We start from the raw sequence: 45,421 nt of genomic DNA, 5'->3' as shown, positions 1-45,421 counted from the left end.
GCGGCGGCTGACAAAGCACTGCGCTGAACGAACGCCGCTTGCCCCCATCCCAACCTTCCCCCAGAGGGGGAAGGAGCAAAGCCAGGATCAGCGTGGTTTTTCAGCGGCCGCTTCGGCCTCGGTCACGAACCCGATGCGGCTCAACCCAGCCTTGTTCGCGATGCCCATGAGCGCCACCACCTTGCCGTAAGGCACGGTCTGGTCGGCGCGCAGCTGCACCTCGGTGTCCTTGCTGTCCGCGGCGGCTTTTTCGAGCTGGGTGGCCAGCTCTTCGTCGGTCACGGGCTTGTCGTTCAGGAAGACCTTGCCCGAGGCATCGACCGAAAGGCTCACGAACTTGGGCGTGTCGTTGGGCTGGCCGGCATCGGTCTGCGGTAGGTCGAGCTTGATCGAGCTGGCCATCAGCGGCGCGGTGATGATGAAGATGACCAATAGCACCAGCATCACGTCGACCAGCGGGGTGACATTGATGTCGGAGAGCGGTCGCTGCCCGCCGGCGCCCGTGGCACGGCCGCCGCCTGCGGCGCTGCTGCCTAGCGAAGTGCGTCCGAAGGCCATGGCGCGTCCTGCGGCCTGCCTAGACGGGCATCGGCCGTGCCGGCGGTGGCGCGGCGGGTGCCGGAGCATCGCCGAAGCTGCCGAGCAGGTCGTGCGCGAAGCCTTCGAGTTCGGCTTCGACGCGGCCGATAACACGGCCGAAGACGTTGTAGGCCAGCACGGCCGGAATAGCGACGGCCAGGCCGAAGGCCGTCATGACGAGCGCTTCGCCGACCGGGCCGGCCACCTTGTCGATGGTGAAGCCGCCGGTCTGGCCCGCGATGCCCGTCAGCGCACCGTAGATGCCCCAGACCGTGCCCAGGAGGCCGACGAAGGGGGCCGTGGCGCCGACCGTCGCGAGAAGAATCTGTCCGGCCTGTAGCCGCCGCAGCGCGCCGTGGAGTGCATCGCGCAGGGCGCGCGTCAGGCGCTGGTTGCGGTCGCCCGTGGCGCCCAGCGTGCCGCTGGCATTGAGGGCCGCCGCGTTCTTGAGGGCCACGACCGCCGGCAGCACCAGCGTAGCCCGGTCGAATGCCTTGAGCTTCTGCTCGGCGTCGGCCAGCGTGGCCGACTGCCAGAACGCCGCGATGCCGCGCAGCACGTCGCGCGTGCCGCCGCGCAGGAGCCACGCCTTCCAGAGGATCACGACCCAGCTGGCGATCGACATCGCCAGCAGCAGCGCCGCCACCGAACGGCTGACGCCGTCGCCCTGGGTCAGCAGCTGGAGCACGCTCATCGGGCGCCGCGACCGCCGCCGGGCCGCCCCAAGGCGAGTCGCGCCTCACCCACGGGGGGTGGCGAGGCACACGAAGTGGCAAGCCGGGGAGCCGTCATTTCAGCGCAGACCCAGCACGTCGTACATGTCGAACAGGCCCGCCTTCTGCTCGGCCAGGAAGCGCACCGCGCGCAGGGCGCCCTGCGCGTAGGTCACGCGGCTGGACGACTTGTGCGTGATCTCGATGCGCTCGCCGATGCCGGCGAACAGCACGGTGTGGTCGCCCACGATGTCGCCGCCGCGGATGGCCGAGAAGCCGATGGTCGAGGGGTCGCGCTCGCCGGTGATGCCTTCGCGGGCGTAGACGGCGCATTCCTTCAGGTCGCGGCCGAGAGCATCGGCGATGACTTCGCCCATCTTGAGCGCGGTGCCCGAGGGCGCATCGACCTTGTGGCGGTGGTGGGCCTCGATGATCTCGATGTCGTAGCCGGTCGCCATCGCCTTGGCCGCCATTTCGAGCAGCTTGAAGGTGACGTTGACGCCCACGCTCATGTTGGGGGCCAGCATGATCGCGACGTCTTTCGCGATCTCGGCGATCTCGGCCTTCTGGGCATCGCTGAAGCCGGTGGTGCCGATGACCGCCTGCACGCCCAGTTCGCGGCACACCGCCAGGTGGGCGAGCGTGCCTTCGGGGCGGGTGAAGTCGATGAGCACCTGCGCGTCCTGGAGGCCGGTGCGCAGGTCGGCCACGATGGGCACGCCGCTCGTGAAACCCAGGAAGGCCGCGGCATCGGCGCCGATGGCCTCGCTTCCGGCGATGTCCAGGGCGCCGGCCAGGCGGCAGTCGGGCGCGTTGCGCACAGCCTCGATCAGCATGTGGCCCATGCGGCCCGAGGCACCGGCAATGGCGATGCGGCGCAGCGCGGGGGTGGCGGAGAGGGAGGAAGAGGAGGTAGGTTCGGTCACGCGGATTCAGTCTTCAGGAGGGCCGAGAGGCCACTGGAACCAAGAAGGGCACCGGACGGACGCCGCCTGACTCGGCGGGCGCCGCCCGCACCTGCTGCGCTCAGCGCGCGGCTTCGAGCGGGGGGTAGGCGGCCGGCAGCGGCGGCTGGGAGGCCGATGCGGCGGCGTCGGCTTTCTCGTCCTTGGCCGGCGCGAATTTCTTGAGCTCGTCTTCGGTGGCCTCGAGCTGGGGAATCTTTCCGGATTTCTTGCGGGTGTCCAGCGTGGCGACGAATTCTTCTTCGCTGGGCATCTCGCCGCCTTCGAAGCGGTCGAGCAGTTCGCCGTTGAAGAACACGGTCAGGCGGCGTTCCTGGGGTTCCACGCCCTGGCGGCGGATGGTGAACACGTAGTCCCAGCGGTTGGCGTGGAACACGTCGCTCAGCAGCGAAGTACCGAGGATTTCACGCACCTGCTGGCGGGACATGCCGGGCTTGAGCGCCGCGACCTGTTCCTTCGACACGAAATTGCCCTGGACCACTTCGACCTTGTAAGGGGTGACCGCGGACAGCGCGCCCCGCGTGCGATCGCTGAAACCGCTGCAGGCACCGAGGCAGAGCGTCGCGGCGACGGCAGCAGCCAGCAGCCAGGGACGGCGTTGGAGAATGGCAGGCATGGGAGGAAAAGGGGGTAGCGATATGATCGGCCATTGTAGCGGCTGACCTTTTCAGGACCTGACCGCGGCACAGGGCGCAGGAACCATCAATGGCCAATATCGACGAACTCAAGAACACCGGCCTCAAGGCCACCTTGCCACGCCTGAAGATTCTGGAAATCTTCCAGACCGGCAGCCAGCGGCACATGACGGCCGAAGACGTGTTTCGCGTCCTGCTCAACGAGCATTCCGACATCGGCCTGGCGACCGTCTACCGCGTGCTGACGCAGTTCGAGCAGGCCGGCATCCTGGAGCGCAGTCATTTCGAGAGCGGCAAGGCGGTCTACGAGCTGAACGAAGGCACGCACCACGACCACCTGATCTGCACCTCGTGCGGCAAGGTCGAGGAGTTCTACGACGCCGAGATCGAGCGCCGCCAGCAGATGATCTCCAAGGACAAGGGCTGGATCCTGCAGGACCACGCCATGTCGCTCTACGGGCTCTGCGGCGACTGCGTAGCGAAGCGCTGAGCGGTCGAAAAAGACGGCGTCAGTCGCTGTCGCGGCCGTTTTCCATCGCCTTGTGGTGGCGCGCCACGAAATCGGCGTACGTGTCGATACCCCGCAACTGCAGGATCGAATTGCGCACCGCGGCCTCGACCAGCACGGCGATATTTCGCCCCGCCACCACCTGGATGATGACCTTGCGCACCGGGATGCCCAGCACGTCCTGCGTGAGCGGCGCCGAGGGCATCCGCTCGTAGTCGCGCTCGAAGCTGTCGCGCCGCACCAGGTGCACGATGAGCTTCAGGCGCATCTTCCGGCGCACTGCCGTCTCCCCGAAGATCGCGCGGATGTCCAGGAGGCCGATGCCGCGCACTTCGAGCAGGTTCAGCAGCAGGTCGGGGCAGCGGCCCTCGATGGTGTTCTGGTTGATGCGGTAGAGGTCGACCGCATCGTCGGCCACCAGGCCGTTGCCGCGCGAGATCAGTTCGAGGCCCAGCTCGCTTTTGCCGAGGCCCGATTCGCCCGTGATCATCACGCCCATGCCCAGGATGTCCATGAACACGCCGTGCATCGAGGTGCGTTCGGCGAAGTGCTTGGACAGGTAGGCGCGCAGCAGGTCGATGACGAAGGCCGACGATTCGCGCGTGGCGAATAGCGGCAGCTGGGCGCGCTCGCAGATCGACAGCAGTTCGTCGGGCGCGGCCTGGCCGTCGGCCAGCACCAGCATCGGCGGCTCCAATGTGACGATGCGGGCGATGCGGCGTGCGCAGTCTTCGGGGCTGCCGCGCGTCAGGTAAGCCACTTCGCGGGCGCCCAGGATCTGCACGCGGTACGGGTGGATGTAGTTGAGGTAGCCGACCAGGTCGGCAGCCGACTGGGCGCGGCTGATGACCTCGGGATCGAACTGGCGCTCTGATGCGCCGAGCCCTGCGAGCCATTCCCAGCGGAGCGACCCGCGGAACTCCTCGAACATGGCATCGGCGCTGATGACGGTCGGCTTCATGCGTTCAGAAGGCGGCGCTCGGCGCCTGGTTGGAAGCCGGCCAGAATACCGCGGAACCGGCTCTGCCGGGCCGCTGGCATTGCCCCGGAAGGGGGCTGGCGAAGCGACATGAAGTACGCGAAGCCTGGGGGCGAGTCACCTCTATGCGACTTGCGTGGACTGCCAGCCGGCGATCAGGCCGTGCAAGGCGGCCGCATCGGTGCTGGACTTGATCTGTTCGCGCAGGCCGGCATCGCTCAGCAGCTCGGCGATTTCAGAGAGGATTTCCAGGTGCTTCTGCGTGGCCGCTTCGGGCACCAAGAGGAAGATCAGGAGGGCGACGGGTTGCTCGTCCGGAGCATCGAAACCGATGGGGTTGGCCAGTTGGAACACCGCGGCCATCGGGGCCTTCAGGCCCTTGATGCGGCCGTGCGGAATGGCAACGCCGTGGCCGAGGCCGGTGGAGCCGAGGCGCTCGCGCGCAAACAGGCTGTCGGTGATCAGGGCGCGTCCCAGGCCATGAAGGCTTTCGAACAGAAGGCCAGCTTCTTCGAAAGCACGTTTCTTGCTGGTAGCGTCAACGCTCACAAGCACTTGGGCGGGCGGCAGGATGGACGCGAGGCGATTCATGGTGGGGGCAGAGCGGGGGCGATTATGCACCCGGTTGGTAAAAACCCCCAGTCCCTCCTATCTACTTTCTATTTACATGTTGCCCGGAGGCCTCGCTGCCACAGGCAGAGACCGGGCAAAAAACCCAAAGCCCCCCGGCGACAGTCGGAAAAGCAAAAGGCCGCCCGAAGGCGGCCTGTGGTGCCGACGGGCCCCTCGAAGGGGCTCGCCCGGTGCTCACATCACGCGCTTGGGCGCCAGGTGATGGTGGTCCTGCAGGCGGTCCTTGTGGCGAACCACCTGGCGGTCGAGCTTGTCGACCAGTTCATCGACCGCAGCGTAGAGATCAGCGTGGCTCGACTCCGCGAACATGTCATTGCCCTTGACGTGAATGTTGCACTCCGCCCTTTGGCGGCGTTCCTTTTCCTTCTGCTTTTCCACCGTGAGGATCACCTTCACATCGACCACCTGGTCGAAATGCCGTGTGATCCGGTCCAGCTTGCTCGTGACGTAAGTGCGCAAGGCAGGGGTGACGTCGAGGTGATGACCGCTGATCGTCAAATTCATGAATGACCTCCTGAGAATTGACGGTTGGGGAAATGACCCCGCTCCAGGATGGAGCGTGGCCGGCGAAACAGGTGTGGTTTTGGGGGGAGAGGGGGAGGAAGGGAGGAGAAAGAGGGGTCGGTCGATTCACTATGCCCAAGCTGTCACGGTATTGCAATACCCGGGTTCTCCGGGTGGCGAGGGCGCGCGGAGCCTGCTTCAATCCGCTATTGATTCCATAGCTGTCCACACATGCTGGCCCGCCTTCGCGGCGCTTTGCCAGCAAGTGTTAAAGAGCGTTTCCCCCGGTGACCCTGCCGGGCCAAGGGCCAGCCGATTCAGCGCCAGGCCGCGCGCATCCGGTTGCGCAGGTCGATCACGGCGGTGGGCGGCGGCACCGCGGGCGCGCGCACCGGCGGCGGTGGCCAGGTCTGCTGCTCGAAGCCCGCGAGATCCGACTCCATGATGAAGCGCGTCCGGTTGGCATACAGGTGCCGGTCGCCCCGCACCGCCTGCTGCGTGACGTAGAAGCGCTGCGGCACGAGGAGGTGCAGGTGGTCGCGGGCCCGCGTCATCGCGACGTAGAGCAGGCGCCGTTCTTCCTCGAGTTCGTGCGCGCCCTGGGCCACGTCGGCGGGCAGGCAGCCGTCGACCACGTTGAGCACATGCACCGAGTTCCACTCCTGCCCCTTGGCCGAATGGATGGTCGAGAGGATCAGGTAGTCCTCGTCCAGCAACGGCGGGCCGGGGCGATCGCTCGTGGCCTCGGGCGGATCGAGCGTGAGTTCGGTCAGGAAGCGCTCGCGCGAGCCGTAGCCCGCGGCCAGGCGCACCAGCTGCTCCACGTCCTGGCGGCGCACGCCGGAGGTGTCGTCGTAGAGCCGCTCCAGGTGCGGCAGATACCAGTCCATCGCCAGTTCGACATCGGCCGGCCACGCCAGCGTCGGCGCGCGCAACGCGGCGTAGGTTTCGGCAAAGCCCGCCCACTGCTCGCGCGCCGCGGACGGCGGCACGAAGTCGCGCACGGCCGCCGCGGGGTCGGCCGCCTGGTCCATCGCGTCGAGCAATCGCGTGCCGGTGACGGGCCCGATGCCGGGGATCAGCTGCGTGACGCGAAACCCCGCCATGCGCCCGCGCGGGTTCTCGGCGAAGCGCAGCACCGCGAGCAGGTCCTTCACGTGCGAGGCTTCGAGAAACTTGAGGCCGCCGAACTTCACGAACGGGATGTTGCGGCGCGCCAGCTCCAGCTCGAGCGCCGCGCTGTGCGACGAGGTGCGAAACAGCACCGCCTGCGACTTGAGCGCGAGGCCGCCTTCGCGGTGCGCGAGCACCTTGTCGGCCACCCAGCGCGCCTGCCCCGCCTCGTCGGGCACCAGCACCAGTTGCGGCTTGCCGGCGGAGGGCTTGTCGGTCCAGAGCGTCTTGGCGTGGCGCTCGGCTGCCTGCGCGATCACGCGGTTCGACACGTCCAGGATCGGCTGCGTCGAGCGGTAGTTGCGCTCCAGCGTGACGACCCGTGCGGCCTGGCTGAACTGCGCCGGAAAGTCGAGGATGTTGCGCACCGTCGCGCCGCGGAACGAGTAGATCGATTGCGCGTCGTCCCCCACCACCGTGACGCCGCGCCCGTCGGGCTTCATCGCCAGGAGGATCGAGGCCTGCAGCAGGTTGGTGTCCTGGTACTCGTCGACCAGCACATGGTCGAAGCGCGCGCCCACGGCCTCGGCCAGCGCGGGCTCGGCGACCATTTCGGCCCAGTAGAGCAGCAGGTCGTCGTAATCGAGCACGTTCTGCTGCTGCTTGGCCTCCACGTACGCGCCGAACAGCGTCTTGAGTTCGGCTTCCCATTCGCCGCACCAGGGGAAGGCCTCTTTCAGCACATCGGCCACCGAGGCGCGCGTGTTCACGCAGCGCGAGTAGATCGACAGGCACGTGCCCTTGCGCGGGAAGCGGTTCACCGTTGACGACAGGCCCAGCTCGTGACGCACCAGCCCCATCAGGTCTTCGGCATCGCCGCGGTCGTGGATGGTGAAGTTCTCGTCCAGGCCGATCTGCCCGGCGTATTCGCGCAGCAGGCGCGCCCCGATGCCGTGGAAGGTGCCGGCCCACGGGAGCGCAGGCGGGCGCTCCGACTTCAGCCCGAGCACCCGCGCCAGCACCTGGCCCGCACGGCGCTCCATTTCCTGCGCGGCGCGGCGCGAAAAGGTCAGCAGCAGCAGACGCTGCGGATCGACCCCGTCGGAGATCAGGTGCGCCACGCGGTGCGCCAGCGTGCTGGTCTTGCCGGAGCCGGCGCCGGCGATCACCAGCAGGGGGCGGTGATCGTCAGCCAACGCAGCGCCGACGCCGTGCTCGACCGCAGCGCGCTGGTCGTCGTTGAGCGTGGCCAGCGCCGCAGCCAGGCGCTCGGCTTGCGTGGCCGGGGGCTTGGGCGCAGTGGAAATGACGGGGGGCGCAGCGGTCTGCATGGGGCACGACTTTACTGTATGTACGTCCAGTCCGGGGGCCTCGCCGCCTCGTGGCCGGTGACATAATCGCGCCTCGCTGCAACCGGAGACTCCCCCATGGAAACCGCCCCGTCTCGGCAGCTTTCAACTCCCTTCTGACGCTCCGCGCCGGGCCTGGGAATTGAAAGCGCCCCTCCCTCGCCCACCGTTTCAGTCATCTCCGGGAGTGAGCCCATGCTCAACATCTTTACGCTCGCCAACGGCCGTCTCGTCCAGGAAGAGATCGAGTCGCTCGAAGAGCTCTCCAAGTTCCAGCCGATCTGGGTCGACCTCGAATCGCCCACGCTCGAGGAAAAGCGCTGGATCAAGCAGTACTACGGCCTCTCGATTCCCGAAGACGCGATGGACGAGGACATCGAGGAATCGGCCCGCTTCTACGAGGAAGACAACGGCGAGCTGCACATCCGCTCCGACTTCCTGATCGACGACGACGAAGACCCGCGCACGGTGCGCGTCGCCTTCATCCTGAACCAGCACAACACGGATCTGCGCAGCCGCGGCGTGCTGTTCTCGATCCACGACGAGGACGTGCCCGTGTTCCGCCTGCTGCGCATGCGCGCACGCCGCGCGCCGGGGCTGATCGAGGACGCCAAGGAAGTGATGCTCAAGCTCTTCGACGCCGACGCCGAATATTCGGCCGACACGCTGGAGAACATCTATGACGAGCTCGAAGTGGCCGGCAAGAAAGTGCTCTCGGGCAACGTCACCGACGAGCTGGCCGGCGAGGTGCTCGGCCTCATTGCGCGGCAGGAAGACTTGAACGGCCGCATCCGCCGCAACGTGATGGACACGCGCCGCGCGGTCAGCTTCATGATGCGCAGCAAGATGCTCAATGCCGAGCAGTTCGAGGAGGCGCGGCAGATCCTGCGCGACATCGAATCGCTGGACAACCACACGGCTTTCCTCTTCGACAAGATCAACTTCCTGATGGATGCGACCGTCGGTTTCATCAACATCAACCAGAACAAGACCATCAAGATCTTCTCGGTGGCGAGCGTGGCGCTCTTGCCGCCCACGCTGATCGCGAGCATCTACGGCATGAACTTCAAGTTCATGCCCGAGCTCGACTGGGCCATGGGCTACCCGTATGCCATCGTGCTGATGGCAGCGAGCGCGCTGGTGCCGATGTGGTATTTCCGCCGGCGCGGCTGGCTCAAGTAGCCGGTTGCCGCGCGAGCCACGCGCCGACCAGCGCGAGGCTGTAGCGGCTCGCGACCTCGGCGACGAAGCGCGCGAAGTCGCCGTGGGCTTCGTCGTCGGCGCGGTCCGAAATGGTCCGCATCGCCGCGAAAGGCACGCCGTAGTCGTGGCACACCTGCGCCACTGCGGCGCCTTCCATTTCCACCGCGAGCGCATCGGGCAGCTGGCGGCGCAGCGCTTCGCTTTCGGCAGCGGTCGACACGAAACGGTCCCCACTGATCAGCAAGCCGCGATGCACCTTCGGTGAACGGAGGCCGAACTCGTCGACAGCGTCCCGCCCGACCAACGCGACCGGATCGCGCAGCGTCTCTTCGGCCACATCAGCCAATGCATCGCTGATCGCAACGTCGGCCGTGAAACGCGAAATGCCCATCAAGGGCACTTCGTATTTCGGAAAGAGCGGCGAGGCATCCATGTCATGCTGAAGCAGCTCGGTCGCCACGACGACATCGCCCACATCCACGCCCGGCGCGAGCCCGCCCGCAACACCGCTGAACACGATGGCCCGCACGCCGAAGCGTTCGAGCAGCACCGTGGCCGTCACCGCCGCCGCGACCTTGCCGATGCGCGAAAGCACCGCGACCACGGGTTGCCCATGCAAATGGCCCACCCAGAAGTCGCGCCCGGCAACGCGCACGCGCTGCTCGTCGGGCATCAGCGCGAGGAGCGCCTTCAGCTCCTCGTGCATCGCCGCGACGATGCCGATGGGCGCAATCACCGCTTACTTGATGTCCACGCCGTAGAAGGTGTGGCGGCCGAAGGGGCTCAGCTTGAAGTCGATGACTTCCTTGCGCACAGGCTTCAATTGCACCGCGTGCGCGATGGTGAACCACGGCGCCTGCTCCTTGAAGATGACTTGCGCCTTCTTGTAGAGCGCATCGCGGTCGGCCTGCTTGACCGTGCTCTTGGCCTTCACCACGAGGTCTTCGTACGGCTGGTAGCAGAACTTGGAGATGTTGCTGCCGCTTGCCGACTTGGCCGAGGCGCAGCCCAGGAGCGTGTAGAGGAAGTTGTCCGGATCGCCGTTGTCGCCGGTCCAGCCCAGCATGCCCATCTGGTGCTCGCCGGCCTGCAGGCGCTTGCGGTACTCGCCCCATTCGAAGCTCTTGATCTCGGCCTTGACGTTGATCTTGGCGAGGTCGGCCTGCATCAGCTCGGCGATGCGCTTGGCGTTCGGGTTGTACGGACGCTGCACCGGCATGGCCCAAAGGTCGGTCGAGAAACCATCGGGGAAGCCCGCCTGCGCCAGCAGCTTCTTGGCGGCTTCGGGGTCGTACGGATCGTCCTTGATCGCGTCGTTGTAGGACCACATGGTCGGCGGAATCGGATTCTTCGCAGCCACGCCGGTCGTGAGGTACACGCCGTCGATGATCGCCTTCTTGTTGATCGCCATGTTGATGGCCTTGCGCACGCGCACGTCGTCGAAGGGCTTCTTGGTCGTGTTGTACGAGAGGTAGCCCACGTTCAGGCCGGGCTGCTCCAGCACCTGCACATTCGTGTCCTTGCGGATCGCGTCGAGATCCGCCGGGTTCGGGTACGGCATCACGTGGCACTCGCCCTTCTGCAGCTTGGCCCAGCGCACCGAGGCATCGGGCGTGATCGCGAACACGAGGTCGTCGATCTTGGCCTTGCCGCCCCAGTACTGCGGGAAGGCCTTGAAGCGGATGATCGCGTCCTTCTGGTACTGCACGAGATAGAACGGGCCGGTGCCGATCGGGTCCTGGTCCACCTTCTCGGGCGTGCCGGCCTTCAGCATGGCGATCGCGTATTCCTTCGACTGGATGCCCGCGTACTGCATCGCCAGGTTGGCCAGGAACGGCGCCTCGGCCTGGTTGAGCGTGATCTTCACGGTGAAGTCGTCGATGCGGTCCACCGACTTCAGGAGCTTGGGCATGCCCATGTCGTTGAAGTACGAGTGGTTCTGGCTCGTGACCTTGAAGAACGGGTCGCTCTCCTTCCACTGGCGCTCGAGCATGAAGATGAAGTCGTCGGCATTGAAGTCGCGCGTGGGCTTGAAGCTCTTGCTCGTGGTGTGCCACTTCACGCCCTTGCGCAGGTGGAAGGTGTAGACCGTGCCGTCGGCCGAGATGTCCCACTTTTCGGCCAGGCCCGGCGTGATCTTGGTGCCGCCGCGCTCGAATTCGACGATGGTGTTGTAGACCTGCGTGGTCACGTCGAACGACGTGCCAGTGGTGTTCATGCCCGGATAGAAATTCTCCGGGCTTCCTTCGGAGCAATACACCAGCGTCTTGGCTGACACGGCGCCGGCGGCCAGGGTAAGGGCCGCAAGCGCAGTCGGTGCCAGGAGCGCCAGCATTCGTGAGCGGCGCGAAACGGAGGGTTGGGTCTTCATAGGGACTCCTTCAGACACGGTTGGAAAAAAACGAACTTGCTTAGGAATTCGTCGCCATCGGAACGGCGAGCACGGGAACATCGGCGCGCACGGGTGGCGCGCCATCGAGGAACTTCTCTGCGTAGTGGCAGGCTACGAGCCGCTCGTCGAGCGCGCGCAGCAGGGGGCGCTCTTCGCGGCAGCGCTGCTGCACATGCTGGCAGCGCGTGTTGAAGACACAGCCCGTGGGCGGATTCAGCGGCGATGGCAGCTCGCCCTTGAGCACGATGCGCTGGCTGCTGAGGCCCGGCGTGGAAGCCAGCAGCGCCTGCGTGTACGGGTGCAGCGGACGCGCGAAGATCCGCCCCTTGGGCCCCTGCTCCACCGCGTGGCCCAGGTACATCACGAGCACGTCGTGCGCAATGTGGCGCACCACGCCGAGGTCGTGCGAGATGAAAAGGTACGCGAGCCCCAGCTCGGCCTGCAGGTCCGCAAGCAGGTTCAGCACCTGCGCCTGGATCGACACGTCGAGCGCGGACACCGGCTCGTCGGCCACCAGGAGGCGCGGCGACAGCATGAGCGCGCGCGCGATTGCGATGCGCTGGCGCTGGCCGCCCGAGAACATGTGCGGATAGCGGTTGGCGTATTCGGGGCGCAGGCCCACGCGGGCGAGCATTTCGCGCGCCTTGGCGGCGCGCTCCGACTTGCCCATCGTGGTGTTGATGGCGAGCGGGTCTTCGAGCACCGCCGAGATCTTCTTGCGCGGGTTGAGCGAGCCGTAGGGGTTCTGGAACACCAGCTGCACGGCCTGGCGCAGCTCGCGCTTGCGCTCGGCCGGCGGGTTCACCGCATCGGCGCCAACCAGCGTGAGCTGCCCCGCCGTCGGCCTCTCGATCAGCGCGACCATGCGCGCGAGCGTGGACTTGCCGCAACCCGATTCGCCGACCACCGCCAGCGTGCGGCCGCGATCGAGCCGGAACGAGATGTCGCCCACCGCGCGCAAATGGGCCGGCGCACGAAAGAGCCCGCGCCGCACGTCGTAGGTGCGCTGCAGGTTGGTGGCCTCGACCACGATGTCGCCGGGCGCGCCTTTGTCGTTGTTCATGGGATCGCCTCCGCCACGGGCACCTGCTGCGGCCGGTCCTGCTCGATCGCCGCGATGCGGCCCGGCTCGCCCAGCGGATAGTGGCAGCGCACCTCCGCGCCCTCCCACTCGCGCAACGCCGGGCGCACGTTGCAGGCGCGCGTGGTGACGTAGCTGCAGCGCGGCGCGAAGAGGCAGCCGGAGGGCCGGTCGTGCACGCCGGGCACCACGCCGCTGATGGTGGCAAGCCGCCCTTCGGGCGCGGCACGCTCGGGCAATGCCGCGAGCAGGGCCTCGGTGTAGGGGTGCTGCGGCGATGCGAAGAGCCGGTCCACGCGCTGGTGCTCCATCACTTGACCTGCATACATCACGGCGATGCGCTGCGCCATCTCGCTCACCACGCCCATGTTGTGCGTGATGAGCACCAGCGCCATGCCGCGCTCCTTCTGCAGGTCGCGCAGCAGGTCGAGGATCTGCGCCTGGATGGTCACGTCGAGCGCGGTGGTCGGCTCGTCGGCGATCAGGAGGCGCGGGTTGCAGGCGATGGCCATCGCGATCATCACGCGCTGGTTCATGCCGCCCGAGAGCTGGTGCGGGTAGCTGCCCAGGCGCGACGAGGCGGCGGGAATGCCGACTTGCTCCAGCAGCTCGGTCGCGCGCCGCTTCGCATCGCGCTTGTCAAGCTTCAGGTGCAGCCGCAGCGTCTCCATCAGCTGGAAGCCGATGGTGAAGCAGGGGTTGAGGCTGGTGGTCGGCTCCTGGAAGATCATCGCGACCTCCTTGCCGACCAGCGAACGGCGCGCCTTGTCGGTGATGCCGAGCAGGTCTTTCCCCGCGAAGCGCATGTGGTCCGCGCGCACGCGACCCGGGAAGCCGACCAGGCCCATGAGCGCCATCATCGTGACGCTCTTGCCCGAGCCCGATTCGCCGACGATGCCGAGCACCTCGCCCTCTTCGAGCGTGAGGCTCACGCCGTCCACGGCGTGCAGCACGCCACCTTGCGTGGGAAATTCCACGTGCAGATTCTTGATGTCCAACAGCGGCATGTCAGTGATTCCAGCTCGAAAGGCCTGTTGCGGAAGCACCGCGGAACCGGCTTTGCCGGGCCGCTGGTGTTGCCCCCTGCAAGGGGGCAGGAGGCCACACGAAGTGGGCAAGCCTGGGGGTGTGCTTCATGCTAGCGCTTGAGCTTCGGGTCGAGCGCATCGCGCAGACCGTCGCCCAGCAGGTTGAAAGCCAGCACCGCCGCGAGGATCGCGAGGCCCGGGAAGGTCACGACCCACCATGCGCGCAGCACGAACTCGCGCGCATCGGCCAGCATCGTCCCCCACTCGGGCGACGGCGGCTGCGCACCGAGGCCCAGGAACCCGAGTGCGGCCGCATCGAGGATGGCGGTGGAGATGCCCAGCGAAGCCTGCACGATCAGCGGCGCCGCGCAGTTGGGCAGCACCTCGCGGAACATGAGGCGCAGCGTGCCGGCGCCACTCACGCGGGCCGCGGTCACGTAGTCGCGCGAGACCTCGGCGATCACGGCCGCGCGCGTGATGCGCACGTAGTGCGGCAGCACCACGATGGCCACCGCGAGCATCGCGTTGATGAGGCCCGGCCCGAGGATCGCGACGATCACGATGGCCAGCAGCAGGCTCGGCAGCGTGAGCACGATGTCCATGAGCCGCATGATCGCGATCTCGAGCACGCCGCGGAAGAAACCCGCGATGAGCCCCAGCACCACGCCGGCCACGACCGACAGCGCCACCACGGCAACGCCGATCGACAGCGAGAGACGCGCGCCGTACATGAGGCGCGAAAGAATGTCGCGACCGATGGCATCGGTGCCCAGCAGGTAGCTCATCGAGCCGCCCTTCTGCCATGCCGGCGGCTGCAGGAAGACGGCGCTGTTGGTTTCGTTGGGCGCGTGCGGCGCGATCCACGGCGCGAACAACGCGACGAGCAGCAGCACGATGATGGTCACGAGCCCGATGACCGCGCCGCGGTTCGCCGAGAAGGCGGTCCAGAACTCGCGCCAGGGGCCGGGCGGCGCGGTGTTGGCGCCCGTCGTCGGAATGGTGGGGGAGGCAGCAGGGGAAGCCATGGTCTTCAGCGACGGATACGGGGATTGATGACGCCGTAGGCAACGTCGACGAGAAGATTCACGAGCATCACGATGCCGCCCAAGAGCAGCATGCCGCCCTGCAGCACCGGATAGTCGCGCCGGCCGATGGCTTCGATGAGCCACTTGCCGACACCGGGCCACGAAAAGATCGTCTCGGTGAGGATCGCGCCGGTGAAGAGCACGCCCACCTGCAGCCCGATGACCGTGACGACCGGAATCAGCGCATTGCGCAGCGCATGCAGGCCCACCACGCGAAAGCGCGAGAGCCCCTTGGCACGTGCGGTGCGGATGTAGTCCTCGCCGAGCACTTCGAGCATGGCCGAGCGCGTCATGCGCGCGATCACCGCGAGCGGCACGGTGCCCAGCACGATGGCCGGAAGAATGAGGTGGTGCAGCGCCGACCAGAAGGCATCGGTATCGCCGGCGCGCAGCGAATCGATCAGGAGGAAGCCAGTCTCGGGCTCGATGAAGTACTGCACCGCGATGCGCCCGGAAACGGGCGTCCATCCGAGCTGCACCGAGAAGAACAGGATCAGCAGCAGCCCCCACCAGAAGATCGGCATCGAGTAGCCGGTGAGCGAGGTGGCCATCACGCCGTGGTCGAAGATGGAATTGCGCCGCACGGCCGCGAGGATGCCGGCGGGCAGACCCAGGAGCAGCGCGAAAAGAATCGCGCACACGCCGAGCTCCACGGTGGCCGGGAAGAGCGCGAGGAACTCGCTCATCACCTTGTCCTGCGTGATGATCGACTTGCCCAGGTCGCCTTGCAGCACGCGGCCGATGTAGATGCCGTACTGCACGAGGATCGGCTTGTCGAAGCCGTAGGCGGTGCGCAGTTCGGCGTGGCGCGCGGGATCGATCCCGCGCTCGCCGGCCATGGTTTCAATGGGGTCGCCCGGCACGAGCCGGATGAGGAAGAAGGCCAGCAGCGTCATGCCGATGAAGGTCGGCACCAGCAGGCTCACGCGGGTCAATATGAATCTGAACATCGACCCGCGAATATGCAAGATCGATGCCGTGGCCCTACCCGGGCCGAACCCTTACTTCTTGGCGTCGCGCAACTCGCGGCGGAGAATTTTTCCGACGGGCGTCTTGGGCAGATCCGTCCGAAACTCCACGATTCGCGGCTGCTTGTAACCCGTAAGGTTTGCTCTGCAGTACTCGCGCACCTGTGCCTCGGTGAGCGACTCCTCTTTCTTCACGATCACGAGCTTGACTGCCTCGCCGGTCTTGTCGTCGACCACGCCCACCGCCGCGCATTCGAGCACGCCCGGAATCTGTGCAACGACGTCTTCGATCTCGTTCGGGTACACGTTGAAGCCCGACACCAGGATCATGTCCTTCTTGCGATCGACCACCTTGAAGAAGCCGCGCTCGTCGACCACGCCGATGTCGCCGCTCTTGAAGTAGCCGTCGGGCGTCATGACCTTGGCGGTCTCGTCGGGGCGCTGCCAGTAGCCGGCCATCACCTGCGGGCCCTTGATGGCGATTTCGCCGGGTTGGCCCGGCGGCACTTCATGGCCTTCGTCGTCCAGGAGCTTGAGCCAGGTGCTCGGCAGCGGCACGCCGATGGTGCCGGTGTAGGCCTTGCTGTTCGTGGGGTTGCAGGTGGCCGAAGGCGAGGTCTCCGAGAGGCCATAGCCTTCGCAGATCGGGCAACCCGTTTTCTCGAGCCAGAGCTTGGCGACCGCAGCCTGCACCGCCATGCCGCCGCCCACCGAGACCTTGAGGTTCTTCCAGTTGACGGTGTTGAAGTCGGGGTGGTTCGCCAGGCCGTTGAAGAGCGTGTTGACCGCGGGGAAGCTGTGGATCGTGTGCTTGGACAACTCTTTCAGCACGCCCGCGAGGTCGCGCGGATTCGGAATCAGGATCAGCTTGCCGCCCGTGCGCATGCCCAGCATCATGCCGACCGTGAACGCGAAGATGTGATACAGCGGCAGCGCGCATACGCCGGTGGGCTGTTCGTTGGCCGGCACCTGCGCCATCACGGGCTCGTTCCAGGCCTCGGACTGCAGCACGTTGGCGATCACGTTGCGATGCAGGAGCACCGCGCCCTTCGACACGCCGGTGGTGCCGCCGGTGTACTGAAGCACCGCCACGTCGTCCGGGCCGATGCTCGGGGTCTGCAGCGTGCGGCCCGCGCCCTTTTCGAGCGCGTCGTTGAAACGCACGGCGCCCGGCAGGCTGAAGTGCGGCACCATCTTCTTGACGTTGCGCACCACGTAGTTGACCAGCGTGCCCTTGAGGAAACCGAGGCGGTCGCCCATCGAGGCGAGCACGATGTGCTTGATGGGCGTGGCCGCGATGCATTGCTGCAGCGTCGTGCCGAAGTTCTCCATGATCACGATCGCCTTGGCGCCCGAGTCCTTGAGCTGGTGTTCCAGCTCGCGCGGCGTGTAGAGCGGGTTCACGTTCACCAGGATCAGACCTGCGCGAAGGATGGCCGCCACCGCGATCGGGTACTGCGGGCAGTTGGGCATCATCGCCGCCACGCGGTCGCCCTTGACCAGGCCCAGGCCCTGCAGGTACGCCGCGAAGGCCTTGCTCTGCTTGTCGGTCTCCGCGTAGGTGACGTCCTTGCCCATGAAGCTGTAGGCGGTGCGGTCGGCGTACTTGGTGAAGCTCTCTTCCATGAGCCCGACCAGCGAGGAATAGTGCGAAGCGTCGATGTCGGCGGGCACGCCTTGCGGATAGCTGCTGAGCCAGGGGCGGTCGGTCATGGATGTGTCTCCTCCAGGTCTGAAAACTTGCGGGTAACTGAAACGAAAACGGCGCTCGATACGGCGCCGCGATGATCTGGCCCGCATTGCAGCGGGCCCGGATCGCCGGCCTATTCGATGGCCTTGCCCATATCTTCCACTACTTTCTTCGCATCCCCAAAGACCATCATGGTCTTGTCCATGTAGAAGAGTTCGTTGTCCAGGCCGGCGTAGCCCGCCGCCATGGAGCGCTTGTTCACGATGACGGTCTTGGCCTTGTAGGCTTCCAGGATGGGCATGCCGTAGATCGGGCTGCCCTTGGTGTGCGCTGCGGGGTTCACCACGTCGTTGGCGCCCAGGATGATCGCCACGTCGGCCTGGCCGAACTCGCCGTTGATGTCTTCCATCTCGAACACCTGGTCGTAGGGCACCTCGGCCTCGGCCAGCAGCACGTTCATGTGGCCGGGCATGCGGCCCGCCACCGGGTGGATGGCGTACTTGACGGTGATGCCCTTCTCGGTGAGCTTGGCTGCAAGCTCCTTCACCGCATGCTGCGCGCGTGCGACGGCCAGGCCGTAGCCCGGCACGATCACCACCGTCTCGGCATTGCCGAGCACGAAGGCCGCGTCGTCGGCGCTGCCGGTCTTCACCGGGCGCTGTTCCTTGGCGCCACCCGTGGCCGCCGTGGCATCGCCGCCGAAGCCGCCCAAGATCACGTTGAAGAACGAGCGGTTCATCGCCTTGCACATGATGTAGCTCAGGATCGCGCCGGAGGAACCCACCAGCGAACCGGCCACGATCAGCATCGCGTTGTTCAGGCTGAAGCCGATGCCCGCGGCCGCCCAGCCCGAGTAGCTGTTGAGCATCGACACCACTACCGGCATGTCGGCGCCGCCGATCGGGATGATGATGAGGACGCCCATCACGAAGGCCAGCGCCAGCATCGCGAAGAACGCGGGCCAGCTCTCGGTGAAGACGAACACCAGGCCCAGCGCGACGGTCAGTAGACCCAGCACGAGGTTGAGCATGTGCTGGCCCGAGAACTGCACCGGCGCGCCCTGGAACAGGCGGAACTTGTACTTGCCCGAGAGCTTGCCGAAGGCGATGACCGAGCCGCTGAAGGTGATGGCGCCGATGGCCGCGCCCAGGAAGAGCTCGAGCCGGTTGCCCGCGGGAATGGCATAGCGCACGAAGCCGTCGAGGATGACGGCGCCGTCCGGCGTCTGCGCGCCGATGAGCGCGGCCACGGGCGCGGCGGTGATGCCGAAGGCCCAGGGCTCGGCCACCGCGGCCACGCCGATGAAGACCGCGGCCAGGCCGATCATGCTGTGCATGAAGGCGACCAGCTCGGGCATCTTGGTCATCTCGACCTTGTTGGCCATGAATGCCCCGAGGCCGCCGCCGACCACCACGGCCGCCAGCACCCATGCCAGGCCCGTGCCGAAGTCGACGTTGAGCGAGCGCGCCTGTCCGTGGATCAGCGCGATGGTCGTGAGCACGGCAATCGCCATGCCGGTCATGCCGAAGATGTTGCCGCGGATCGACGTGGTGGGATGGGACAGGCCCTTCAGGGCCTGGATGAAGCAGACGCTGGCAACCAGGTACAGCAGCGTGACGAGGTTCATGCTCACTTGGTGGCTCCCTCTTCGGCCTTCGGCGCGGCTTTCTTGTCTTTCTTCTTGAACATCTCCAGCATCCGCCGCGTGACGAGGAAGCCGCCGAAGACGTTCACAGCAGCCAGGGCCACCGCGAGCACGCCCATGGTCTTGCCCAGCGGCGTGGTGGTGAGCGCGGCCGCCAGCATGGCGCCCACGATCACGATCGCCGAGATCGCGTTGGTCACGGCCATCAGCGGCGTGTGCAACGCGGGTGTGACGGTCCAGACCACGTGGTAGCCCACGTAGATGGCCAGCACGAAGATGATCAGGTTGATGACTGTGTGGGAAACGGGATCCATGGCGCTTGTTCTCCTCGGCGTGTTCGCTGTTCGCTGTTCGCTGTTCGCTGTTCGCTGTTCGCTTTATTTCTTCGTGACCTGGCCGTCCTGCGTGACGCGGCAGGCGGCGACGATGTCGTCTTCGAGGTCGATCTTGAGCGCACCTTCCTTCGTGACGATGAGCTTGAGGAAGTCGAGCACGTTTCGCGCATAGAGCGCCGACGCATCGGCCGCCACGAGCGCCGCGAGGTTGGTCTCGCCGACGATGGTCACGCCGTGCTTGACCACCGTCTTGTCGGCTTCCGACAATGGGCAGTTGCCGCCCACGCCACCATCGGGATTGACTGGCCCCTTGCCGGCGGCGATGTCCACGATCACCGAACCCGGCTTCATGGCCTTGACCATGTCCTCGGTGATGAGCGTCGGCGCGGCGCGGCCGGGAATGAGCGCGGTGCTGATGACGATGTCGGCCAGCGCCACGCGCTTGGCGACCTCCACCTGCTGGCGCGCGAGCCAGCTCGGCGGCATCGGCTTGGCGTAGCCGCCGACGCCGACGGCGGCTTCCTTTTCTTCATCGGTGTCGTAGGAGACTTCGATGAACTTGCCGCCGAGCGATTCGATCTGCTCCTTGACGCTCGGACGAACGTCGGAGGCCTCGATCACGGCGCCCAGGCGCTTGGCCGTGGCAATGGCTTGCAGGCCCGCGACGCCGACGCCCAGGATGACGACGCGCGCAGCCTTCACGGTGCCGGCCGCCGTCATGAGCATCGGGAAGAAGCGCTGGTAGCGGTCGGCCGCGATCATCACGGCCTTGTAGCCGGCGATGTTGGCTTGCGAGGAGAGCACGTCCATGCTTTGCGCACGGGTGGTTCGCGGCGCGGCTTCGAGGGCGAAACCAGTGATGCCCGCCGACGCCAGGCGCTGCAGGCCGGCGGCATCGAACGGATTGAGCATGCCGATGACAACGGCGCCTGGCTTCATCAGAGAAGCCTCGGCATCGCTGGGCGTGCGCACCTTGAGCACCATGTCCGCGGACAGTGCGCCGGCCTGGTCGGTGATTTCCGCACCCGCGGTCTGGTAAGCCGCATCGGTGACGCTGGCTGCAACGCCGGCCCCCGACTGAACACGAACGATGTGCCCGGAAGCGACCAGTTTCTTCACCGTTTCGGGTGTCACGGCCACTCGGGTTTCGCCAGCCGCGGTTTCGGCAGGCACGCCTATCAGCATAGAGATCTCCTCAGGGGAAGGGGCAGCACGGAATGCGGGCAGAGCTTACAGCAAGATTACAGCTGCTCGTGTCGCAAGAATGTCGCAACGAATTTGCCTGCCAAGCCTCATGCATGCTATTGATATAGCTATCTAATTTATAGCGACTTCGGGTATTTGCCGGTCGGATGCGGCAGTCTCGCCCGAAGACCGGATTGGCTTCTTGACCCCGATCAAGAACCCACGCAACATGGGCCAGATAGGTAAACGATTGTGCTGACATCCGCATTATTTGTATTCAACTGCAGTCATCTCTGCCTAGCTTGCGCCCGAAAAACGCAAATTGCGTGCATTAGTTGCAATCACCATTTCTTGTGCCAGACGCAGATAGATACACTTCGGGCCAATCGTCCGCTCACTGAGGCTGGCGAAGGGAAAAAGGGGATGGAATGCGTATTGCCGTACTGGACAACGGGGCGGAACAGCTCAAGTTGATCAACCACACCATGACGAAGCTCGGACACGAGTCGCGCATGTACACCGAGGGAAGAACGCTGCTGCAATCCTTGCGCAGGCAGACCTTCGATCTGTTGATACTCGATTGGAGCCCCCCGGACATGAAAGGCCTGGACGTGGTGAACGCCATCCGGCACACCCTCAAGAGCCGCCTGCCCATCCTCTTCGTGACCGATCGGCGCGATGAAACCGACATGGTCGCTGGCCTCAACTGCGGCGCCGACGACTTCATGGCCAAGCCGATCCGGGCCGGCGAGCTGGAGGCCCGCGTCAATGCGCTGCTGCGACGCTCCTATCCCTCGAAGCACGAGGCCGAGCTGATTTTTGGCCCCTACCACTTCTACCCGCCCTCACGCGTGCTGAAGGTCAGGGGCAAGCCGGTCGAATTGAAGAACCGCGAGTACGAATTGGCGCTCTTCCTGTTCCAGAACCTCGGGCGCCTGCTCTCGCGCGAACACCTGCACGAAGCGGTGTGGGGGCTGGGCGTGGAGGCGCTCTCCCGCTCGCTCGACACCCACGTGTCACGTCTTCGAACCAAGCTCGAACTGCGCCCCGCGAACGGTTTCCTGCTGCTGGCCATCTACGGACTGGGCTATCGGCTCGAAACGATCGAAGCGGACGTCTTGCCCGCACCGGCCTTGCGCTAGTGCGTCCACCCGACAGGGCGGGAATCTCCGCCGGGCTACAGTCTCCAACGGCGTTCCCGGCACCCAACAAGGAATAAGACGATGAACCGCACGACCCGGCTGCTGCTCGCCGCCACGCTGCTCTGGAGCAGCTTCACCGGCCTGGCCGCCGCACAGGACGTCGTCGAGGCCAGCGACATGGTGCGCGGCGGCATGCAGGCGATCCAGATGATCGACCAGGGCAAGGCCGGCGAACTCTGGGACGGCGCCACGCCGGCCACCCGCAAGCGCGTGACACGCGCCGACTTCACGGGCAAGGTCGCCAGCAACCGCGCATCGCTCGGCGCACCGCAACAGCGCACATGGGTGGCGGTGAACCGACAGGTCGTTGCCGATGCCGATGCGGACACCGCCGGCCAATACGTCAGCGTCGAATACGAGACACGGTTCGCCAACAAACCCGAAGGCACCTTGCGCGAGCTCGTGACCTTTCACCTCGACCGCGACCGCACCTGGCGCTTCGCCGGCTACGTGCTCCGCTAGCAGGCAGCCCGCCATGGCCCAGCGCTGGAAGCCCAATGTCACCGTCGCCGCGGTAATCGAGCAGGATGGAAGGTTCCTGCTGGTCGAAGAGCACACCGCCGACGGCCTCATGCTCAACACGCCCGCAGGTCACCTCGACCCCGGTGAATCGCCGGCCGAAGGCTGCACCCGCGAAACGCTCGAGGAAACCGCCCACCACTTCACGCCGACCGCGCTCGTCGGTGTCTACATGGCGCGCTCCCGCCCGAAGGCCGAGCGGGGAGAAGACGTGACCTACATGCGCTTCGCCTTCACCGGCGTGCTCGGCGCGAAGGAAGAAGGCCGAGCGCTCGACGAAGGCATCGTGCGCACGCTGTGGATGACCCCCGAAGAAATTCGCGCCAGCGTAGCGCGGCATCGCAGCCCGTTGCTGCTGCAATGCATCGAAGACTACCTAGCTGGCCAGCGCCATCCGCTCGACCTGATCCACATCGACGAATCGGTGCGGACCCCGCCGCTCAGAGGCTGACAGGCAATTCGGCGTGACCGAGCAGCGCCCGCAAATAGGCCCAATCAAGGCGTAAAGCGCAGCCATAGCCCGGGCTACGGCGAGCATTTGCAACGCAGAGTGGTGCCATTTGCGGGGGATGAGCGGTCACGCCGAATGCCTCTCAGACGATGACGCCGCCCCCGAGGCAGCGCTCGCCGTCATAGAGCACGGCCGACTGCCCCGGCGTCACAGCCCATTGCGGCGCGCCGAAGCGCAGGCTGAAAGCGACGTTCGCGCCCTCTGCGCCATCGGACAGTTCGCAGCCCGCATCGGCCTGCCGGTAGCGCGCCTTCGAGCCGTAGCTGCCCGCGGCGGGCGCTTCGCCCGCCACCCAGCTCGCATCGTCCGCGTTCAAGGCCGACGACAGCAGCCACGGATGGTCGTGCCCCTGCACCACCCAGAGCGTGTTTTTCTCGACGTCCTTGCGCGCCACGAACCACGGCGAGTGATCGCCCGATCCGCGCTGCGCGCCCTTCTCCTTGACGCCGCCGATACCCAGCCCTTGCCGCTGTCCCAGCGTGTAGAAGCTCAAGCCCTGGTGTTCGCCGAGCTTGCGGCCGCGGTCGTCCTTGATCGGGCCCGGCTCCTTGGAGATGTAGCGGTTCAGGAAGTCGCGGAACGGCCGCTCGCCGATGAAGCAGATACCGGTCGAGTCCTTCTTCTTCGCGTTGGGCAGGCCGATTTCCTCGGCGATGCGGCGCACCTCGGTCTTGTGCAGCTCGCCGACCGGAAACAGCGTCTTCGACAGCTGCGCCTGGTTCAGGCGGTGCAGGAAGTAGCTCTGGTCCTTGGACGGGTCGAGGCCCTTGAGCAACTCGTGCTTGCCGGTGGCCTGGTTCAACCGCACGCGCGCGTAGTGGCCGGTGGCGATCTTCTCGGCGCCCAGGCGCATCGCATGGTCGAGGAAGGCCTTGAACTTGATCTCGGCGTTGCACAGCACGTCGGGGTTCGGCGTGCGGCCGGCCTTGTATTCGCGCAGGAATTCGGCGAACACGCGGTCCTTGTAGTCGGCGGCGAAGTTGACGTGCTCGATTTCGATGCCCAGCACGTCGGCCACGCTGGCGGCATCGATGAAGTCGATGTTCGACGAGCAATATTCGCTGTCGTCGTCGTCTTCCCAGTTCTTCATGAAGATGCCGACCACCTCGTGCCCCTGCTGCTTGAGCAGGTGCGCGGTGACGGCGGAGTCCACCCCGCCGCTCAGTCCGACCACGATCCGTTGCTTTGCCATAAGCCCGCCATTGTCCCAGCCCCGGGGTAGCGGGTTCCGGCGTGGGGGAAATGGGCCCCCGGCGCCTTTAGCGGATGCCCGCCAGCAGCTCGTAGGAGCGCAGCCGCGCCGCATGGTCGAACACCTGCGAGGTGATCATCAATTCGTCGGCGCCGGTACGCGCAACGAAGGCCTCGATGCCCTGGCGCACCGTCTCGACCGAGCCGACCGCCGAGCACGACAGCACCGAGTCGAGCAGCGCGTTTTCCGCGGGCCCCACCTTCTGGCGGTAGTTTTCCACCGGCGGCGGCAGGCGGCCGGGCCGGCCGCTGCGCAGGTTGACGAAGGCCTGCTGCCACGAGGTGGCGCGAAATTCGGCCTCCTCGTCGGTGTCGGCCGCGAACACGTTGAAGCCAAGCATCACGTACGGCTTCTTCAGCTGCGCCGAAGGCTTGAAGGTCTCGCGGTAGATCTGGATGGCCTGCATGATCTGCTGCGGCGCGAAGTGCGAGGCAAAGGCATAGGGCAGGCCAAGGTGCGCCGCCAGCTGCGCGCCGAAGGTGCTGGAGCCGAGGATCCACACCGGCACCTCGAGCCCCTCGCCGGGCACGGCCCGCACGGGCTGCTGCGGCGTCTTCGACATGAAATCCATCAGCTCGACCACGTCCTGCGGGAACTGGTCGGCATCCGATTCGAGGTTGCGGCGCAGGGCGCGCGCCGTGCGCTGGTCGGAGCCGGGTGCCCGCCCGAGCCCCAGGTCGATGCGCCCGGGGTAGAGCGACGCCAGCGTGCCGAACTGCTCGGCGATCACCAGCGGCGAGTGGTTCGGCAGCATCACGCCGCCGGCGCCGATGCGGATCGACGACGTGCCCGCCCCGATATACGACAAGAGCACAGCGGTCGCCGCGCTCGCGATGCCCGGCATGCCGTGGTGCTCTGCGAGCCAGTAGCGCGAGTAGCCGAGCTTTTCGCCGTGCTGCGCGAGCGAGAGCGAGTTGCGGAACGACTGCGCGGCGTCGCTGCCCTCGGTGATGGGGGAGAGATCGAGGATCGAGAACGGAATCATGGGCGCCATGATGGCGTGTTCGGCCCGCCGCCGCCACGGCAGGGGCTATTCGGTTTGGTATAGCGTGGTCACGCTCGCGAAGTCGCGGCCGTTCTGCTCCACGTTCACCTGGAACGGCACGCTCTCGCCCGGTGCGATGGCCGGCAGGTTGTCCACCAACTTGAAACCGGTGAGCTGCCCGTTGCGGTCGCGCAGGCTCACCCACAGCCGCACCTTGCCGACGATGGCGCTGCCCGGGTTCTTCACGCTGCCCGTGACCTCCACGCTCTTGTAGGTGAATCGCTGGCTGAAGTTGAGCAGCACGCTGCCCAGTTCGGCCTTGGTGCCGCTCACCTTCACTTCGAGCGGCTTGCGCGGCCCCGGCAAGGCAGCGCGGCGCATCGGCTTCCATTCGATGCGGGTCGAGGTGAAGCGCTCCATGTCCTGCGGCTCCAGGAAGATCGGGAAGCGCTCGCCCGGGTAGAGGTAGGCCAGCCCCGTGATGTTCGTCGTGCCGTGCGCCTTGCTGCCGGCAAAGCGCGAGATCACGCCGCCCGGCGCGAGCACGATCGCGTCGGTGCTGCGGTTCACCAGTTCGCCGAGAAAGAGCCGCTGCTGGATGTTGTTGCGCCCGTCGACCAGCGGCAGCAGCTCCAGGTCCTTCGGATCGAAGCGCTCGCTGTCCTCGGCCAGCAGGTCTTCGGTGCCCAGGCGCAGGTCGGGGTTGAAGCTCTCCGGTCCGGCTGCGGTGCGGATCACCCGCTCGGCGTTCAGCACCGGCGTTCGCGAGCCCGAGGCCTCGACGGTGTTGTAGCCAATCCGGTAGTCCCACGCCGCGATCACCGCGGCGCGGCCGAAACGCGCGACGCTCACGTCCACCGAGGTCTGCGCGCCGGCCTTGAGTTCGCTCGCCTGCGCATAGCCGTGGCCGAAGCCGATGACCTGCCCGGCGTCGTCGAAAAGCGTGACCAGCACATCGATGCCGCCGATCGTGGCCGCGTCCTTGCGCATGTTGTCGATGCGCCCCACCAGCCGCACGCGTTCGCCCTGCTGCACCAGCCGCACGCGCGTGAACGCCAGGCGCGGCCCCTGCACCGCGTTGTAGGGCCCGGACAGTTTCTGCACCTGCAGTTCCTGACGCGTCACGTTCTTTCCGCTCGGCATATCGATCAGCACAGGGGCGCTCTCGCCGGGCTCCAGCACGTAGATCGGCAGCGTCTCGGTGCGCTCGTCCACCTTGCTGTCGCCGTCGTAGTAGGTCGCCCGGATGCCCGTGCGCAACAGCGGCTTGCCGGTTTCGTTGCGCGCCACCACCAGCAGCTTGGGCTGCGCCGAACTGCCGCTGCCCACCAGCACCTGCCGCGGCTCGCCCAGCTTCAGGCCGTCGGTGGGAATGCTGCGGTCGACCACCGCAGCGACCACGGGCCGTGCGTCATCGGGCCGGCGCGGCTCCACGAACAGCATGACGATGCGCCACACCAGCACCAGGCCGAGCACGCCGATCATCGCGATGCCGATGTTGCGCAGCATGAGCTTCTGCCGCAGCGTCTCTTCGGCCGCGAGCCGCCGGCCGGCTTCGTTCTTGACCTGGTCGAGCACGCGCTCGAGCCGATCGGAGACGTTGTCCTCCACCAGCGTGACGGAGCCGCAGTGGTCGCAGGTGTATTCGTTCAGGCCCGTGCGCTTGAGCACGCTGCTGCCGCATTCGCCGCACTTGAGCGTCTGGAGATCGATGGTCATGCAATGCCTTCTTCGTTCTTGTTGTCGTCGTCCGCGCCGCAGGCATTCCTCAATGCCGCGCGCAGTCCCTCCACGTCGCCCGCCGTCACTTCGCGCACCCCCGGCAGTCCGGCGAGGCCGCAGGCGCCCGAAGCCACCACCGGCACGCCGGCCGCCAGGGCGCGCAGGAGCGCACGCGGTGCGTGCTCGATGTACGCGGGCAGCACCGCCACGCGGGCGCCGTCCAGCCCATCGCCGCGCCAGTGCATGTGCTCGACGCTGCCGATGCCGCGCCAGAGCTGCGCATCGTCCGAGGGCGAGCCGAGCACGCGCAGGCGGCAGGGCCAGCCCTTCAGCGCCGCCGCCAGTTCGCGCGCGCCCTTTCGCGCGAGCGCACTCGCCGCGAAGACGATCAGCGGCAGCTCATCGCCTGCCGCATCGACGGCGCGCGCGGCAGGCCACGCCCAGTCGAGCCGCACCGATGCTGCCTGCGGCGCCATCGCGGCCAGCTGGGTCGCGACCTCGGCATGCGGGGTGACCACCACCGCGGCCCGCGCCAACGCTGCGGCCTCTGCGCGCACGAGCGCCGGATCGGCGCGAAAGTCGCGCAGCGTGGCGTCCTCGGGCCAGCGCCGAGCGGCCGCATCGAGCCGACGCTCGATTTCCGCCATCGGCAACGCGCTGGCCAGCACAGTGACCCGCCGGCCGTCGAGCGCGCCGGCCTGCTGCAGGTGCGGCAGCAACGCCTGGACGATCACGAGTTGCGTGTGCTCGGGTTCCAGCCGCGCGGCGAATGCGAGCGCCAGCCAGCGCTGGCCGTCGATCAGGCTGCCCTGCCGCTTGCCCGCATGCCGCGCCCAGAGGCGCTGCCACACGGCTCGGCGCAGACTGGCCCACCAGGGCGATGAGATGGACCCGCCATCCGCAACGGCCTCCCGGTGCCAGCCTGCGGCCGGACGGGAGCGCCAGCACGCGAGCCGCAGCGGCACAGCCTGCATGCGGTCGGCGCCGGCGTGGTGTTCGCCGAGGTAGCGCGCGAACTCGGGGGTCCACGCATCGAGCAGCACGGCGGTGCGCCCTTGCTGCGCCACGGCGGGGAGCGAGCGGTGCCGGAAGCACGCGGTCTGGTCGCAACTGAGGCAGCCGCGCGCCACCGGCAGCGATGGCGGTGCGGTGCCGGCCCCCTCCTCGCTGGCTCGCCGCAGCGCCACCGGCGCCGCGGGCATCGCCAACGGCGAGCGCGCGCGGATGCGCAGCACGAGCTCGTCGGAAGTCAGCGCCACCTCGAGCCGCCACGCATGCTTCGCGCGCACCTTCAGGTCGACGTAGTTCCAGAACACCGTCGCATCCACGGCATCGCCCGCCGCGCCGGCGGATTGCTCGATGCGCGCCGTGTGCCCATGGCGCTCCACCAGTTCCAGCCCGGCGCGGGCGGCCACGGTGGCGAGCGCGTTCGAGAGTTGGCACAGGCCTCCGGCCAGCGTCGGCACCACGCAGCCGCCGCGCAGTTCGCGGCCCTGCACGAAACCGCGCCAGGCGCCCGGCCGGCCCAACTGGCGCCAGAAGCTCAGCACCTCGCCGGCCGGCACCTCGATGGCGTCGAAGGCGCAGCGCGCCACGCGCAGGTTCTGCACCTTGCCGGCCACGAGGGGAAATTCGTCCGCGCGCCCGTCGGACCAGAGCGCGGTGCGGTACTGCGCGAGCACCGGCGCATCGGCCAGTGCGTGCGTGCCGCCCCGCCAGCGCCGCGCCGAGGGCCGCAGCGCCTCGCGCAGCGCGTGGGCGCCGGCCAGCAGCCGGGAGCGCAGCCAGAAATCGATGGCGTCGATGCGGCGCGGCGGCAGCCAGGCCGGCGCGCTCACGCCGAGGGGCCTCGCTTGCGCCATCGGCCGAGATCGGCTTCGATGCGCTCGTTGATGTTGCCGCTCCAGTGCGCCGCGAACCCGGCGGCGCGCAGCAGTTCGACGATGCGGTGGCCGATCACTACCGAGTTGGCTTCGCGCTGCTCGATCTCGGGGATCATGCCGCCGCTGAATGCCAGGTGCAGCCGGCCGGTGCGCACGGCCGTGTCCAGGTCCTGCGAGTGATAGAAGCAGCAGCCCCGGATGCCCGAGGCGAGGCGCCCCGCCGCGCGCCATTGCTCCCGCACGTCGTCGTGGCCGTCGGAAAGCGTGTTGCCTGCGCGGTGCAGCGCAATGACCTTCTCGTTGCGCAGTTGCGCGAACACCGCTTCGAGCCGGTCGTACTCGGTCTGCGCCGGCCACCCGGCCTCCGCGGCGCGCTTGGCGGCACAGGCGCTGGCGGCCTCGGCCCTGACCCAGGCCCTGTCTTCGCTCGTGAGCTCGTCGGGGTCGAGATACTCGTCAGTGATCATCCACTCGACATCGGCATCGGGATAGAAGCCGCACCACACGAGATCGTGAATGCGTCCGCGCGTATCTTCGGGGTCGAGAGTTAGAGCCATGCGTGTTGGGTTGTCGCGTCAGGGGCGACGGATCATGCTTTCCATTTTTCCTGGCGGAAATGTCGTCTTATTTTCGCGTGTCCGCACCACCGTGGCGCAGTAATGCGAAAGCATGAAGTCGGGCGGTCATCCCTTCAGCGCCGCCATCATGAGTGATGCGCTGCGGCAAGGCAATGCGCCTTTTGGCCCAGCCGCGGTCTGTCGCACGGCCAGTCGATACGAACTTCGGCCGAGTGCCGCGCCGGCCTGGTGTCGCCCGGAGCTCCCGGGCTGCATGGCTATGCTCGGTGGCTTCTCCCATGCCGCGCCTCCACCCGTCCGTTGCACTGATCGCCCATCTGTCCGGACGCGCGCCGCGATACGGGTGCGCCTCGCCCGACGGCCGCTACCAAGCGGTGGCGCTCGGCGGCGACACGCTGATCGTCGACCTGCAGGAGCGGCGGATGCACCGGGCGCCCGGTGTCTACCCGCGCGGCTTCGAAGATGCGACGCCCGATGGCGCCACGGGCATCACGCTGCGGGTGGAAGGCGAGGAAACCGCCACCGCCTACCTCCCGGCCTGGACCGATCTCCAATGGATCGCCCTGGAACACACGACCGGCGATTTCTGGACGCCCTGGCCCGATCCGCGAACGGCCGGCCTGCCGCCCATCGATGAGACATTGCCTGCCGAATGGACGTCCGAGGCGCCGCAGGCCACCGAGCGCATGCGCAGATCGGTCGGCGACTGGGTGGCATGGTTCGTGGCGCTGGCGGTGCTGGCTTTCTTCGCGGTGTTCGGCTTCAACGCGATGACCTGGGCGCTGGCCGGCGGGTGGCAGTGGCTCTGGATGGTGGTCGGCCTGCCGGTGTTCGCGACGTTCTCGGTGCTGACGGTGGTGTTCGTCGTCACGAGCTTGCGCGAACGGCGCCGCGTGCGCGTGGCATTGGGCGGCATGTCGCTGGAGCGCGGCGAAGGTTTTCGCATCGGGGAGCCGTTCGACGTGCGCCTGCTGGCGACCGTGCCCGAGGCGCAGGGCGGCGAGCGCACGGTGGCGCCGGAACGCATCGCCGTGCGGCTGATACGGCGGTCGGTGCGCAGCGAAGCCGATGGCCGCTGGGCCGTGGTGGACGAATGCTGCGACGAGGCGATCGCCGTGCGCGACGACACGACGCGCGCCGGCCGGGTGCTCTACGCGTGCGAGCTTCGCGCGCGCCCCACGCCAGACGAGGCGCCTTCGCAGTGGACCGTCGAACTGCGCGAGACGGCCGCGCCGAACGGCACACCCTTCGTCGTCGCCGGCCTGCGGCTTCTGGCCGCGCGCTGAACTTCAGTTCTTGCCGGCGATGGCGGCAAGGAATTCGTCGGTCGAACGCACGCGCCCCATGCGCGGAAACAGTTCCTTGACGGTGAAGGCGTGCGGTTCGGCGGCCAGCGAGGTCATCGCGTCTTCCACGAACACGAGTTCATAGCCGCGGTCGAAGGCCGCGCGGGCCGTCGATTCGACGCCGAAATTGGTCGCGATGCCGCTCATCACCAGCGTCCTGATGCCGCGGCGGCGCAGTTGCAGGTCGAGGTCGGTGCCGTAGAAGGCACCCCATTGGCGCTTGGTGATCCGCACGTCGCCGTCATGCACCTGCACTTCGGGCACCAGCTCGGAGAATTCGGGCGGCGGCAGGGGCGATCCGGGCGGGCGCAGCGGGGTGTCGGACGGAAGGCTCAGCAGTCCGGCCAGATCGACGCGCACCCACACCACGGTGCCGCCGGCCGCGCGCAGTGCATCGGCGATGCGCGTGCTGCGCTGGACCACGTCCGCCGCGGCGTGCGGCGCCAGCGGGCGGGCGACGTTGCTGCGCTGAAGGTCGATGGAGATGAGGGCGGTCTGGCGGAGGTCGAAGGCGAGGGGTTCCATATCAGCTCATGTTACGAAGCCACTCTGAGGGTGTCATGAGGACATTCCGGGCAAAGAAAAAGCCGGCCCCGCTTTCGCAGGGCCGGCTTTCGGAGCGCCGAGGCTCCCGGGGGATTACAGCGGCAGCGAGTCGCCACGAGCGGCAGCGCGGGCTGCGGCGCGGACGGCGTTGCGGTCCACGGTGCTGGCGACCAGCGGCGCCACGCCAGCCGAGGCGCCTTCGGCGTACGGGTCGGCGCTGTGTGCAGCGGCGACGGCTTCGGCGCGGACGGCACCGCGGCTGACCGACGACACGAAGACCGGTGCGGGGCCTGCGTTGGCGCCGGTGGCGTACGGGTTGGCGCTGTGCGCGGCAACCACGGCCTGGCTGGCGACGTCGGCGCGGCTCGCGGCCGAGGTCAGTTGATGAACGCCGTCATAGGTTTCGGCATGGGCGGCACCGGCAACAGCCATCAGGGCAACAGCAACGGCGGAGAGGATCTTCGAGGCGGTCATTTGGATTTCCTTCAATTCAGTTCAGTTTTTGCTTTGGATGATTCGAACCGGTCTTGGGTGGGTCACCGTCCCTCCGGGGGCGGCCACCTCGCTCGGGGCCCTGTTCACCCAGATCGGCTTGGGGGCCGGTCTGTGGATGTATTGTGCGACGCGATCTAGGTAAAAACCCGTAGCGAAACGAACCACGGTGTTCACAGAACGGAAACAATCAATACCTAAAGGTCAACGAACCTGGCTTGGCTTAGAGTTGGCGCATGGAAACGATGCCCCTGCCTCCCCTTGCTTTCTGGGGCACGCCGGACACGGTCTTCGAGCGCCTCGAAGGCGCCTGGGACCTGGACCGCACCATCGAGGGCAAGGCCACGATGACCGGCATCGCCGGATTCACGCGCATGGAAACCGGCCAGCTGAAATACCGGGAAGAAGGACGCATCCGCCTGCCCGACGGGCAAGCGTTCGACGGGCACCGCGAATACGTCTACGAACGCAGCCAGGACGGCTTTTCGGTCTTCTTCGCCGAAGCTCCGCTGCGGCTCTTCCACGGCATCGCCACCGTGCGCGAGGGCGACGCGCTCGTCGGCTCTGCCGGTCACCTCTGCGCGGCCGACCAGTACGACAGCGTCTACCGATTCCTTGCGGACGGCGCGTTCATCATCGATCACTTGGTGAAGGGCCCGCGCAAGGACTACCTCTCGCGCACCGCGTTCACGCGGCGCGGCTGAACGCGGTCAGTCGCGATCGAGCCGCCAGCTCGGCATGCCGCGCATCACCGTCTGCACGAGCATCGCGCAGATGCCGCACTTGATGAGGTCGCCCGGAATGAACACCAGCATCGCCAGCGCCGCCTGCGAAAGCGACATGTGGGCGATGAGCGAGAGCCCGACGATGCCGAAGGCATAGACCACGACGATCCCGCCCACCACCGACGCGAAGAACGCCGCGGCCAGCAGCCCTTTGCCCGTCGCGCCCGCCATGCGGCGCATCAGGAGGCCGCAGGCGAAGGCGCCGAACATCCAGCCGAACAGGAAGCCGCCCGCTGGCGCGACGAACACCGCCAGCCCGCCGCGCCCGCCCGGCAGCAGCGGCAGCCCGAGCGCCACCGCGAGCAGGAACAGCGCGATCGCGAAGAAGCCGCGCCGCGGCCCAAGCAGGCAGCCGGCCAGCATCACGCCCAGCGACTGCAGCGTGATCGGCACGCCGAACGGCAGGTCGACCTTGGGGATCAAGCCGAACACCGCCATCAATGCCGCGAAAAGCGCGATGTAGGAAAGCGAGCGGGACGAGGTGATGGAGCCGGTGGTGGTCATGTCAGGAGTTGTGAAAGGGGCGTCGTCGGATTCTGCGCCGCGCTCGCTGCGTTATCGGCCCAGCCGCGCGGCGAGCGCATCGGCCACGCGCTCGGCGGTCTGCAGCGTGCGGATGGTCAGCGGCGCCAGGAGGCGCAGCCCGCCACCGTGGCCCGCGCGGGCGCGGTAGGCGTCGTCCAGGCGCTGCCACTGCACGTAGAAGTTTTCGGCAAAGCGCAGCATGAGGCCGATGCCCAGCGCAATGCGCTCGGTCGGGACGCCGAAGCGCTGCAGCGGCCGCATCACGGTTTCGAGCACGACCAGCAGGTCTTCGAAGCGCGTGGTGAGCGTGAGCATCAGCGCGAGCACGGCCGCGCTGGCCAGGCGCAGCGCGCTCGCCACGCCGACCGCGGTCGTGCCGAGGAACCAGTGAAAGCCGACGATCAGCGCGCAGGCGATCGCGATGCCAGCGAGCATCCGCACGCGCAGCCATGCCGTGCGGCCGAGCGATGCGAAGAGCAGCAGCACCACCGCACACGCGATGCCCAGGTGAACCGGCCGCTCGACCAGCACCAGCAGCGTGCCGCACACCGAAAGCACCGCCAGCTTGACCCACGCCGGCAGCCCGTGCAGCCAGGTCGGATGCGACGAATAGAGGCTACGCACGCCGCTCCTCCTCGGCGCGCCGGCGCACGTCTTCGGCATAGGCCTCGCAGATCTCGCGGCCCGGCCCGTCGGCGCGCACCCTGCCCTGTTCGAGCCACAGCACGCGCTCGAAGTCGTGGACGTGTTCGAGCAGGTGCGTGGAAACGACGATCTGCTGGCCGGTCGCCTCGAGCTGCGCCGCGAGCCGCGCCTGGCTCAGGAGGTCGAGGCTCGCGAAGGGTTCGTCCAGCAGCAGCGTGGCCGGCTGGCTGATCTGCAGCGCGAGCAGGCACACCTGCTGACGCTGCCCCTGGCTCAGTTCGCCGATGGCGCGGCCGGCCCACGCCGCGAGTCCGCGCTCCGCCAGAAACTCGCGCGCCCGTTCGCGCGCCGCCTGCCGCGTCTGGCCGCGTGCCGTGAGGCTGAACGCGAGCTCTTCGGCCACGGTGGGAAAGATGATCTGGTCGTCGGGGTTCTGGAACATCAGCCCGACGTGCTGCGAGAGCTGGCGCCGGTCCATTTGCGTGTCGTACCCATGCACCACGACCCGCCCCTGCTGCGGCTGGTCGAGCCCGCTGATCAGCCGAAAGAGACTGCTCTTGCCCGCGCCGTTGTCGCCGACGAGCCCGATGCGCGATTCGTTCAACGCGAGCGTCAGCCCGTCGAAGACGCGCTGTTCGCCGCGAACCAGCGTGACCGATTCGAGGCGGATGCCGTGCGGGGCGAGGGGGTCGGTGGATGGGGGCTGCGGCAAGGGGTCGCCACTGTACCTCAGGCCTTTCTTCGCCCGCGCCGCGCTCCCGGGTATTGCGCGCTCGAACGGTCAGGACCGGGAGGAAAAGAGCGCATTCACCTCGCCCGCCGACAGCATCCCCTCGCCCATCGCGTGGAAACTGCCGTGCCCGGCGTCGAAGGCCTCCGCGGCGATGCGGCCGAGCAGCCCCAGCGCGGACTGCAAGGGGCCGCATCCCAGGCTGATGCGGCGCACGCCGGCGGCGGCGAGCACCTGCACCGCGGGCGCCTTGGCGTGCCCCGCATAGACGTTCACGGGCAGCGTCACCGCCGCCGCAAGGCCGGCGATTTCTTCCAGGCTCGCCATGCCCGGCACGAAGATCCCGTCGGCGCCCGCCGATGCATAGAGCCGCGCGCGGCGCAGCGTGTCTTCATAGCGGGCGGCGGGGTCGTCGTTGGCGACGAAATAGGTGTCGGTGCGCGCGTTGATGAAGAAGCGCGCATCGAGCCGGCGCAGCGCCTCGATGCGCTCGCACAGGATTTCCGCCGGCGCCAGCGCGCGCGTGCCGGGGAGCGTGCCGTCTTCGATGTTCACGCCCACCGCGCCCATGTCGATGAGCGCGCGCACCACGTCGCACACGGCCTCGGTGCTGTCGCCGGAGCCACGCTCGATGTCGACGCTGACCGGCACGCCGCTCATTCGGCAGATGCGCGCGGTGGCCGCGAGCAGTTCGTCGACGGGCACGCGCTCGCCATCGGCGTAGCCCAGCGCCCACGCGATGCCCGCGCTGGTGGTGGCGATGGCCTTGGCACCGGCGCGCTCGACGATGCGCGCACTCACCGCGTCCCACGCGTTCACCAGAACCAGTGGGTCGGGCCCGGCATGAAGCCGATGGAAGTGTTCTGTCTGCTGCTGTCGTGCGTCGGCGGATGGCATGGCGGAATGACCTGCGTGCGTGGATGAATGAGGCCAGCGTAGCGGCGCCTCGCATCCGTAACTTGGAGAAAACTGCGGTCCGCCCGCGCGCTGTCAGGGCACGATCAACGACGCCACGGCATGCGCCGACGGTGCGGCTTCGCCGGCGAGGTGTTCGATCACGCTGCGCCGGTCGGCTTCGGTGCGCTGCTGCGAGAGAAAGCGCTTGCCGGTCAACGACCCGATGACGATCTCGAAGCCCACCAGCCGTTGCGAGGCATCCTGCAAGAACGCTGGCGATGCGTCGTCCAGCGACCACGGTTCGGCGCGGCCCGCCTCCTGCGACGCGGTGAGCGAGGCCAGGTGGGCCAGCACCCAGGCCGGATCGTCGACGAACCTGATGACGCCCTGCGCCTGCACCGCCGCGTAGTTCCAGCTGGGCGCGAGCCGGCCGCTGCGCTGCCCGTTGACGTACCAGCGCGGCGAAATGTAGGCGTTCGGGCTCTGGAACACGACCGTCGCCCGGCTGCCGTCCGGCGCGCCTGTGAACAGCGAATGGCTTCTGGCGACATGGCCCCGGAGCGTGCCGTGCAAGCCGAGGTCGCAGACCTCCAGCGGGAGCAGGTTGGCCTCAGCCGAACCGTCTGCCACGGTGATGAGGGTCGCCAGGGGATAGGCGCGCATCAGCTGCAGGAGCTCGTGCCGTGCCTCCACCGAGAACAGGGGCTGTGTGTGCATGGACGAAGTATCTGGTTGCGCCCGGCCGGCGGCTGTCGCCGGCGAGTCGGCAGCCCGTGGTTCCACCCCGGGCGCGCTCCGGCTACAGTTGTCGCCCAAACCGGTCATCCCGCCCTTCAGGCCCGAGTGCCAGGCAAGGCAAGGCACCGCACACAACACACAAGGAACATCCGCCATGGGCGCACAGTGGAAAGCAAAGCACAAGGACCTGGCCGCCAATGCCAAGGGCCGCCTGTTCGGAAAGCTCGCCAAGGAAATCATGATGGCCGCGCGCAACGGCGCCGACCCGGCCTCCAACTCGCGCCTGCGCTTGGTGGTGGAACAGGCCCGCAAGGTCTCGATGCCCAAGGACACGCTGGACCGCGCCATCAAGAAGGGCGCGGGCCTCACCGGCGAGGCGGTGAACTTCGAGCATGTGATCTACGAAGGCTTCGCGCCGCACCGGGTGCCGGTGATGGTCGAGTGCCTCACCGACAACGTGAACCGCACCGCGCCTGAAATGCGCGTGCTGTTCCGCAAGGGGCAGTTGGGCACGTCGGGCTCGGTGTCGTGGGATTTCGACCATGTCGGCATGATCGAGGCCGAACCCGCCAATGCCACCGCCGATGCCGAAGTCGCCGCCATCGAGGCGGGCGCGCAAGACTTCGAGCCGGCCGCCGAAGGCAACGCCACCGTCTTCCTGACCGACCCGACCGACCTCGACCTCGTGAGCCGCGCACTGCCGGCGCAGGGCTTCACGGTGCTGTCGGCCAAGCTGGGCTACAAGCCGAAGAACCCGGTCGACCCGGCCAGCCTGAGCGCCGAGGATCTGGAGGAAGTCGAGACCTTCCTCGCGGCCATCGACGCGAACGACGATGTGCAGAACGTGTTCGTCGGCCTGGCGGGCTGAGGACGTCACCCTGGGCACCCTGGTGGACGATCCGTCGATCCGGCCGAGCGCGCACACCTTCGTCGGCTCGAAGGCGCCCTGGTTCGCCGTCGACGACGACCTGCCCCGACACCAGGGGCACGCGGGCGCCGGCTGAGCGCGGGCTTCACGCCTTGCGCGGCGTGCGGTGCAGCGGCAGCCAGAGCGTGAAGAGCGTCCCCGTCGGCCCCGAGCGCCAGCTGACGCTCCCACCGATGGCTTGCGCGCGGCGCAGCTGGTTCTGCATGCCGCGCCCGCCGGCCTCGGCCATGGCCTTCTCCACGTCGAAGCCCTGGCCGTTGTCCTGGATGGTCACGCGCACGCCCTCGCCCTGCGGCACGGTGCCCACGCGGATCTCGGTGGCGCGGGTGTGGCGCAGGATGTTGGCGATGCTCTCCTGCACGATGCGCAGGATGTGCAGCGCGCTGGTCGGGTCGAGCCATTCGACCGGCGGGATCTCCTGCACCTCCCACCGCAGCACCACGCCGGAACCCTCGAGCCGGGGGCCCAGGCGATAGCGCAGGGTGGCCAGCAGGAGCAGCAGGTCTTCCTCGAGCGGCTCCATCGAATCGATGGTGAGCTTCAGGTCGTCCAGGCAGCTCTTGAGGATGTGCGACACCTTCTCGTCGCTCAGGCGCCCGTTCTCCACCGAGCGGATGGCGCTGATGAGCGAGGAGCCCAGGCCGTCGTGCATGTCCTGCATGAGCCGCTGGCGCTCGTCGCTGATGGTCTGGCGCCGCTCCACTTCGCGCAGCCGGCGGTGGCTCTGCTCGAGCTCGGCCTCCCGCGCCTGCAGGCGCTCGGCGAGGCTGGCGTTGACCCGCTCCACCTCGGCGATCGCGTTGACGTAGCGCCGGTACATCAGCGTGCCGAAGACGGCGAAGGTGACGGCGTTGGTGTAGGCGCCCAGGTACCAGCCCTCGGGGCTCACGAAGTTGTTCTGCAGCAGCCAGTCGGACAGGCCCAGCAGCACGCACACGCCGATGCCAACTGCCACCAGCCGCCCCTCGTTCGAGCGGCGCCACGCGCTGATGCCGCCCACCAGTGCGACGACAGCGCCCATGAAGGCCGCGCCGACGTAGATGAGGGGCGTGACCTGCGGCGTGTTCCTCAATAGCGAAAGCCCCGGCAGGGTCAGCACGCCGATCAGCACGGTCCAGCCGACCACCCCGCAGGTCAGCCACTTCAACGGGCGGCCGTGCAGCTGGCGCAACGCGAAGTGCACCACCGCGACCAGCCAGAACAGCGAATTGACCGTCAGCCAGGCGAACCAGTCGTTGGCCACGGGCAGTCCCACATAGAAATGGAGGCTGCGCAGGAACGACGTGGTCGCGAGGTTGAAGAAAAGCAGGTAGCCGGTTTCATGGCGGCGCCTGAACCACACGAAGAGCGCGAACAGGCCCACCGCCATGAAGGCGGCGCTGAGCATGGCCGGCAGGTCCTGCTGGAACCACAGGCGCTTGTCGTGGCGGTCTTTCAGCGAATCGACCGGGCCGAGCCACAGCGGCGACACCGCCACCTGCGCGTTGCGCGTGTGCTCCAGGCGGATGAGGATTTCCTTGAGCGGCACCGCGTCGGGCGTCTTCTCGATCACCACCCACAGCGGCGTGCGGGTGCTGTTCCACAGCGGCCCGTTCTCCTGCGCGCGGTGCACCAGCCGGCCATCGGCATACACCGCGATGGTGCCGTCGGTCTTGATGCGCACGCCGTACAGCGCGAGCGGGCCGGCATGCGTGGGCAGCTCGCGCACGGCCACGCGCAGCCAGGTGGTGCGCGTCGCGCTGTCCGAGACACGGCCGTCGGCCTGGCGCAGCAGCGCGATGGGCGGCGAGAGCGGCAGCTCGGCGGGTTGCCAGGCATCGGGCAGCGCGCGGCTGTCCATGGTGAGCGAGGGTTCGCGAAAGCCCGGCGCCTCGGTGGTCTGCCAGTCGGCGCGGGAGATCGGCGTGGCCGCGACGCCAGGCGCTCCGGACGATCCGCCGAAGAAGACGATCATGACCGCCAGCAAGGCGATGGAGACGGCCAGCACCACGTTGGCCCAGAGGGGCGCGGCGCGGTATTTCGAGAGGCCCTCGAAGAACCACGCACGCAGCCGGCGCACCAGGGTCGAATTCATCGGGGTGCGGGCTGCGGGGCGGGGATCAGGGCATTGCCAGGGGCGAGGCTGCCCAAAGCAGGACGCATGTCCGAAGCGGCGATGCGGCGGCCCCGGTCATGCAAAGGGGGACGTTCGGATCAGAAGGGAATGTCGTCGTCCATGTCGTCGAAGCCCGACGACGACTTGGCCGGTGCCTGGCGCGGCGCGGCCGAGGGTGCGCGGGGTGCCGCTGCGGGAGCGCGGGGGGCGTAGCCGCCGCCACCACCGCCGCCGCCATTGCCGCCCTGCGAGTAGCCACCGCCACCACCGCCGCCTTGCGAATAGCCGCCGTCGTCTTCCGGACCGCCCGACGGGCCGCCCTGGCCCTGGCGGCTGCCCAGCATCTGCATCTGGTCGGCGCGGATCTCGGTGGTGTACTTCTCGACGCCGTCCTTGTCGGTCCACTTGCGCGTGCGCAAGGAGCCTTCGACATAGACCTGCGAGCCCTTGCGCAGGTACTGGCCGGCGATTTCGGCCAGGCGGCCGTTGAAGACGATGCGGTGCCATTCGGTCGCTTCGCGCATTTCGCCGCTTTGCTTGTCTTTCCAGCGATCGGTGGTGGCCACTGTGACGTTCGCGACCTGGTCGCCGCTCGGGAAGGTACGCATTTCGGGATCGCGACCCAGATTGCCGACGACGATGACTTTATTGACCGATGCCATATGCACTGCCCCTGATAAGTAGATGAAGGAGGAGGAAGAGGACCGGAGATTGTGCCCGATGCCGGCCGGCGGGGCCCCGCCGCCGGGCCCGCGGAACGCTTCGGCCAGCGAAGCGGCCATGAAAGCGCCAGAAGCCGCCCATTGGCCATGAAATGCCGCACGGACTATCATGTCCGGTTGCCCTCGGACGATCGCCCCCTTGAATTCCAAAGCCACTGAAGAACTCGCCGCCCAAGAGGAAAGCGCACGCGACGCACAACGCGAACGCGACACCTACCTCGGCGCGGTGCTGGCGCAGCAGCGCATCAGCATCCGCGGCGCGCGCACCCACAACCTGAAGAACGTCGACCTGGACATCCCGCGCAACAAGCTGGTGGTGATCACCGGCCTGTCGGGCTCGGGAAAGTCGAGCCTGGCGTTCGACACGCTCTATGCCGAAGGGCAGCGGCGCTACGTGGAGAGCCTGTCGGCCTATGCGCGGCAGTTCTTGCAGCTCATGGACAAGCCCGATGTGGACGTGATCGAGGGCCTCTCCCCTGCGATCAGCATCGAGCAGAAGGCCACCAGCCACAACCCGCGCTCCACCGTGGGCACGGTGACCGAGATCCACGACTACCTGCGCCTCCTGTACGCCCGCGCCGGCACGCCCTACTGCCCCGACCACCACCTGCCGCTGCAGGCGCAGACGGTTTCGCAGATGGTCGATGCCACGCTGGCCATTCCCGACGAGCCGCGCCTGTTGATCCTGGCGCCGGTCGCGCGCGAGAAAAAGGGCGAGTTCCTCGAGCTCTTCGCCGAGATGCAGGCCGCGGGCTACGTGCGCTTTCGCGTCGACGGCCAGACCTACGAATACAACGACCTGCCCAAGCTCAAGAAGACCGAAAAGCACGACATCGACGTGGTCATCGACCGCCTGCGCGCGCGCCCCGACATGCAGCAGCGCCTGGCCGAGAGCTTCGAGGCGGCGCTGCGCCTGGCCGAGGGCCGGGCCATCGCGCTGGAACTGGGCACCGAGGGCGTGGCCGACAAGGAACACCTGTTCAACGCCAAGTTCGCCTGCCCGATCTGCCATTACTCGCTGTCGGAGCTGGAGCCGCGCCTCTTCTCGTTCAACTCGCCCGTGGGCGCCTGCCCGAGCTGCGACGGCCTCGGCCACCGCGAGGTGTTCGATCCGGCGCGCGTGGTGGCCTTTCCGTCGCTCTCGATCGCCAGCGGCGCCATCAAGGGCTGGGACCGCCGCAACGGCTACTACTTCAGCATGATCGAGAGCGTTGCGAAGCACTACAAGTTCGACGTCGACGCGCCCTTCGAATCGCTGCCCGCGTCGGTGCAGCAGGTGCTGCTGAACGGCTCGGCGGCTGAAGAGATCAAGTTCAACTACACGATGGAGTCGGGCAACTTCGCGGGCAAGAAGCTCACGAAGAAGCACCCCTTCGAGGGGATCATCCCCAACATGACGCGGCGCTACCGCGAGACCGATTCGGTGATGGTGCGCGAAGACCTCGCGCGCTTTCGCAACCTGCAGCCCTGCCCCGACTGCGGCGGATCGCGGTTGCGGCCCGAGGCCCGCAATGTGTTCCTGGTCGACGAATCCGCGCGCCCGGCCGACGGCGGCGAGCCGCCGCGCATGGCGATCTTCGAGTTGAGCCACCTCACCTTGCGCGACTCGCTCGCCTGGTTCCAGACGCTCAAGCTGCGCGGCGCCAAGGCCGACATCGCCGACAAGGTGGTGCGCGAGATCGGCCTGCGGCTGAAATTCCTGAACGACGTGGGCCTCAACTACCTGAGCCTGGACCGCAGCGCCGAGACTCTGTCGGGCGGCGAGGCGCAGCGCATTCGCCTGGCCTCGCAGATCGGCTCGGGCCTCACCGGCGTGATGTACGTGCTCGACGAGCCCAGCATCGGCCTGCACCAGCGCGACAACGACCGGCTCATCGGCACGCTCAAGCACCTGCGCGACATCGGCAACAGCGTGATCGTGGTCGAGCACGACGAGGACATGATCCACGCCGCCGACCACGTGATCGACATGGGCCCCGGCGCCGGCGTGCACGGCGGGCGCGTGATGGCGCAGGGCACCTATGCCGAGGTGTCGGCCAACCCCGATTCGCTCACGGGCCAGTACCTCTCGGGCACGAAGAAGATCGAGGTGCCCAAGCACCGCACCGCGTGGCTGCCGGCCGTGAAGAAACCGGCCTTCAACGAAGGCAAGAAAGCCTCGCGCTTTCCGCAGAGCCCCGCGGCCGAACGCCGTGCCGCGCGCGAGGCGGCGCACATCGCCTCGCAAACCGACCTGCAGGAGATTCGTGTCGTCGGTGCCACCGGCAACAACCTGAAGAACGTGAGCGTGGCCTTCCCGGTCGGCCTCCTGACGTGCGTGACCGGCGTCTCGGGCTCCGGCAAATCGACGCTGGTGAACGACACGCTCTACACGGCCGTGGCCCGCACGCTGTACCGCGCGCACGAAGAGCCGGCGGCACATGAATCGGTCGAGGGCATCGAGTATTTCGACAAGGTCATCAACGTCGACCAGAGCCCGATCGGCCGCACGCCGCGCAGCAACCCCGCCACCTACACGGGTCTGTTCACCCCCATCCGCGAGCTGATGGCCGAGACCAACACCGCGCGCGAGCGCGGCTACGGCCCGGGCCGCTTCAGCTTCAACGTGGCGGGCGGCCGCTGCGAGGCTTGCCAGGGCGACGGCGTGGTGAAGGTCGAGATGCACTTTTTGCCCGACGTGTACGTGCCCTGCGAGGTGTGCCACGGCCAGCGCTACAACCGCGAGACGCTCGAGGTCCAGTACAAGGGCAAGAACATCGCGCAGATCCTGGAGATGACGGTCGAGACCGCACACGAATTCCTGAAGGCCGTGCCGACCATCGAGCGCAAGCTGCGCACGCTGCTGGACGTGGGCCTCTCGTACATCAAGCTGGGCCAGTCGGCCACCACGCTCTCGGGCGGCGAGGCGCAGCGCGTGAAGCTCGCGCTCGAACTGAGCAAGCGCGACACCGGGCGCACGCTCTACATCCTGGACGAGCCGACCACCGGCCTGCACTTCGCCGACATCGAGCTGCTGCTGAAGGTGCTGCACCAGTTGCGCGACGCGGGCAACACGATCGTCGTGATCGAGCACAACCTGGACGTCATCAAGACGGCCGACTGGCTCATCGACATGGGTCCCGAAGGCGGCGCCGGCGGCGGCACGGTGGTGGGCGAAGGCACGCCCGAGGACATCGCTGCGAACGAGGCGAGCCACACGGGGCGCTACCTCAAGCGTCTGCTGTAAGCCCCAGGCCTGTCCATGCCCTCCTTCACCCCGCGCCAGTTCGTCCTGCTCGTTCTCCTGACCCTCGCATGGGGGCTCAACTGGCCGGTGATGAAGCTCGGCGTGGCCGACTATCCGCCGCTCGCCTTCCGCGCGATCTCGATCTGGCTGGGCCTGCCGGTGCTGGGCCTCGCGCTGGTGTGGATGAAGGTGCCGTTCCGCGTCCCGCGCAGCGCGTGGCCCGAGCTGGTGTGGCTGGGCGCGACCAACATGTTCGTCTGGCACGCCTGCATCATCCTCGCGGTGAAGGCGCTGTCGGGTGGGCGCGCGGCGATCCTGGGGTACACGATGCCGGTGTTCTCGGCGGTCATCGGCGCGGTGCTGTTCTCGGCCGTGCTCACGCGGCGTTCATGGATCGGCGTGGGTGCGTGTGCAATCGGCGTGGGCCTTTTGCTGTGGCACGAGCTCACCGACCTCGCGGGGCGTCCCGGCTACGTGGCCCTGGCGCTGGTGGCCGCGGCGACATGGGCGCTGGGCACCCAGCTCCTGCGCCACACGCGCATCGGACTGCCGACGCTCACGCTCTCGTTCTGGATGACGGCAATGACGGCCGTGGTGATGACGGTGCTCTCGCTGCTCTTCGAGCGCGCCCAGTGGCGTTGGCCGAGCCCGGTGACCTGGGGATCGATCTTCTACAACGCGGTGCTGATCTTCGGCTTCGCGCATGCGGCGTGGTTCTACCTCGCGCGCGGGCTGCCGCCGGTGGCCTCGACCTTGAGCGTGATGTTCATCCCCGTGCTCGGCGTGTTCAGCGGCGCGGTGTGGCTCGGCGAGGTCGTGCACTGGCAGGACTGGGTCGCGGTCGCGCTGATGATGGTGGCGATCGCCTCGGTGCTGTGGCCCTCGCGAGCAGCCAAGGCCTGAACCCGTGCGCGTGATCGGCAACGGCCGCTCGGGCTGAGCTGGTCGAAGCCTGCGCCAACACTTCGACAAGCTCAGTGCGAACGGGTTGTTCCCGGCCCAGGTTCTCGATGCACCGCACCCGTTCGGGCTGAGCTTGTCGAAGCCTGGAGCGACACTTCGACAGGCTCAGTGCGAACGGATTGTTCCCGGCCCAGGTTCTCGATGCACCGCACCCGTTCCGGCTGAGCTTGTCGAAGCCTGGACCGGCACTTCGACAGGCTCAGTGTGAACGGGACACAACCCACATCAGGTCGTCGTCTGCACGTGCAGGCGGCTTTCCTTGCATCGGTGCAGCGCGCGGTAGTGCTCCAGCGGCCGGCCGTTCGCGCCGTAGGCGATCGACTCAATGCGCAGGAGCGGCTCGGGCTGCGGCAGGTCGAGCAGCTTGCAGGTTTCGGCATCGGGCAGCACGGCGTCGATCCAGCGTTCGGCGCGCACCAGGCGCAGGCCGTATTGGCGGCGCAAAACGTCGTAGAGCGAACGGTCGTCCAGCCGCGTGCGATGCAGCCCGGGCGCGAGGTCCGCGGGCACCACCGTCTCGACCAGGAGGCGCAGTTCGCCATCGACGCTGCGCAGGCGCTTGAGCGCAACGACCTGCGCGTCGGGCTCGGTGAGCCCGAGCGACGCGGCCTCCTGATCTGTGGGTGCGCGCAGTTCCTGCGTGAGGATCTGCGTGCGCACCGAACGGCCCTTGCGCTCCATTTCGTCGGAAAAGCCGAGCACGGTCGAGACGAAATCCTCGTCGCGCTCGCGCGCCGACACGAAGGCGCCGCGGCCCTTGATCTTGTAGATGAGGTTGTTGCGCACCAGGTCGGCCAGGGCTTCGCGCACCACGATGCGCGAGATGCCGAACTGGTCGCCCAGCTCGGCTTCGGACGGCAGCTTGGCGCCGATGGGCAGCACGCCCTGCAGGATCTGCAGGCGCAGCGCGTCGCGGAACTGGGCCCACAGCGGGGACTCGGAGTTGCGGTCGAGCACGGTCGAGAGGTCGTTGGGACTGTTCACTTTTAGGACTGGCCGAGGGCGGAGCTGGCCATCAATGATGCATCGAATGAAGGTTCCACGTCGGGCGCCACGGCTTGCAGGCGCACGTTGTGGCGCTCGCGCAGGGCGGTCGCGCATGCGCTCAGCTCCTGGTGCGCGCGCACGGCGTCCCAGCCCAGCGCCTCGGCCGCGATGCCCGAGATTTCGGCGAGCGCGGCATCGGTGACGAGGCCGCGAATGGCCAGCAGCGTGCGGCGGATCACGAGGTCGTCCAGGTGCACCACGCCGGTTTCCAGGCAGAGGTACGAGAGCTCGGCGGCCGAGTAATCGGGCGCATGCTGCAACGGCACGTCGCCCGAGGCGGCCAGGCGCTGCGCGAGCGACAAGGCCTTCGAGCCGTAGCGCGCAAGCAAGCTCAGCGCGCGCGTGCGGCCCATGCCCGAGGCGGCCATCATCTTCTCGATGAAGCGATCGGTCGCGGCCGCATCGGCCGGCAGGTCCGCGCCGCCGCCGATGGGCAGCAGCTCGGTCGATGCGGTGCGCGAGCGCCCCAGCTGCTGCAGCACCTCGGTGGTCGC

General features: G+C 67.6%; 45 protein-coding genes. 11 read left to right on the top strand and 34 right to left on the bottom strand.

The annotated features are described in order from the left end of the window. Positions 1–87: 87 nt before the first annotated feature. The 4 genes from RT97_RS23865 to RT97_RS23850 all read right to left on the bottom strand — a co-directional run bounded on the left by RT97_RS23865 (position 88) and on the right by RT97_RS23850 (position 2,873). Positions 88–558: an ExbD/TolR family protein gene (locus RT97_RS23865; RefSeq protein WP_042581323.1), complete on the bottom strand. Its 471-nt coding sequence runs from the start codon at positions 556–558 to the stop codon at positions 88–90. A 19-nt stretch (positions 559–577) separates the two neighbouring features. After that, positions 578–1,273, bottom strand: a complete 696-nt coding sequence (locus RT97_RS23860) for a MotA/TolQ/ExbB proton channel family protein (RefSeq protein WP_042581322.1) — start codon at positions 1,271–1,273, stop codon at positions 578–580. Positions 1,274–1,372: 99 nt separating this feature from the next. After that, a complete protein-coding gene (gene dapB / locus RT97_RS23855; protein WP_437184107.1) occupies positions 1,373–2,173 on the bottom strand; it encodes a 4-hydroxy-tetrahydrodipicolinate reductase in 801 nt (266 codons plus the stop codon). A gap of 145 nt (positions 2,174–2,318) precedes the next feature. Then, on the bottom strand, positions 2,319–2,873 hold the full coding sequence (locus RT97_RS23850) for an outer membrane protein assembly factor BamE (RefSeq protein ID WP_042581321.1): 555 nt from the start codon (positions 2,871–2,873) through the stop codon (positions 2,319–2,321). Between the two features lie 89 nt (positions 2,874–2,962). Between RT97_RS23850 and fur the strand changes: the two genes are divergently transcribed. Beyond that, a complete protein-coding gene (gene fur / locus RT97_RS23845; RefSeq protein WP_042581320.1) occupies positions 2,963–3,382 on the top strand; it encodes a ferric iron uptake transcriptional regulator in 420 nt (139 codons plus the stop codon). A 19-nt stretch (positions 3,383–3,401) separates the two neighbouring features. Here the strand turns inward: fur and hprK are convergent, their stop codons facing one another. From hprK to RT97_RS23825, 4 genes are all read right to left on the bottom strand, one after another. Continuing rightward, the gene (gene hprK / locus RT97_RS23840) at positions 3,402–4,361 is read right to left on the bottom strand and encodes an HPr(Ser) kinase/phosphatase (protein WP_042581319.1); all 960 of its coding nucleotides are present in this window, start codon (positions 4,359–4,361) and stop codon (positions 3,402–3,404) included. A 141-nt stretch (positions 4,362–4,502) separates the two neighbouring features. Beyond that, positions 4,503–4,970, bottom strand: coding sequence for a PTS sugar transporter subunit IIA (locus tag RT97_RS23835; protein ID WP_042581318.1), 468 nt, complete (start codon positions 4,968–4,970; stop codon positions 4,503–4,505). Positions 4,971–5,186: 216 nt separating this feature from the next. Next, positions 5,187–5,516 carry a ribosome hibernation-promoting factor, HPF/YfiA family gene (gene hpf / locus RT97_RS23830; RefSeq protein ID WP_042581317.1) on the bottom strand — a complete coding sequence of 110 codons (330 nt, stop codon included), beginning with the start codon at positions 5,514–5,516 and terminating at the stop codon, positions 5,187–5,189. 317 nt (positions 5,517–5,833) lie between these two features. Then, complete coding sequence (locus RT97_RS23825; protein ID WP_042581316.1) at positions 5,834–7,960, bottom strand: ATP-dependent helicase; 2,127 nt, start codon at positions 7,958–7,960, stop codon at positions 5,834–5,836. 213 nt (positions 7,961–8,173) lie between these two features. On the opposite strand from RT97_RS23825, the gene corA reads away from it, so the two are divergent. Further along, positions 8,174–9,160 (top strand): magnesium/cobalt transporter CorA, encoded by a 987-nt coding sequence (corA, locus tag RT97_RS23815; RefSeq protein ID WP_013538896.1) that lies wholly within the window; start codon positions 8,174–8,176, stop codon positions 9,158–9,160. Here corA and RT97_RS23810 read toward each other — a convergent pair. From RT97_RS23810 to RT97_RS23765, 10 genes are all read right to left on the bottom strand, one after another. Next, on the bottom strand, positions 9,153–9,917 hold the full coding sequence (locus RT97_RS23810; protein WP_042581314.1) for a 5'-methylthioadenosine/adenosylhomocysteine nucleosidase: 765 nt from the start codon (positions 9,915–9,917) through the stop codon (positions 9,153–9,155). The two genes, corA and RT97_RS23810, sit on opposite strands and share 8 nt — an antisense overlap. 3 nt (positions 9,918–9,920) lie before the next feature. Next, a complete protein-coding gene (locus tag RT97_RS23805) occupies positions 9,921–11,552 on the bottom strand; it encodes an ABC transporter substrate-binding protein (protein ID WP_042581313.1) in 1,632 nt (543 codons plus the stop codon). A gap of 40 nt (positions 11,553–11,592) precedes the next feature. Continuing rightward, complete coding sequence (locus RT97_RS23800; RefSeq protein ID WP_042581312.1) at positions 11,593–12,636, bottom strand: dipeptide ABC transporter ATP-binding protein; 1,044 nt, start codon at positions 12,634–12,636, stop codon at positions 11,593–11,595. Then, positions 12,633–13,661 (bottom strand): ABC transporter ATP-binding protein, encoded by a 1,029-nt coding sequence (locus tag RT97_RS23795; RefSeq protein WP_042581311.1) that lies wholly within the window; start codon positions 13,659–13,661, stop codon positions 12,633–12,635. Before RT97_RS23795 ends, RT97_RS23800 begins: the two co-directional genes overlap by 4 nt. Before the next feature lie 131 nt (positions 13,662–13,792). Next, positions 13,793–14,707 (bottom strand): ABC transporter permease subunit, encoded by a 915-nt coding sequence (locus RT97_RS23790; RefSeq protein WP_042581310.1) that lies wholly within the window; start codon positions 14,705–14,707, stop codon positions 13,793–13,795. A gap of 5 nt (positions 14,708–14,712) precedes the next feature. Continuing rightward, on the bottom strand, positions 14,713–15,717 hold the full coding sequence (locus RT97_RS23785) for an ABC transporter permease subunit (protein WP_042581309.1): 1,005 nt from the start codon (positions 15,715–15,717) through the stop codon (positions 14,713–14,715). Between the two features lie 51 nt (positions 15,718–15,768). After that, positions 15,769–17,448, bottom strand: a complete 1,680-nt coding sequence (locus tag RT97_RS23780; RefSeq protein WP_042581308.1) for a long-chain-fatty-acid--CoA ligase — start codon at positions 17,446–17,448, stop codon at positions 15,769–15,771. Between the two features lie 110 nt (positions 17,449–17,558). Continuing rightward, positions 17,559–19,058: an NAD(P)(+) transhydrogenase (Re/Si-specific) subunit beta gene (locus tag RT97_RS23775; RefSeq protein ID WP_042581307.1), complete on the bottom strand. Its 1,500-nt coding sequence runs from the start codon at positions 19,056–19,058 to the stop codon at positions 17,559–17,561. Then, on the bottom strand, positions 19,055–19,384 hold the full coding sequence (locus RT97_RS23770) for an NAD(P) transhydrogenase subunit alpha (protein ID WP_042581306.1): 330 nt from the start codon (positions 19,382–19,384) through the stop codon (positions 19,055–19,057). Before RT97_RS23770 ends, RT97_RS23775 begins: the two co-directional genes overlap by 4 nt. A gap of 63 nt (positions 19,385–19,447) precedes the next feature. Then, positions 19,448–20,590 carry a Re/Si-specific NAD(P)(+) transhydrogenase subunit alpha gene (locus tag RT97_RS23765; protein WP_042581305.1) on the bottom strand — a complete coding sequence of 381 codons (1,143 nt, stop codon included), beginning with the start codon at positions 20,588–20,590 and terminating at the stop codon, positions 19,448–19,450. A 428-nt stretch (positions 20,591–21,018) separates the two neighbouring features. Between RT97_RS23765 and RT97_RS23760 the strand changes: the two genes are divergently transcribed. From RT97_RS23760 to RT97_RS23750, 3 genes are all read left to right on the top strand, one after another. Next, positions 21,019–21,732: a response regulator transcription factor gene (locus RT97_RS23760; RefSeq protein ID WP_042581304.1), complete on the top strand. Its 714-nt coding sequence runs from the start codon at positions 21,019–21,021 to the stop codon at positions 21,730–21,732. Positions 21,733–21,813: 81 nt separating this feature from the next. After that, complete coding sequence (locus tag RT97_RS23755; RefSeq protein WP_042581303.1) at positions 21,814–22,254, top strand: DUF4019 domain-containing protein; 441 nt, start codon at positions 21,814–21,816, stop codon at positions 22,252–22,254. 13 nt (positions 22,255–22,267) lie between these two features. Continuing rightward, a complete protein-coding gene (locus RT97_RS23750; RefSeq protein ID WP_042581302.1) occupies positions 22,268–22,762 on the top strand; it encodes an NUDIX hydrolase in 495 nt (164 codons plus the stop codon). A gap of 142 nt (positions 22,763–22,904) precedes the next feature. On the opposite strand, the gene mnmA is transcribed toward RT97_RS23750, so the two are convergent. The 5 genes from mnmA to RT97_RS23725 all read right to left on the bottom strand — a co-directional run bounded on the left by mnmA (position 22,905) and on the right by RT97_RS23725 (position 29,221). Then, on the bottom strand, positions 22,905–24,014 hold the full coding sequence (gene mnmA / locus RT97_RS23745; RefSeq protein WP_042581301.1) for a tRNA 2-thiouridine(34) synthase MnmA: 1,110 nt from the start codon (positions 24,012–24,014) through the stop codon (positions 22,905–22,907). Between the two features lie 67 nt (positions 24,015–24,081). After that, positions 24,082–25,059: an LLM class flavin-dependent oxidoreductase gene (locus tag RT97_RS23740; protein ID WP_042581326.1), complete on the bottom strand. Its 978-nt coding sequence runs from the start codon at positions 25,057–25,059 to the stop codon at positions 24,082–24,084. A gap of 45 nt (positions 25,060–25,104) precedes the next feature. Beyond that, complete coding sequence (locus tag RT97_RS23735; RefSeq protein ID WP_042581300.1) at positions 25,105–26,778, bottom strand: FxLYD domain-containing protein; 1,674 nt, start codon at positions 26,776–26,778, stop codon at positions 25,105–25,107. Next, positions 26,775–28,619 carry a VanW family protein gene (locus RT97_RS23730; protein ID WP_253278309.1) on the bottom strand — a complete coding sequence of 615 codons (1,845 nt, stop codon included), beginning with the start codon at positions 28,617–28,619 and terminating at the stop codon, positions 26,775–26,777. Before RT97_RS23730 ends, RT97_RS23735 begins: the two co-directional genes overlap by 4 nt. After that, positions 28,616–29,221, bottom strand: coding sequence for a DUF6891 domain-containing protein (locus RT97_RS23725; RefSeq protein WP_042581298.1), 606 nt, complete (start codon positions 29,219–29,221; stop codon positions 28,616–28,618). The genes RT97_RS23730 and RT97_RS23725 overlap by 4 nt, the downstream gene beginning before the upstream one ends. 299 nt (positions 29,222–29,520) lie before the next feature. On the opposite strand from RT97_RS23725, the gene RT97_RS33925 reads away from it, so the two are divergent. Beyond that, entirely contained in the window at positions 29,521–30,528 is a 1,008-nt protein-coding gene (locus RT97_RS33925; RefSeq protein WP_253278308.1) for a hypothetical protein, read from the top strand. 3 nt (positions 30,529–30,531) lie between these two features. Here the strand turns inward: RT97_RS33925 and RT97_RS23715 are convergent, their stop codons facing one another. Next, positions 30,532–31,113, bottom strand: a complete 582-nt coding sequence (locus RT97_RS23715) for an isochorismatase family protein (protein WP_042581297.1) — start codon at positions 31,111–31,113, stop codon at positions 30,532–30,534. Between the two features lie 114 nt (positions 31,114–31,227). Continuing rightward, positions 31,228–31,608, bottom strand: coding sequence for a hypothetical protein (locus tag RT97_RS23710; RefSeq protein ID WP_042581296.1), 381 nt, complete (start codon positions 31,606–31,608; stop codon positions 31,228–31,230). A 254-nt stretch (positions 31,609–31,862) separates the two neighbouring features. Here RT97_RS23710 and RT97_RS23705 point away from each other — a divergent pair, with 254 nt between their 5' ends. Continuing rightward, positions 31,863–32,330: a DUF6314 family protein gene (locus RT97_RS23705; RefSeq protein WP_052810741.1), complete on the top strand. Its 468-nt coding sequence runs from the start codon at positions 31,863–31,865 to the stop codon at positions 32,328–32,330. A 6-nt stretch (positions 32,331–32,336) separates the two neighbouring features. On the opposite strand, the gene RT97_RS23700 is transcribed toward RT97_RS23705, so the two are convergent. The 5 genes from RT97_RS23700 to RT97_RS23680 form a co-directional block, all read right to left on the bottom strand. Continuing rightward, complete coding sequence (locus RT97_RS23700) at positions 32,337–32,915, bottom strand: biotin transporter BioY (RefSeq protein WP_042581295.1); 579 nt, start codon at positions 32,913–32,915, stop codon at positions 32,337–32,339. A 51-nt stretch (positions 32,916–32,966) separates the two neighbouring features. Beyond that, entirely contained in the window at positions 32,967–33,560 is a 594-nt protein-coding gene (locus RT97_RS23695) for an energy-coupling factor transporter transmembrane component T family protein (RefSeq protein WP_042581294.1), read from the bottom strand. Further along, complete coding sequence (locus RT97_RS23690) at positions 33,553–34,293, bottom strand: energy-coupling factor ABC transporter ATP-binding protein (RefSeq protein ID WP_042581293.1); 741 nt, start codon at positions 34,291–34,293, stop codon at positions 33,553–33,555. Before RT97_RS23690 ends, RT97_RS23695 begins: the two co-directional genes overlap by 8 nt. A 69-nt stretch (positions 34,294–34,362) precedes the next feature. Beyond that, on the bottom strand, positions 34,363–35,208 hold the full coding sequence (locus RT97_RS23685) for an isocitrate lyase/PEP mutase family protein (protein ID WP_042581292.1): 846 nt from the start codon (positions 35,206–35,208) through the stop codon (positions 34,363–34,365). Between the two features lie 93 nt (positions 35,209–35,301). Beyond that, complete coding sequence (locus RT97_RS23680; RefSeq protein WP_042581291.1) at positions 35,302–35,925, bottom strand: FMN-binding negative transcriptional regulator; 624 nt, start codon at positions 35,923–35,925, stop codon at positions 35,302–35,304. A gap of 175 nt (positions 35,926–36,100) precedes the next feature. On the opposite strand from RT97_RS23680, the gene RT97_RS23675 reads away from it, so the two are divergent. Both RT97_RS23675 and RT97_RS32650 read left to right on the top strand, forming a co-directional pair. Beyond that, entirely contained in the window at positions 36,101–36,814 is a 714-nt protein-coding gene (locus RT97_RS23675; RefSeq protein ID WP_042581290.1) for a YebC/PmpR family DNA-binding transcriptional regulator, read from the top strand. After that, positions 36,780–36,950, top strand: coding sequence for a hypothetical protein (locus tag RT97_RS32650; RefSeq protein WP_437184106.1), 171 nt, complete (start codon positions 36,780–36,782; stop codon positions 36,948–36,950). The genes RT97_RS23675 and RT97_RS32650 overlap by 35 nt, the downstream gene beginning before the upstream one ends. Before the next feature lie 9 nt (positions 36,951–36,959). On the opposite strand, the gene RT97_RS23670 is transcribed toward RT97_RS32650, so the two are convergent. Beyond that, positions 36,960–38,948 carry a sensor histidine kinase gene (locus RT97_RS23670; RefSeq protein ID WP_042581289.1) on the bottom strand — a complete coding sequence of 663 codons (1,989 nt, stop codon included), beginning with the start codon at positions 38,946–38,948 and terminating at the stop codon, positions 36,960–36,962. Positions 38,949–39,067: 119 nt separating this feature from the next. Next, positions 39,068–39,631, bottom strand: coding sequence for a single-stranded DNA-binding protein (gene ssb, locus RT97_RS23665; RefSeq protein WP_042581288.1), 564 nt, complete (start codon positions 39,629–39,631; stop codon positions 39,068–39,070). A gap of 169 nt (positions 39,632–39,800) precedes the next feature. On the opposite strand from ssb, the gene uvrA reads away from it, so the two are divergent. Further along, entirely contained in the window at positions 39,801–42,917 is a 3,117-nt protein-coding gene (gene uvrA, locus RT97_RS23660; RefSeq protein ID WP_042581287.1) for an excinuclease ABC subunit UvrA, read from the top strand. Positions 42,918–42,932: 15 nt separating this feature from the next. Next, positions 42,933–43,820 (top strand): DMT family transporter, encoded by an 888-nt coding sequence (locus RT97_RS23655; RefSeq protein WP_042581286.1) that lies wholly within the window; start codon positions 42,933–42,935, stop codon positions 43,818–43,820. A gap of 285 nt (positions 43,821–44,105) precedes the next feature. On the opposite strand, the gene RT97_RS23650 is transcribed toward RT97_RS23655, so the two are convergent. Continuing rightward, positions 44,106–44,864 (bottom strand): GntR family transcriptional regulator, encoded by a 759-nt coding sequence (locus RT97_RS23650; RefSeq protein ID WP_042581285.1) that lies wholly within the window; start codon positions 44,862–44,864, stop codon positions 44,106–44,108. A gap of 2 nt (positions 44,865–44,866) precedes the next feature. Next, positions 44,867–45,421, bottom strand: a 555-nt coding sequence (locus RT97_RS23645; protein WP_042581284.1) for a glycerol-3-phosphate dehydrogenase C-terminal domain-containing protein, incomplete at its 5' end; no start/stop codon positions are given.

It is taken from the genome of Variovorax paradoxus (genome assembly GCF_000834655.1).
Taxonomy (GTDB): Bacteria; Pseudomonadota; Gammaproteobacteria; order Burkholderiales; family Burkholderiaceae_C; genus Variovorax; species Variovorax paradoxus_F.
This window is presented reverse-complemented; position numbering and strand designations above follow the sequence as displayed.

What these genes read in the sequence shown, in the direction of transcription:
- RT97_RS23865 (WP_042581323.1), bottom strand. Translation starts at nt 558, where the DNA reads ATGGCCTTCGGACGCACTTCGCTAGGCAGCAGCGCCGCAGGCGGCGGC.
- RT97_RS23860 (WP_042581322.1), bottom strand. Translation starts at nt 1,273, where the DNA reads ATGAGCGTGCTCCAGCTGCTGACCCAGGGCGACGGCGTCAGCCGTTCG.
- RT97_RS23850 (WP_042581321.1), bottom strand. Translation starts at nt 2,873, where the DNA reads ATGCCTGCCATTCTCCAACGCCGTCCCTGGCTGCTGGCTGCTGCCGTC.
- fur (WP_042581320.1), top strand. Translation starts at nt 2,963, where the DNA reads ATGGCCAATATCGACGAACTCAAGAACACCGGCCTCAAGGCCACCTTG.
- hprK (WP_042581319.1), bottom strand. Translation starts at nt 4,361, where the DNA reads ATGAAGCCGACCGTCATCAGCGCCGATGCCATGTTCGAGGAGTTCCGC.
- RT97_RS23835 (WP_042581318.1), bottom strand. Translation starts at nt 4,970, where the DNA reads ATGAATCGCCTCGCGTCCATCCTGCCGCCCGCCCAAGTGCTTGTGAGC.
- hpf (WP_042581317.1), bottom strand. Translation starts at nt 5,516, where the DNA reads ATGAATTTGACGATCAGCGGTCATCACCTCGACGTCACCCCTGCCTTG.
- RT97_RS23825 (WP_042581316.1), bottom strand. Translation starts at nt 7,960, where the DNA reads ATGCAGACCGCTGCGCCCCCCGTCATTTCCACTGCGCCCAAGCCCCCG.
- corA (WP_013538896.1), top strand. Translation starts at nt 8,174, where the DNA reads ATGCTCAACATCTTTACGCTCGCCAACGGCCGTCTCGTCCAGGAAGAG.
- RT97_RS23805 (WP_042581313.1), bottom strand. Translation starts at nt 11,552, where the DNA reads ATGAAGACCCAACCCTCCGTTTCGCGCCGCTCACGAATGCTGGCGCTC.
- RT97_RS23800 (WP_042581312.1), bottom strand. Translation starts at nt 12,636, where the DNA reads ATGAACAACGACAAAGGCGCGCCCGGCGACATCGTGGTCGAGGCCACC.
- RT97_RS23795 (WP_042581311.1), bottom strand. Translation starts at nt 13,661, where the DNA reads ATGCCGCTGTTGGACATCAAGAATCTGCACGTGGAATTTCCCACGCAA.
- RT97_RS23790 (WP_042581310.1), bottom strand. Translation starts at nt 14,707, where the DNA reads ATGGCTTCCCCTGCTGCCTCCCCCACCATTCCGACGACGGGCGCCAAC.
- RT97_RS23785 (WP_042581309.1), bottom strand. Translation starts at nt 15,717, where the DNA reads ATGTTCAGATTCATATTGACCCGCGTGAGCCTGCTGGTGCCGACCTTC.
- RT97_RS23780 (WP_042581308.1), bottom strand. Translation starts at nt 17,448, where the DNA reads ATGACCGACCGCCCCTGGCTCAGCAGCTATCCGCAAGGCGTGCCCGCC.
- RT97_RS23770 (WP_042581306.1), bottom strand. Translation starts at nt 19,384, where the DNA reads ATGGATCCCGTTTCCCACACAGTCATCAACCTGATCATCTTCGTGCTG.
- RT97_RS23765 (WP_042581305.1), bottom strand. Translation starts at nt 20,590, where the DNA reads ATGCTGATAGGCGTGCCTGCCGAAACCGCGGCTGGCGAAACCCGAGTG.
- RT97_RS23760 (WP_042581304.1), top strand. Translation starts at nt 21,019, where the DNA reads ATGCGTATTGCCGTACTGGACAACGGGGCGGAACAGCTCAAGTTGATC.
- RT97_RS23755 (WP_042581303.1), top strand. Translation starts at nt 21,814, where the DNA reads ATGAACCGCACGACCCGGCTGCTGCTCGCCGCCACGCTGCTCTGGAGC.
- RT97_RS23750 (WP_042581302.1), top strand. Translation starts at nt 22,268, where the DNA reads ATGGCCCAGCGCTGGAAGCCCAATGTCACCGTCGCCGCGGTAATCGAG.
- mnmA (WP_042581301.1), bottom strand. Translation starts at nt 24,014, where the DNA reads ATGGCAAAGCAACGGATCGTGGTCGGACTGAGCGGCGGGGTGGACTCC.
- RT97_RS23740 (WP_042581326.1), bottom strand. Translation starts at nt 25,059, where the DNA reads ATGATTCCGTTCTCGATCCTCGATCTCTCCCCCATCACCGAGGGCAGC.
- RT97_RS23735 (WP_042581300.1), bottom strand. Translation starts at nt 26,778, where the DNA reads ATGACCATCGATCTCCAGACGCTCAAGTGCGGCGAATGCGGCAGCAGC.
- RT97_RS23725 (WP_042581298.1), bottom strand. Translation starts at nt 29,221, where the DNA reads ATGGCTCTAACTCTCGACCCCGAAGATACGCGCGGACGCATTCACGAT.
- RT97_RS33925 (WP_253278308.1), top strand. Translation starts at nt 29,521, where the DNA reads ATGCCGCGCCTCCACCCGTCCGTTGCACTGATCGCCCATCTGTCCGGA.
- RT97_RS23715 (WP_042581297.1), bottom strand. Translation starts at nt 31,113, where the DNA reads ATGGAACCCCTCGCCTTCGACCTCCGCCAGACCGCCCTCATCTCCATC.
- RT97_RS23710 (WP_042581296.1), bottom strand. Translation starts at nt 31,608, where the DNA reads ATGACCGCCTCGAAGATCCTCTCCGCCGTTGCTGTTGCCCTGATGGCT.
- RT97_RS23705 (WP_052810741.1), top strand. Translation starts at nt 31,863, where the DNA reads ATGGAAACGATGCCCCTGCCTCCCCTTGCTTTCTGGGGCACGCCGGAC.
- RT97_RS23700 (WP_042581295.1), bottom strand. Translation starts at nt 32,915, where the DNA reads ATGACCACCACCGGCTCCATCACCTCGTCCCGCTCGCTTTCCTACATC.
- RT97_RS23685 (WP_042581292.1), bottom strand. Translation starts at nt 35,208, where the DNA reads ATGCCATCCGCCGACGCACGACAGCAGCAGACAGAACACTTCCATCGG.
- RT97_RS23680 (WP_042581291.1), bottom strand. Translation starts at nt 35,925, where the DNA reads ATGCACACACAGCCCCTGTTCTCGGTGGAGGCACGGCACGAGCTCCTG.
- RT97_RS23675 (WP_042581290.1), top strand. Translation starts at nt 36,101, where the DNA reads ATGGGCGCACAGTGGAAAGCAAAGCACAAGGACCTGGCCGCCAATGCC.
- RT97_RS32650 (WP_437184106.1), top strand. Translation starts at nt 36,780, where the DNA reads ATGTGCAGAACGTGTTCGTCGGCCTGGCGGGCTGAGGACGTCACCCTG.
- RT97_RS23670 (WP_042581289.1), bottom strand. Translation starts at nt 38,948, where the DNA reads ATGAATTCGACCCTGGTGCGCCGGCTGCGTGCGTGGTTCTTCGAGGGC.
- ssb (WP_042581288.1), bottom strand. Translation starts at nt 39,631, where the DNA reads ATGGCATCGGTCAATAAAGTCATCGTCGTCGGCAATCTGGGTCGCGAT.
- uvrA (WP_042581287.1), top strand. Translation starts at nt 39,801, where the DNA reads ATGTCCGGTTGCCCTCGGACGATCGCCCCCTTGAATTCCAAAGCCACT.
- RT97_RS23655 (WP_042581286.1), top strand. Translation starts at nt 42,933, where the DNA reads ATGCCCTCCTTCACCCCGCGCCAGTTCGTCCTGCTCGTTCTCCTGACC.